Below are 57,671 nucleotides of genomic sequence, written 5' to 3'. Positions count from 1 at the left end.
TGGCTTTCCGATGTCGCTGGCAGCATCACGCTGGGTCTCGCTTGGGTGTCCCTGCTGGGGTTGGCCTATCATCGTCATGCTGCACAGGCCGCCAACTGGCGAAGTTTGAGCTTGGCAAGCATTATCATTCTCTCTATCGCCTTCAGCGTGGAGAGCAGTCTTCATCACCAAGACAAGATGGCGGAATACGAACCGATCCACACGGTGATGCCACTGGCGGCTTCTGCCTGGTGGCAGGGCGATACCAAAGAAGTCCCCACCTACCGCGGTGATCTGCGCGACCGAGAAGATCACCCGCTGAACCTGCAATTCGCGGGGTCTATACACTGGCTAGAGGCACAGCTGATGAATAGCGGATGGCAGCGAAAGGCCGCATTTTTCTGGACAGACGGATTGCGTCTTCTCTCACCCAGCCAGTCACTCCAGGAGTTGCCGATACTGCCGCAAGTGCATGAGGGCCGCTACGAGGCGCTGTTACTGGTCAAACATCTGGCCGATGATCGGCGCCTGGTATTGCGTTTATGGGAGAGCGGCTTTCAACTGGATAGTAAGCGCCCACTCTGGATCGGCAACGTAAGTGAACAGCAACAGCAGAGATTGCTCGGAACACTGACCTTTGCTGAAACCGGACCCGCGTTTGGACAGGCGCTCGGACTATTGGGGGAAGACCTGAAACAACTCGATAGTAATCAGTGGCAGAAGAGTGGCTCGCTGATTCAGATTAGAGAGCAACCTTAAGGCTACACCACCAAGGGCAATTCAGTTCGGTAGGGTGGGCACGTCGTTTGTGCCCACACGTATGTGTGGAGCTGAAACACCGCGTGGGCATACAAGGCATGCCCCCCTACTGTATCTAACCACCCCAGGGACGATTCAGTGGATTGTCGATATTCAAATGACTCAACACCCGCGCTACCATGAAGTCGACAATCTCATCGATGCTTTGGGGACGATTATAAAAGCCAGGACTGGCCGGCATGATCACCACACCCAAACGGGAGAGCTTGAGCATATTCTCAAGATGAATGGGTGAGAACGGCGTTTCCCGCACCATCAATATCAATTTGCGCTGCTCTTTCAGGACGACATCCGCAGCACGCTCTATCAGGTTATTGCTGGCACCGGTTGCAATGGCGGACAACGTGCCGGTGCTACAGGGGCAGACCACCATTGCTTCAGGTGGATTGGAGCCACTGGCCACCGGAGCGGTCCACTGCTCACGGCCGAATACCCGGATCTGTCCCGGTTTGGCACTGAACCGCTCTGTGAGCAGCTTTTCCGCCTCTTCAGGACGGGAAGGGATCGTCAGCCCAGTCTCCATCGGCATCACCACTTGGGCGGCCTTGGAGATCATCACATAAACCGTTCGATCCGCTTGCACCAAACACTCCAACAATCGCAAGGCATAGGGCGCACCGGAGGCACCGGTAATGGCTAAAGCGATAGGCTTGGATGGCTGAGTCATAGGTTAGATTCTAGCCTGTAAGGCATCCAACAGTCGCTGATGAATATTCTCAAAACCACCATTACTCATGATCAGCACCTGATCACCTGGACGGGCCTCTTCTACCAGGGACTGAATCATCGCATTGGTTTCTGCATAGACCTGCGCCCGTTCACCCAGCGGTGCGAACACCTCAGCGGCATTCCACTTCAGCGATTCAGGGGAAAATACCAACACCTTGTTCGCTGCCGAGAGCGATTCAGGTAACTGGCTGGCATGCACACCCATACGCATGGTGTTGGAACGGGGCTCCAGCACGGCAAAGATACGCGCGTCACCGACCTGTGCCCGCAGGCCATTCAGGGTGGTGGTGATTGCCGTGGGGTGATGGGCGAAGTCATCATAGACCCTGACGCCATTCACCTCACCCCGCAGTTCCATACGCCGCTTCACATTACGAAACTCACTCAAGGCAGTGATCGACACATCGACCGGTACACCGACATGCCGAGCCGCCGCAATCGCCGCCAGGGCATTGCTCATACTGTGATTGCCGGTCAGCGACCAATTCACTTCACCTACCGGTCTGTTTTCATGATGCAAGGTAAAACGACTGCCATCAGGCGTCATGGGTGTAGCTGACCAGACGGCATCACCAACCGCACTAAAATGCTCTACCGGCGTCCAGCAACCCATTGCCAGCACTTCATCCATGGCTGTTTCACCCTGTGGCGCGATGATCAGTCCGTTGGACGGCACGGTACGAACCAGGTGGTGGAACTGGCGCTGGATCATGGCGAGATCATCAAAGATATCGGCATGATCAAACTCCAGGTTATTCAACACCAAAGTTCGGGGCCGGTAGTGTACAAACTTGGAACGCTTGTCAAAAAAGGCCGTGTCATATTCATCGGCCTCGACCACAAAAAACGGGGTATCGCCCATACGCGCCGAGCAACCAAAGTTTTGTGGTACGCCACCGATCAAAAAACCGGGGGCCATCTTGGCGTACTCCAGTATCCAGGCCAGCAGACTGGCAGTACTGGTCTTGCCGTGGGTTCCCGCCACCGCCAGCACCCACTGATCATGCAGCACGTTTTCTGCTAACCACTGTGGACCCGAGGTGTAGTTCAGGCCAGCATCCAGCATGTACTCCACCGCCGGATTGCCGCGAGACATGGCATTCCCCACCACCACGCAGTCCGGCGCCGGCTTGAGATGCGCAACCTCATACCCTTCCATTAAGACGATGCCAGCCGCTTCCAGTTGGGTGCTCATGGGTGGATAGACATTCGCATCTGAACCACTCACTTCGTGTCCCAGCGACCGCGCCAGCAGTGCAATACCTCCCATGAAGGTGCCGCAGATACCAAGAATATGGATATGCATATCAACCCGCCTTTTTGAAAAACAGATCGACCAGCCAGTTGATCAGCATGAAATAACCAATGGATAGCAACATACCGTTGCCAAAACGGGTAGCGAAGGTGTGGCGTAGCACATGGGCCACGATAACCAGACCCCAGATCATCAAACCGATATAGAGCAGGACACCCAACCCACCAACCGGTGAAACCTTAGGATCATCACCCATCATCAATTGAATCGGCATCGCCACCAGATTCACCAGTACGCCACAACCAAACAGCGCCGTAATGGCTTGGGTGAAACGCCCCTGATGTTTTTTGTAGGAGAGTATCAACCAGACAAGCAGGGCCAGCAGCCCCAGATCCATTAACTGAGCCAGAACCGCCGGGATCAGGCTGCCAAAGTGTCCGACGATGACGATGGTGCCGGTCAGCAGATTCAACAACAGGGTTACGGTGATCAGGACAGAGGCCGCAGGAAGATCTTGCGGTGCAGCCCGTAATAGACTGATATCGACAAACAGATTGATTAATCTTTTCACTGCGGCTCTTTTCTCCGTTAATACAACCCAGCATGCTCATCTGGCTCATTGAGTGAGCGAAACTGGCTCCATCATACCTTTTGCCCGAAAACAGACAAACAGATGGCGATGTTTTGTTATGCTGGTCGCTACATTTTGCCAACAGAAGTTAACTATGCAGGAAAACCACATCCAAACTGAAGCGCAACTGCTTGAGTTCTGTAATCTGATCCGAAACAGTGAATGGCTGGCCTTGGACACCGAGTTTGTCCGGGAGAAGACCTACTACCCGCAGTTCTGCCTGTTGCAGATCAGTAATGGAGCGCTGGCCGCAACGATCGATCCCATCCAGATCGAAGATCTCTCTTCTCTACTGGAGATTCTCTACGATACAAATATCGTCAAAGTGTTTCACTCTGGCCGGCAAGATCTGGAGATCTTTTATAACCTCTGGGGAAAAGTCCCGACACCTCTGTTCGATACCCAGCTTGCGGCTTCACTGCTGGGATTGGGTGATCAGGTAGGCTATGGCAATCTGGTGGAGCTTGTACTCAGCCACACCCTGGAAAAGGGACACTCTCGTACTGACTGGTCACGTCGACCGCTCGATGACGCTCAACTGCGCTACGCCTTGGATGACGTCATCTATCTTGGTGATCTGTATGTCGAATTAAAACGACGGCTGCAGGAACAGCGTCGTGAACATTGGCTTCAGGACGATTTTGATCAACTCGCTAATCCTCTCACCTATGATCCTGACCCGAAAGACGCCTGGAAACGGATCAAAGGTCGCCAGCGACTAAAAGGTGTACAGCTTGCCGTACTCCAGTCACTGACAGCCTGGCGCGAGCAGGTTGCCCAGCAATCCAACAGGCCAAAGCGCTGGATTCTTAAAGACGAAGTGTTGGCCGATCTGGCCAAGCATCAACCGAACACTACAGAGCAGATGGAAAAAATTCGTGGTCTGGAACCCGGTACTATCCGCAAGCAAGGTGATGCCCTGCTAAAGCTGATCGCTGAAGCCAAGGGCCTGCCAAAAGGGCTGTGGCCAGTGGATAAAAAACGTGCAGCCAAGCTCACAACACAGCAGGAGGCCATGACTGACCTGCTGTTCTGTGCCCTACGTCTGCTGGCCGAGCAAAACCAGATCACCCCCGCCGCCATCACCAGCCGCAAGGAGCTGGAAGCACTGGTGAGCGGAGAGCGAGATTTGGAACTCATGCATGGCTGGCGGCGTGTCATCGCCGGTAATGCACTGGTTCAGATACTTGACGGTACACTATGGCCCGTTTATGAGCAGGGGCAGATACGCCTGGACCCGCACGGAAGTTAATCATGAATAGATCGCGGCTCGGCAAACAGACTACCCTTCTGATTGCGGGCCTTCTTTCGGCTTGTGCAGAACCGGCTCCACCAGCTGTTGATCCGATAGAAAAGCAACTGGACATCCAGACCGAGGTGATGCATCAGACCCGTGAAGTCATTCGCTACATGGATGAGGAGGAGCGTATCAAGCAGGAGTTGCTGAATCCCTCAGCGGCGCAACCGCCAGAGCGTGAAAATCAGTAGCAGCATCGAAAAAAGAATAACCGCCCAGTTCCCCACCCTGACATAGGGCGTCGCACCCTGCATGGGGACCACTTCACCGCTCAGTACATGGGCCTGAAAGGCCGGAGAGAAGCCCTGAAGCTTACCTTTTGGATCAATCAGTGCAGAGATACCCGTATTGGTCGAGCGCAGCATATAGCGGCCGGTTTCCAACGCGCGCATGCGGGCAATCTCCAGATGCTGAGGCGGGGCCAGTGAATCACCAAACCAGGCATCATTACTCACATTGACCAGAAATGCCGCCTCCGGCAGCGCCTGTGCGACCTCTTCGCCAAAGGCATCTTCATAACAGATCGAAACCCCCGCAGGATAACCCGCAACCGTCAGTAAAGGCCGCTCTGCACTACCTGGAGTAAAATCCGACATGGGGATCTGTAGCCACTGAATAAGCGGCCGCAGCCACCTCTTCAGCGGCATGAACTCACCAAATGGCACCAGATGACGTTTGGCATAGTGTGTCCGCTGCCCTCCCAGGGTCATCAGGCTGTTGTAGTAGGCACCCGTGTCCCCATCCCACACCGGGATGCCCACCAGCAATTCACTCTCATTAGCCACTGCCTCAGCAGAGAGTGGCTGCAAAACGGAATCCTCTACCTGATGAGCAAATGCAGGCACAGCCGTTTCGGGCCAGATAATCAGCCGACTCTGCCACTCACCCCGGGTTAACTGGGTATAGCGTTCCAGCGTCGGTCGCAGCATATCCCGCCTCCATTTTGCCTCCTGGGCAATATTGGCCTGGATCATACTGACCCGGAAGGGATTACCGGCAGGCTCAGTCCAACTGACCAGATTCAGTAGCAGGCCCCCTCCCCAGATCAGCCCCAGTCCTCCAGCCACCCACAATCGTTTGCGAGTTCCAGGAAGTAGAAGTCGATACAACAGCACCACACTGAGCATCAGCATCCAACTGACCCCATAAACCCCTAACAAGGGGGCAAAGCCATTCAAGGGGGAATCGATCTGGGAATAGCCCAATACCAGCCAGGGAAAACCTGACAAAAACCAACCACGCAGCCATTCTCCCAACACCCAGATTGAAGGGAAGATCCACAGCAGTTCTTTAGGGGGAAGATCGAGCTGAAGGCATTTTGCCACGGCCCAACCCATCAGGCCGTAAAGGAGTGCCAGAGCAAATACAAACAGCAGGGTGATGGCCATCGCAGCCAGTGTCCCGAGATTGCCAAACTGATCAATACTGATATGCAACCAGAAAACGCCAAATCCGAGCAGTCCCATCCCATAGGCCCAGCCGAGGCGAAACCCCTGCTTCGGGGTTGACGATGGCAGTAGCCAGAGCAGTAGCAGCGGACCCATCAGGGCAAGGGGATAGAGGGCAAAGGGCGCAAAGGCGAGTACCGACAAGGCACCCGCTGCAAAGGCGCCAAGATAGCGCCACAGAGGATTACCTAGAAAACGGGAGGCTGGTCTAATCCGTCCCATCCTCAGACTGTTCCAACAGGCGGATATCCAATAGATGGATGCGCCGACTGTCAGCCCTCAGCACTTCGAACCTGAAGCGGTCAATCTCGGCCACTTCACCGCGCTTGGGCAGATGCCCCATGGACTGGGTCACCAGACCAGCAATGGTTTCGAACTCTTCATCAGGAAAGTTACAACCAAAGTAGTCATTGAACTCATCGATGGGCGTACCCGCCTTAGCGGTGTATTCGGTCTCGCTACGTTTGAGGATCGTGGTACCTTCATCAAAATCGTGCTCATCTTCAATCTCGCCCACGATCTGTTCAAGCACATCTTCAATCGTTACCAGGCCATCCGCCGCACCGTACTCATCCACCACAATGGCCATGTGACTGCGGCTGGAGCGAAACTCATTGAGTAGCACATTGAGTCGTTTGCTGGCCGGGACAAAAACCGCCGCGCGCAATACATCACGCATATCAAAACGACGTTTCTGCTCGCCAAAATAGGCCAACAGATCCTTGGCCAGGAGAATGCCTTCCACTTCACCCTTGTCATCACCAATGACCGGGAAACGCGAATGGGCGGAATCAATGACCACCGGAAGAATATCTTCCAGCGGGGCATCCCGCTCAACCACCACCATATGGGCCCGGGGAATCATGATATCCCGAACCCGCAGTTCAGAGACCTGCAATACCCCCTCCATCATGGAGAGTGCATCGGTATCCAGTAAGGCGCGCTGCTTGGCATCCCTCAGCAGCTCAATCAATTGTTCTCTATTTTCCGGTTCGTTCCCAAAGGCCTGTAACATCTTTTTGAGCCAGGATTTTGAAATCGAACCGCTGGTAGTGCCGTCGGTACTCATAGTTCCCTTTCAGATTGATATGGATCAGAAAATCCCAGACGATCCAGGACCTCTACCTCAAGACTTTCCATCTCTTCCGCCTGTTCATCATTAATATGATCAAAACCGAGAAGATGCAAGACCCCATGTACCACCAGATGGGCCCAATGGGCCTCCAATGGCTTACCTTGTTGCTGTGCTTCCTCTGCCACCACCGGGGCGCAGATGACCAGGTCGCCTATGTGATTACTCTCCACCACCTCGGGCGCATCAAACGGAAACGAGAGCACATTTGTCGGCTTATCCATGCCCCGATAATCACGGTTCAGTTGCTGGCTCTCATCACGATCGACTACCCGAATCACCAGTTCAACATGATCCAAGCGGTTATCCAGGGCCGCCTCGGCCCACTTCTGAAACTGCAACGGATCGGGTGCTCCGTCGGCCTCAACCCTATGCTGAAGCTCAATAAGTAGATTCACATTTTTTCCTTGTTCTTATCATATTGCTCATAGGCACCCACCACCTTCTGCACCAGCGGGTGTCGCACCACATCCCGGGCATTGAAAAAGGTAAAACTGATCCCTTCCACCTCGCCCAGGATCTCAATGGCCTGGCGCAAACCAGAGGTGTGTCCCCGCGGCAGATCCACCTGGGTAACATCCCCGGTGATCATTGCAGTTGAATTAAAGCCAATTCGGGTCAGAAACATCTTCATCTGTTCAGGCGTTGTGTTCTGCGCCTCATCCAGAATAATGAAAGAGTCGTTGAGTGTCCGACCACGCATATAGGCCAGGGGTGCCACCTCAATCACATTTCGCTCGATCAACTTGGCGACCCGCTCAAACCCGAGCATCTCGTAAAGGGCGTCATAGAGTGGCCGCAGGTACGGGTCAATCTTCTGCGACAGATCACCGGGCAGAAAACCGAGTCGCTCGCCCGCCTCCACGGCCGGCCTCACCAACAGAATGCGCCGCACTTGGTCACGCTCCAGGGCATCAACGGCGCAGGCCACTGCAAGATAGGTCTTGCCCGTACCAGCCGGACCAACACCGAAATTCAGATCATGGGTGACCGCTTTGTGCAGGTACTCCTGCTGATTGGCACCGCGTGGACGAATCAGACCTCGACGGGTCTTGATCACCACTTCAGGGACCGTACTTTCGGCCTGTGCCTCCAGCAAGGCATCAATACCCGACTCCTGCAGATAGAGATGCACCGATTCTGGCGTCAATATCTCGCTCTTGGCCAAGGCATAGAGGGCTTGCAGTACCTCACTACCGGCCGCAATAGCGGCGGCTTCACCGAGCAGTTTGAAGTGATTACCCCGGTAATTTATCTCGATACCCAGACGCCGTTCGATCTGGCGAATATGCTCATCCAGCTGCCCACAGACATTGGCCAGCAGCTGGTTATCTTCAGGTGTCAGAGAGAGTTCAAGTGACTTGGGGTGATCGGACACGGTTTTAGTCCTGGATGCGACAGTGGTCATGCGGATTCGGCAAGTGCCTCGTCAATCAACTCACCTCGAAGTGAGTTGGGCTGTACCTCAGTGATTCGAATATCAACAAAACCACCGATTAATTCTTCAGGTCCACTGAAATTGACTACACGATTATTTTCCGTGCGACCAGCCAATTGCCGTTCATCTTTTCTCGAATGGCGCTCTACGAGCACCCGCTCGACCCCACCCACCATGCGGCGACTGATCTGCTGGGTCATCTCAACAATCCGTTTCTGCAAGCGCTCCAGGCGGGCCTGTTTGACTGCGAACGCCACATCATCGGGCATTTCAGCGGCAGGGGTGCCGGGTCTCGCGCTGTAAATGAAACTAAACGAGTTATCAAATCCGATCTCTTCAATCAGGTTCATGGTGTGTTCAAAATCCTGATCCGTCTCGCCCGGGAAGCCTATAATAAAATCTGAAGAGAGGCTCAGATTAGGTCGCAGCGCGCGAAGACGACGAATCTTCGCTTTGTAATCAAAGGCCGTATGCCCCCGCTTCATCATCGCCAAAACTCGATCAGAACCACTCTGTACCGGCAGATGCAGATGACTGACCAACTCAGGCACTTCGCCATAGACGGCAATCAGACTATCGGAAAACTCCATCGGATGGGAAGTGGTAAAGCGGATACGATCAATCCCCTCGATGGCCGCCACATATTGGATCAGTAGCGCCAGATCAGCGATAGAGCCATCGTCCATCAAGCCACGATAGGCATTGACATTTTGCCCCAGCAGATTGACTTCCCTGACGCCCTGCACGGCCAACGAGGCCACCTCCGCGATCACATCGTCAAAGGGCCGGCTGATCTCTTCACCCCGGGTATAGGGCACCACACAGAAGGTACAGTATTTGGAGCACCCTTCCATGATAGAGACGAACGCGCTGGGGCCATCGGACTTGGGTTCGGGCAGGCGATCAAATTTCTCGATCTCCGGGAAAGAGACATCCACCACCGGCTTATGCTCCCGACGCACGCTATCCAACATCTCGGGTAACCGATGCAGTGTCTGAGGGCCAAAAATGAGGTCAACATAGGGTGCGCGTTCCCGAATAGCATCCCCCTCCTGGCTCGCCACACAGCCGCCCACTCCAATCACAAGCTCGGGACGTTTTGCCTTCCATTTGCGCCAACGACCTAGCTGGGAAAAGACCTTCTCCTGTGCCTTTTCCCGAATCGAGCAGGTGTTAAGCAGCAGCAGGTCGGCCTCTTCAGGCCGGTCCGTCCGTGTATAACCGTGCGATTCCCTGAGCAGATCCGACATTTTATCGGAGTCGTACTCATTCATCTGACAGCCAAAAGTCTTGATATAGAGTTTGCCGGACATGCGTTAGTCAAAAATTATGCCGAAGGCGCGGTAGCTTACCTACTATATTAGCGTTTTTCCAGGTGATTTGGTCGGATCACTTCAGGTTTATCACCCTCGGCCGTTACTTAATATGAGATTAACACCTAAACTTTGTGGTTGTACCCTTCGCAAATGGGTCGATGGGACAAGGATTTTCAGGATCAGCAGAGCGCTGATAGGCAAGGATTATGCGTTACGGCCGCCCTATACCTGATCGTGTACTGGCTCAGCAAGTCAAGCTGCTGTATGCCAATGCTTTGCCCGCGAATCTTACGGTTGCGGTCATCACCCTACTCCTTACCATCAGCTTCTGGGAAAAACTGGACAGGCTGCAGCTCGTCAGTTGGGCATTGATTATTCTCGCCACAACGGCGAGACGCATTTATCTGCTCGTACGCTATGAGGTCACGCCAAAACTTCACCATCCGGCAATTTGGGGGGAAAAATATACCTTCAGCACGCTTCTGGTAGGCATCGCCTGGGGTTGCTTGGCACTGCTGATGCTCACTACCTCAGAGCTATTTGTTCACTATGTCATCTTCCTGGTCATTTTCGGCACCATTGCGGTTGCGGTACCAGTGCTAGCACCACGATTACCGGCCTTTTTTGCCTACGTACTACCGCAATCACTCTTGCTTATCATCGTCCTGATGATACAGGGCACCCGATGGGGTCTGTTGCTGAGTGCCGCCGCCCTGATCTACACCGGACTGATTACGGCAACCAGTCGCAATATGAGCTGGCAGATACGTCGATCTATTGAGCTGGAGACCCACAATCAGTCGCTGGTGGATAACCTGAGGAAGGAGGCACAACAGCGCAAGGCGATCCAGGAAGAGCTGGAGACACACAAGCTGCACCTGGAACACCAAGTGGCGCTTCGTACTGAAGAGCTCACACACACCAATGAGAACCTCCAGAAGGAGATCGGCATCCGCATACAGGCCGAGGATAACCTCAAACATCTGGCCCACCATGACACCTTGACCAACCTACCCAATCGTCTTTTGTTCGACGCACGCCTCGAGCATGCCATCAGCAGAGCCCATCGAAACCATTCCAGTCTGGCAGTGCTTTTTCTCGACCTGGATAACTTCAAGAATATCAATGACAGCATGGGCCATCTCGCTGGCGACCAGCTACTTCAACAAGTCACACTGCGACTGAAAGAAACTACTCGCGAGGACGACACCATTGCCCGCCTTGGCGGTGATGAATTTGTCGTGCTCATGGAAGAGAGCAAGGATACAACCGATATTATCGTCCTGGCACAAAAAATCCTGGATCGCATCAACATTCCCTTTGAAATCAATGGTGAGACAATCTTTGTCGGTTGCAGTATCGGCATCAGCCTCTATCCCCAGGACGGAGAAAATCCCGCCACCCTGCTACGCAACGCCGATGCCGCTATGTACCGCACGAAAGATGAGGGACGCAACAGCTACAACTTCTATACGCAGGAGATGACCGCATCGGCCTATGACCGCATCATCCTCGAAGGGAGTCTGCGCCACGCCATAGAGCACAACGAACTGAAGGTCTATTACCAACCACAAAAGAACCTTGCCAAAGGACACTATGCCGGAGTCGAGGCCTTGGTGCGCTGGGACCACCCGGAGCTAGGCGTACTAGCCCCGGGTCGCTTCCTACCTGTTGCTGAGGCAACGGGTCTCATTGTACCGCTGGGAGCCTGGGTTCTGCGCCACGCCTGCCTACAGATGGTCGAATGGAAGAAGAGCGGACTGCCCATAGACGTCATTGCTGTCAATCTTGCAGGCAAACAGATTCGACGCAGTGACCTTGTACAGACGATCAAGCAAACACTTAAAGAGACGGGATGTAAGCCAGAGTGGTTGGAGCTTGAAGTCACAGAAGGGTTCATCATGACAGAAGCTCATGATGCCATTGACACACTGCATCAACTCCGAGCACTTGGAATCCAGTTGGCCATTGATGATTTTGGAACCGGCTACTCCTCTCTGAGTTATCTGAAAAAGCTGCCAATCCATCGCCTCAAGATTGATCGCTCATTTGTCCAGGACTTGGCAGAAGATAATGACGACGCCGCTATCGTTAAGGCGATCATCAGCCTGGGGGCCAGCTTGCAATTGACGATCACCGCCGAAGGCGTTGAGACACCCTTTCAGGAGGAGTTCCTCACGAAACTGGGCTGTGAGCTAGGGCAAGGTTACCTCTACAGTCAACCCGTGCCCAAAGAACAGATTGAATGCCTGATATCTGATCACAACAGACGCCGATCAGCCTGAGAAAGAAATACCCACCAATACCGGTCATTATGACCGACAAGGCCAAACACGCCTCCTTGAAAGGATGACAAACAAACACCGCGACCCACATAGTCTATGGTTAATAAAAAATACAGCAACAAAAGGATCTTTCATGAACAGGGAGACGCTACTGGCTGATTTCAGCAGGGTGAGACAGCTGAGTGAAAAACTGTGCAGCCCACTTGCGGTAGATGACTATCAGATTCAATCGATAGTACAAACCAGCCCGCCCAAATGGCACTTGGCACACGTCTCCTGGTTCTTTGAAACCTTTATTCTGAGTCACTTTAAGCCTGACTACATCCCCTTCCATCCCCACTTTGATTACCTGTTCAATAGCTACTACTACACCCACGGCAAGATGCAACCGCGCCCTGAACGCGGGCTTCTATCGCGACCAACCGTTGAGCAAATCATTGAATACAGGGCGCATATCAACGAACAGATCACAAAACTGATCAACCACGTTGATGAAAAAGAGTGGCCATCACTAGCGGACCGAATGGTACTCGGCCTCAATCATGAACAGCAGCACCAAGAGTTACTGCTCATGGATATCAAGCACAACTTCTTCATCAATCCGCTACGACCCGCCTATCGGGATACGCTAGCAACACCAACCGCTACAACATCACCCGTGCGCTGGTTCGAGTGTGAGGGCGGTTTGCATTCGATCGGACATCATGGTGATGGATTTTCCTTCGACAACGAAACCCCAAGACACTCCGTACTGCTCTACGACCACAGGCTCGCTGACCGTTTAGTCACCAACGGCGAGTATCTCGAATTTATAAATGACGGGGGTTACAACGATCCAGCACTCTGGCTAGCCGACGGATGGACTCTGTTGCAGACCCAACAAGGGCAACATCCACTCTATTGGGAATCGCAGGAAGGCCACTGGATTCAGTTCACCCTGGGTGGCCAACGACCGCTCAATAGGGATGAGCCGGTCTGCCACCTCAGTTATTACGAGGCCGATGCCTATGCACGCTGGGCTGGCAAACGCCTACCCCGGGAAGAAGAGCTGGAAGTGACGCTGGCAGAGCAGGAGATCACAGGAAATTTCATGGAAGACGATCTACTGCATCCAGTCCCTGCCGGCAGACGGGGTCAGTGGTATGGCAATCTATGGAACTGGACGGCATCGCCCTATTCCCCCTACCCCGGCTTTAAACCCCTCAGTGGATCAATGGGTGAATACAATGGGAAATTCATGTCCAGCCAAATGGTATTAAAAGGCGGCAGCTGCGTAACACCCACAGGGCATACCCGCTCCAGCTACCGTAATTTCTTCTATCCAGACGAACGTTGGATGTTCTCCGGACTGCGCCTGGCCGAGGATGCATGATGGATAAGACTATCACTTTTCACGATCACAACCCCCGGATCGAAAGCCTACAGGAAGCGGTAATTAAGGGTCTTTCAAAGGAATTCAAATCTATCGCGCCAAAGTATTTTTATGATGAGCGTGGCTCTCAACTCTTTGCTGAGATATGTGAGCAACCAGAATATTATCCTCCCTATATAGAGCGCACGATACTCAGTGGATCCGTCGATGAGATCCTCTATTTAACCGGCACGGAACGTATTACTTTTGAACCGGGGGCTGGGGAAGCCACCAAGATCAGGCTGTTGCTTGATGCGCTCAAGCCCTCGGCCTACCTGCCGATGGACATCTCCTGTGAGTACCTCAAACAAGCCGCGGCTGAGATTGTGGACGAGTTCCCCTGGCTGCCAGTACATGCTGTCTGCGTGGATTTCACCCACTCAATCCCTATCCCTAATACTGCACCAGAGGGAAATCGTCTGGCTTTTTTCCCAGGCTCCAGCATCGGTAACTTCACACCCAATGAAGCACTCAACTTTCTTAGCATGGTAAGAAGCACCATTGGCCAAGGCGGCATGCTACTTATTGGTGTGGACACGAAGAAAGAGCCCGCGATACTCCATGCGGCCTATAACGATGCGGCGGGTGTTACCGCCAAGTTCAACCTGAACTTAATACACCGCATTCGCAACGAAACCGGTGTTGACTGTGATCCAGAAAACTTCGAACACCAAGCATTTTACAATGCGGATCTCGGTCGAGTGGAGATGCATCTGATCAGTCGTTGCGAACAGACGCTACACCTGAACGGTCACCGCTTCCAGTTACATGAGGGGGAAACACTCCATACCGAAAACTCATACAAATACTCCCCTGATGAATTCATCCGTCTGGCTGAACGGGCCGGTCTTCAGCCCATTCGGCACTGGCTTGACGATGAGAAATTGTTTGCGGTGTACCTGCTACAAGCCTGAGAAGCGATCCAGACAAAGTGATATCATGACCCGCAGGCATAGTCATGCTTGATATCACCCAGGCCTATAAACTTCATCAAGCAGCTACAACATATATCACTCGCGATCCGCTAGCCTGTTTACACAGCAAGGACTATTCATTGACTCACCAAGCAAAAAAACGGTTCGGCCAGAATTTTCTTCATGATTCGGCCGTAATTGGCCGAATTATTCGCAGCATTCATCCTAGACCCGGGGAACACTTAATTGAGATAGGACCTGGCCAGGGGGCAATCACAACTGAACTGCTTAAAGAGACAGGACAACTGGATGCTGTTGAGCTCGATCGTGATCTGATCCACCCTCTGGCAGAGACCTGCGCCAATCTGGGCGAGTTGACACTCTACAACAGTGATGCAATGAAGTTCGACTTTGCACAATTAGCTGAAGATGGCCGTCCCTTGCGGTTGGTGGGCAATCTACCTTACAACATCTCAACCCCAATCCTGTTTCACCTGCTCAAATTTGCGCCATTGATTCAGGACATGCACTTCATGCTGCAAAAAGAAGTCGTGGATCGCATGGCCGCCGCCCCCGGCAGCAAGACCTATGGCCGACTATCCGTCATGATGCAGGCATGGTGTGATATTGAGCCATTATTTGTGATTGGTCCTGGGGCATTCAATCCACCACCCAAGGTGGATTCGGCTATTGTCAGACTGACACCCCATAAAGTACCCCCCTGCCAAATTATCGACCCAGATCACTTTTCCCGCCTGGTAACGGCTGCATTTGGTCAGCGACGCAAGACCTTACGTAACAGCCTGAGCAAACTGATAGACGCGGAACAGATCATTGCCGCAGGTATTGACCCAACACTCAGAGCCGAACGGCTTACACTTGTAGAATTTGCACAGCTCTCCAACCATACTTGTAATATGCCCCCTACAGCCTGATATAGAGTTCATTACATTTAATGCGGTTCATGCAAAACTGTATTTCAAACACCTCTTTATCTTAACGGGCAAATTGATGCCAAGAGAAAAATAACAATGATTGACGACACCTTTGATGCCGACGATATGGAGATCATTTCCAGCAACGTACTGGCCCGTCCAGGTGATGTGCTACCCGGTGTTATCCATTTACTGCCCGTCACCACACGTCCGTTCTTTCCCGGCCAGGCAGTCCCTCTGCTGATGAATGACAAGCACTGGGAAAAGACCATCAATGCCGCCTATAAATCCAGTCAAAAAATCATCGGCATTGTCATGTCCGATGCCGCCACCTCAGAAGATTCAATACTGAGTGACTTTCGCAATATTGGAACGGCCTGCAAAATTCATCGGGTACAGAAGGTAGAAGGACGTCTACAGGTACTCGTGGAGTGTCTGCAACGCTTTCGAATAGAGCAATTTATAACCAAACGGCGGCCATTCAGGGCACAAGTTCATTATTTCAACGAGGAGTCTGTCAGTCCCAGCGATGAGATCAAGGCCTACGCGATGGCCATTATCAACACCATCAAGGAGCTGGTTCCGCTCAACCCCCTGTACGGGGAAGAGCTAAGAATATTCCTTGATCGACTAGGACCTGACGATCCTTCTCATCTAGCCGATTTCGCCGCCAGCCTGACTACTGCAGACCGCTTCCAACTACAGGAGATACTGCAAGAGGTGGAAATCCTGCCCCGCATGGAGAAGGTGCTGGTGCTGCTGCATAAAGAGCTGGAGCTTGCCAAGGCACAGAATGAGATACGCAAAACCGTTGAGGACAAGATCAGCACTCACCAGCATGAGTTTTTCTTGCGTGAACAACTCAAGGTCATTCAGCAAGAACTGGGGTTGGAAAAAGATGATCGCACGGCAGAGTTGGACAAATTCAAAGAGCGACTGGAAGGCCTGATACTGCCTGCCGCCGCCTCCAAACGCCTTGACGAGGAGATGCACAAACTCTCCATACTGGAGACTGGCTCCCCTGAATACGCCCTGACTCGAAACTATATCGACTGGATCACCCTATTACCCTGGGGAAAACACAGCCAGGACAAGCTCGATTTGGGACAGGCCCGAAAAGCACTGGATAAGGATCACTATGGATTGGATGACGTTAAAAAGCGCATCCTGGAATTTCTCGCGGTCGGCATGATGAAGGGTGAAGTGAACGGCTCCATCATCCTGCTGGTAGGTCCCCCAGGCGTGGGCAAGACCTCCATCGGAAAATCCATCGCCAATGCACTGGGCCGATCCTTCTACCGCTTCTCAGTAGGCGGCATGCGGGACGAAGCCGAGATCAAAGGGCATCGACGAACCTATATTGGTGCTATGCCCGGTAAATTCATCCAAGCCATGAAAGAGGTTGAAACAGCCAATCCTGTGATCATGCTCGATGAGATCGACAAGATCGGCGCCTCCTACCACGGTGATCCCGCCTCCGCGCTACTGGAGGCCCTGGACCCGGAACAGAACAGTGATTTCCTGGACCATTACCTTGATCTTCGATTCGACCTTTCCAAGGTACTGTTTGTCTGCACGGCCAATCAACTGGATACCATTCCAGCACCGCTTCGTGATCGTATGGAGATCATCCCACTGTCGGGCTATATCGCCCAGGAGAAGCTGCAGATTGCCCGTAAATACCTACTCCCTCGACAGCTAAAGCGGGCCGGTATGAAACGCAGTCAACTGAAACTCAACACACCGGCATTAAAGGCCATTATTGAAGGCTATGCACGGGATGCAGGGGTCAGGCGACTGGAAAAACAGATTGGCAAGATTGTTCGTAAATCCGTCGTCAGAATTCTGGATAATGAGGCGACGCCGATCATCGTTGACGAGCCCGATCTGAAAACTTTTCTCGGCAGTCCCATCTTCCGAGATGAACGAAATTTAAGCGGCCCTGGCGTGGTCACAGGTCTGGCCTGGACGGCCATGGGTGGGGCGACACTCAGCATCGAGGCCGCCAGAACCCATAGCTTTACCAGGGGATTCAAATTAACGGGCCAACTCGGCGAGGTAATGCGCGAATCTGCCGAGATAGCCTACGGTTATATTATTTCCAATGCCGAAAAACTGGGGGCTGATCCACTCTTTTTTGAGAAAGGCTTTATCCACCTCCATGTTCCCGCCGGAGCAACCCCCAAAGATGGCCCGAGTGCTGGTATCACCATGGCATCGGCCTTGCTCTCCCTGGCCCTAAACAAGCCTGTAAGGAAGATTGCCATGACTGGAGAGCTGACGCTCACTGGGCATGTATTCCCCATTGGCGGCGTGAGAGAAAAAATGATTGCGGCCCGCCGAGCCAATATCAGGGAGCTCATCCTGCCAGAAGAGAATCGCGGTGAATACGAGGAGGTCCCGGAACACATTCGGAAAGGCATTAAAGTGCATTTTGCCTGCAATTTTGATGATGTCGCGCCACTGCTATTCGCCAAGTAGCCTTGTCGGGGAAGTTAATCCAGATCAATAACACTCACTATCGACCTTGACTTATTTAGAAAGCACTAATATTTTCTTCATAGAGACCGCTGAGCTGGTAGGGTCTCCCATACCCAACTGAAGACTTAGGGAGAAGAGAATTATGAAAACTATTATAAAAGCAGCTGCTGTAGCAGCCTTGCTGGTCGCATCTGCCTCTGCATCCGCATGGTGGGGCGGCGGTCCTTGGGGCGGTGGCCCTTGGGGTGGCGGTCCTTGGAACGGTCTTGGCGATGGCTGGGGTGATGGCTCCGGTGACTTTAATATGAATTTTAGTGGTCGCGGCAGCGGTTATGGTAATGGCTACGGACGTGGCTATGGCTATCCTTATGGTGGCTATGGTTATCCCTATGGCGGTGGCTACGGTGGTTATCCCTATGGCGGTGGTTATGGAGCACCCTACGGTGGCTATGCACCCTATGGTTATCCAGCACCCCCTGTAGCGCCAGCGGTCCCCGCGAACTAAACTGATCCGTCAGTGATAAAAAAACCCTGCATCGTTGATGCAGGGTTTTTTATTGGATGCCTGTACAGTTATCAGACTGAGAACGACGAACCACATCCGCAGGTTGTTGATGCATTGGGATTGCGGATTACAAACTGCGATCCCTGGAGACTCTCCGTGTAATCCACTTCAGCCCCCATCAGATACTGGAGACTCATAGGATCGACCAGCATGGCAACACCATCCGTATCGACCCGGGTATCACCCTCTTTCATCTCCTCATCAAAACTGAAGCCATATTGAAAGCCAGAACAACCGCCACCCTGAATGAATACCCGAAGCATCAGGTTCGGATTGCCCTCGTCTTTGATAAGGGTTGCCACCTTAGTGGCTGCCGCATTGGTAAACACCAGCGGGCTTTCGGTTTCAGCTTGCATACCACTCATTTCCAACTCCAGATACTCACAAATACACGCTAAATCAGCATATTACTCACATTATGCTTTTCTGATCAATTTAGTCAAGTATTAAACCCTACTCAGCGCCCCCGGGGAATCCGCTCAGACGCTTCATCCTGCGACTCATCCGCAACTGAAGCATCAGGCTTCAGCGCCTCCACATTAGATCGGTCACCATCATATCCCAGCATTTGAGTCTCTACGTCCTTGGTGTGAATCAATTGGCCATTCACTTCCGCACCCATCGCCATCTCAAGCAGGTTGTAATAAACAGTACCTGTAACCTTGGCCTTTGGCGCCAATTCCACCCGCTCCGAGGCGTAGACATCACCCACTACCGTACCGTTGAGGATGACATTTGGAACCCGAATATCACCTTCAACACGCCCCTGTTCACTCAGCGTCAGGGCCGAATCACCCCCTTCGTCAACCATGACATTGCCACAAATAAGGCCATCGACATGAAGGCCTCCGGTAAAATTGACGTCACCATTGATAGTAGTCCCACTACCAATAACGGTAGCAATTTTGGGAGCCTTGAACTTTCTAAAACGCGCCATCAGAATTCCTCTTATTCAGCTACCAGCCAATCAAATGTCTTCTTGATCTGTGGCAGCTTGTTATTAGTTGGATTGATCTCAACAATAACCCGTTCCGGGTTAAAGCCCTCTGGCACCTGAATCAATCCGTCAACATCCTGAAAATGCCTGAAGCGCATCTTCAGTTTCTCTTCTTTCTCTTTTGTGATCTCTTTTAAGGCGAGCACACTCGCCTCACCATCCTGCTGACCTTCGAGCGCAAGTTGCATCCAACCTACTGCAGCTCCGGCGCTCTTGAGCGCCTGACTCACGGTAAAGTTAAAACGATAAACTTGTGGTTCAGCACCCTTACTGAGCCTGAATCCCTGAATATACAGACCTTCAGATTTAACACTGGTTTCAACAATGCCTCTTAGCAGGGCCAGTTCATTCGCCATCTCCTGATGAGATGTCTGACTCTGACGTAACTCTTCACGAACCTGGCGCATGGCCTCATGGTCAATCTGTGCCGCACGCTCAAGCGCCGCTATCTGCTCTCGCAACTGACCCCGCTCTGCCTCAAGCACGGCTATCTGTTTGTCCTTATCCTTCAGGCGCCGGTTAAGGGGTGTCACTTCATCCACGACCGGCTCCACAGGCGGCAAGTATCTCTCCCAACCTACCAGTAGTGCTGCACCAAGAACAATCGGCACCAGCACCCAAAGATAGACCCACCTACTCCGGGACTGGACTATTCTGGGTGTCGTTATTTTCATCCCTGCGTCCCCTGTAACACGCTAAACCACTACCTCAATCTACCCACAGGCACTTCGAGTTGCCATTGTTGGTTCTAAGGAAGCAGCGCTACTGCCTGTAAACCCAAGGTCTCGTCTAATCCAAGCATGATATTCATGTTCTGAACCGCCTGACCCGCCGCACCCTTGACCAGATTATCAATCACCGAAAGGATGACCACTGTGTCACCACCCTGTGGCCGATGTATGGCCATACGACAGTGATTGATACCGCGCACACTGCGGGTTTCGGGATGAGATCCTGCAGGCAATACATCCACAAAGGGTTCGTTGGCGTAGCGTTGCTCATACATCGCCTGCAGATCCACATCACTGGTTATTGTGGCATAAAGAGTGGAATGAATACCCCGAATCATGGGTACAAGGTGTGCCACAAATGTGAGCGCCACATCCTGCCCCGCAGCAACAGATAGATTCTGTTTGATCTCTGGCATATGCCGATGCCCCGGCACCCCATAGGCCTTAAAGCTCTCGCCGACCTCACCCATCAGCATACCGACACTGGCACCACGACCTGCCCCGCTCACACCGGATTTGCAATCTGCAATCAGACCCGTGAGATTAACCAACCCCGCTTCTACCAGAGGCAGAAAGCCCAATGTGGTGGCCGTGGGATAACAACCCGGATTGGCCACTAATCGGGCCTGCCGGATGGCCTGACGATTCACCTCTGGCAGGCCATAGACCGCTTCGGCCACCCGCTCTGGGCAGGCATGTGGCATACCATACCACTGCTCCCAAACAGCGAGATCCTTGATCCTGAAGTCCGCCGCCAGATCAATGACCTTACAGTTGCCATCCAACAGCTCAGGCACCATCTTCATGGCTGTTCCATTAGGCGTTGCAAAAAACACCAGATCACAGGACTTCAGCTGATCCAGTTCTGGCTCGGTAAAGGGGATATCGAAATGGCCTCGCAGGTTTGGATAGATATCTGAAACGGGGCGGCCGGCCTCAGCACGCGAAGTAATAACCGCCACATCAACTTCAGGGTGCCCTGCCAAAAGCCTCAGTAGTTCGACGCCGGTGTAGCCTGTTCCACCTACAATACCTACTTTTACCATCGCTTCAATTCCACTCCGGATATGTCACTCCCCGTGCTTATTGCTGACAACGCACTCGCACGCCACATCGATCAGCACAGGGTCAAAAAAGGAAGTCAATCATACGGTGCTAAGCGAAAAATCTAAAGATGTAAACCATTAAAGTGAAAACAGTCCAACAATAAAAAAGCGACCCGCAGGCCGCTTAAGCTAAATGTGACAATTTCTTTTAATTCCTTTTACCTGCCGAGTTCATCAACAAGCGTCACAAATCCTTGAATGCAGCCGACTATATATCCATATTTTAAGTAGGTCAAATAATTACTTTACTTTTCATATCGATAGCCAAGCCAATCAACAAATTCAAAACACTCTATGCAAATGAGGATATTGGGATAATGAAACGTAAAGTGGCATACTGACTTGTCGATAGGCACCCAATTGAACGCAGTTAATCTCGATTGGGTCAGGGGCATAAACGCTCTGGATCTGTCGTAAATCAAGTAGGAACTGAATCCATATTCAGTCATCCAATAAGCTGACGACACTTGCTGCAAAGAAAGGATTATGTGAATGGAAACTGTTGAACTCATCTCGCTGACACTCGGCGTAGCCTGGGCCTCGGGTATCAATCTCTATGCAGCCGTGCTGGTTCTCGGCTACCTTGGAATGACAGGGGACGTGACACTGCCGCCGGGCCTGGAATTGCTCAGCAACCCGATGGTGCTTGCCGCTGCAGGCTTCATGTACATGGTTGAGTTTGTTGCAGATAAGACACCCGGAGTAGACACAGGATGGGATGTACTGCATACCTTTATCCGCATCCCGGCAGGTGCCGTACTGGCCGCAGGCATGGCTGAAGGCCTCGACGTCAGTCAGGCGGCTGAGTTTGCCGCCCTACTGATCGGAGGCAGTCTGGCCGCAACCACCCATCTCACAAAGACGGGCACCCGGGTTCTGATTAACACCTCACCTGAACCCTTTTCCAACTGGACAGCCTCAATTACAGAGGATCTGGTGGTGATTGGCGGACTTTGGGCTTCACTGCATTACCCCTGGTTGTTCGTCGCAGGACTGGCACTCTCATTACTCCTGATTATTTGGCTGCTCCCCAAGCTGTGGCGAGCACTTAAACGTGTATTCCGGGCAATTGGGGAGTTCTTTGGCAGTCAAAAGAGTGTGCATGCACCGAACCATGGATCACCCACTGGAACGACGCGACGGGATATACTCCGCACGCTCTATCATGATGCGAACAGCAGCCCCAAATAGGGCTTACTGCACTTGATTCATAAAAACATAATCACGAGGTAGCGATGTGATGTGGCTAAAGGCTTGGCATTTGATATTTATGGTGACGTGGTTTGCCGGAATCTTCTATCTCCCCCGACTGTTCGTCTATCACGCCATGACCGATGACGAACCCGGCAAAGAGCGTTTTAAAGTGATGGAGCGGAAGCTCTACTACTTCACAACACCCTGGATGATACTCACGCTCTTTTTTGGCTTCTGGATGCTCTATGAATATGCCTGGGCTGCATTTGGCAGCATGTTATGGCTACACATCAAGCTCCTCTTGCTGGCAGTACTGGTAGCCTATCACTTCTATTGTGGAAAGCTGGTGAAGGATTTTGCCGAGGGTAAGAACACGCATAGCCATGTCTGGTATCGGTGGTTTAATGAAATCCCTGTCGTCATCTTGTTTACCGTCGTACTGCTCGCTGTATTAAAACCGTTCTAGCATCGCGTCGACCATTCAGTCCCAGCCTACTTCTGTCACTAAGCGGGACAGGCTGATTTCGGAACTAAAAAAAACCGCGGTAGAGATCCGCGGTTTTTTTTGCAGCAAGAGTGTAATCAGGAACAACCGCCACCCTGTGCAGCACTGGAGCTGCAACCACCACAACCACTGCTGCTCTCAGCAGGCTTGAGGTTGTTAAAAACAAAACTCGCGTTACCATTACCTTGATCAACAAAGTCAATTTGCACACCCTCGAGGTGGCGCATCGTGTCACCATCGACAATGACATCAAAGCCCGTCGAATTCAGGACATAATCGTTGTCATTAAGCTGATCAGTAAAGGTCATACCAAAACTGATGCCGCTGCAACCGCCTGGAGAGGCGTACACACGGATACCCTTGACCTCTTCTTCTACCTGTCCAACCAGCTCAGCCATTTTGCCTTGAGCGGCCTCAGTCAGACTGAGTTCTTCCTCTCTCAGCAAGTTTGTGGTTGCTTCACTCATCGAAAATTCTCCAAACTAAAACAGTAATTAATTGCAATACTATATCAATTACACTATTCATTAACCATTGATTTTTTAGTGAAATCGTGCACTTTTCATTCTGTGCCTAAAGCTGATTTCTATTCACCAACTCGTAGAGATGGCGCTCCGCATCCAGGAGATGCTGCCCCCAATGCTCCTGATAGCCGCAGCACCAGTCATCAAATGCCCGCTCGGGTGCACGCTCATCCTCGATGAGATGCAACCCATGCTTCAATTCACAATAGATGTCTGTCAGGTCGTCGGCCAGACTACCCGACATGCCCTGCTCATCCGGGGCAACGTCAAACTCCATCCAATAAGCGTCACGATGCCCAAGTAAACGGCGAAGCGTGGCAAAAAGCTCAAACCGCGCATCCAGATCCGGATTGAAATAGTTAGCATTCCGGGGTGGCGCACCCAGCGCAGTAACCGCTGCATGCAACTGTGGCAGTAATGACGAGAGCCGGCGCAGCCAGCTAATGTCATTATCCTCCGCAGATTCGATTAATTCACAATAGTCTCTTGCTAATCGGGACAATTCGTTCATTCTAGTATCCATATCTTCACCTATCCGACAGCCCGGCATTGGATTCTCCCCACTACCGGCATTCCATTCCCAAGGGCCGTATCAGCGCCGCCGGACCTAGGCTAGAGGTATTCAGTGAATGCTGGTTTAATTGTAGACGATGAAATTCGTTTTTTTTTGAATTCAACCAAAGAATGGTTACTAACGAAACAGATGCAACCCACTGACAAACCCATCGTGCTGAGCATTTCTGGCCACGACCCTTCAGGTGGCGCAGGTATCCAGGCTGATATAGAAACCATATCCGCCCTAGGTTGTCATGCCGCCACGGCGATTAGCTGCCTGACCATTCAGGACAGTAGGAACGTACACGAACTGACCCCCCTTGAACCTGAACAAATCATCCGGCAAGTCGAGACACTGTGGTTGGATTACACCATTCGGGCGATCAAGATAGGCTTGATAGGCAGTGCCGATGGCGCACGCGCCATTGGTGAATTCCTGGCTAAGCATCCGGAGGTTCCGGTGATACTTGACCCGATACTCGCGGCAGGTGGCGGTACTGTCCTCGCAAGCCAACGCCTGATTGATACCATCATTGAACGTATCATTCCCTACACCACCCTGGTCACGCCCAATTCACAGGAGGCCCGCAAGTTGACTGGATTGGAGCATCTGGAACAATGCGCTGAACACCTCATACAGCAGGGTACACAATCGGTACTCATCACAGGTACGCACGAAGCGTCAGAAGAAGTGATAAACACGCTCTATCGTCCAAACCTGAAACCACTCTTAAATAGCTGGCCGAGACTCAACCACTCCTACCACGGCTCCGGCTGTACCATAGCCTCCGCAATCGCGACCGAGCTGGCAAAAGGATCAAGCCTGGAACAGGCCGTCATCCATGCACAGCGATATACCTGGGAGAGCCTTGCTTCAGGATGGCAACCAGGCAAAGGGCAACATATTCCCAACCGTCAATTCAATCATCACACCGAGTAAACCAGCTTGTCGCAGCAACGTCTAACCGGGCTTTACGCCATCACTCAATCCCAGCCATCTGGCTTTGACATCACACTCAATCAGGTGGCCGCTGCGCTAAGTGGCGGGGCCAAGATTATCCAATATCGAGACAAACAACCTGGCGAGGAACGCCGGCAAGCCGAGGCAGCGGCGCTGTGTGATCTATGCCATGGACAAGACGCACTGCTCATCATCAATGATGACGTCGCACTGGCAAAACGGGTAAGTGCGGATGGTGTACATGTCGGCAGAGAGGACAGCGGGATTGTTCACGCCCGTCAGTTGCTGGGAGAACAGGCCATCATTGGCATCTCCTGTTATAACCAGCTACCTTTGGCGATTGCCGCCGAAAAGGCGGGTGCTGATTATGTGGCCTTTGGCCGTTTCTACCCCTCAGCGACCAAACCCGATGCGGTACAGGCAGATATCGCGCTGCTGGCTGAAGCAAAGCAGCGGTTACAGATCCCAATAGTTGCCATTGGTGGCATAACCCCGGAAAATGGCGCAACCCTCGTACAGGCAGGCGCTGACATGCTGGCCGTGATTAATGCCCTCTTTGGCAGTGATGACATTGCCGCTAACTGCCAACGTTTCAATCAGTTATTCGACAGATCGGAGTACCCACCCACATGACCGCTTCACATGATCGTTTTATTCAGGCCCAGCAACATATCCCTGGTGGGGTAAATTCTCCCGTGAGGGCATTTAAAGGCGTTGGCGGCGATCCCGTCTTCGTTGATCACGCCAGTGGACCCTATATCTATGACCCGGATGGCAAACGGTACATCGACTATGTTGGATCCTGGGGTCCGATGATCCTGGGGCATGCACACCCACAGGTGCTGGACGCCGTCTCTGATGTGATTAAAAAGGGGCTCTCATTCGGCGCACCCACCACCATTGAGACCAGCATGGCCAACCGTGTCTGCGAGCTGGTCCCTTCGATTGAGCTGGTTCGCATGGTCAGTTCAGGCACCGAAGCCACCATGAGTGCGATACGACTCGCCCGGGGTTATACAGGTCGGGACAAGATTGTTAAATTCGAGGGCTGTTACCACGGTCATTCTGATTCTCTGCTCGTCAAGGCAGGCTCCGGCATGCTGACACTGGGTGAGCCCAGCTCTCCCGGGGTACCCGCTGCACTGGCTGAATTCACCATCACACTCAACTATAACGATATCGACCAGGTGAAGCATACTTTTGCCGAGATCGGCGAACAGATCGCCTGCATTATCGTCGAGCCGGTTGCAGGTAACATGAACTGTATTCCGCCAGCCCCTGGATTTCTGGAATGCCTGCGTGAAGTCTGCGACCAAACCGGTACTGTACTGATCTTTGATGAAGTGATGACTGGATTCAGGGTGGCCCTGGGCGGTGTACAGGGCCTCTATAACATCACTCCCGACCTCACCACCCTGGGCAAGGTAATAGGCGGCGGAATGCCCGTTGGCGCCTTTGGCGGCAAGCGGGAGATCATGGAGAAGATATCACCACTCGGCCCGGTCTATCAGGCCGGTACACTCTCCGGCAATCCGGTCGCCATGACCGCTGGACTAAAGACACTGGAACTGATTTCAGTTCCCGGCTTCTTTGAGGATCTGACCCAGCGCACGACCCAACTCATTGATGGTATTCAGGCAGAAGCCGACGCAGCAGGCGTTGCCATGACGACCAATCAGGTCGGAGCCATGTTCGGCCTCTTCTTTACCGATGCCGGTAAAGTAACCAATTTCGCTCAATCCATGGCCTGCCAGCAGGAGCAGTTCAAGACATTCTTCCACGCCATGCTGGAACAAGGCATCTATTTGGCACCTTCTGCATTTGAAGCCGGGTTCGTTTCAGCCGCCCATACTCAGGATGACATTCAGGCAACCATCCAGGCCGCTGGCAAGGTATTCAAACAGATGGCGTAATTCAGACCCGGCTAAGAAATAAAAACGCCGGCTGATTTAGATCAGCCGGCGTTTCCAAAACAATACTGGGATCAATGCATCTTGTGTTGCATGCCGGCATCTTGCATCTTCATCTGTAACTTCACGACCGGCACCTTCAGCGCCAGCTTGGTTCCATCCGCAAACACCAATGCCATATCGATCTGCTCACCCGGCACCAACTTCTGTTGCAGCCCAATCATCATCACATGTAAACCACCCGGTTGTAACTGCACCGTCTCACCTGCAGGAAGATCAATCTTCTCAACCTGACGCATCCGCATCATGCCATCTTTCATGGTATGGGTGTGCAACTCAACGACCTTGGCGACAGCACTCTCTGCCCCAACCAGCACTAAGGCTTCAGATGAGTGATTTTTCAGCACCATGAAACTGGCGCTGTTCGGCTGCCCAGGTGGCACTGCCCGGACATAGGCATCAGAGACCATCACTTGGTCTGCGGCCCCTGCATGCAGCCAACCCGTAAATCCAAGCAACATCATTAACAAGACTATCTTGCGCATTTTCTCACTCCTAATTGGATCAATTATTATTTATCAAGCCACGCAGTACCGTAACGATCTGTTGTGGCAGCGTGCCATGCCGGAGGGTCGTCGCCAACTGGCCCTGCTGGTTCACCACATAGAGATCGGCTGAATGATCAACCACATAATCCGTTGATGAATCATTTTTTACCAGTCGATAGGCTGCGCCGTACAGATCAGCCACCCGCTTTAGCTGTTCATCACTACCGGTGACACCCAAAATCTTCCGGTGGAAATATTCACCATAGCTTTTAAGGTGTTCGAGTGAATCTCGCTCGGGATCAACACTGATAAAAATGCCCTGTACCTGCCGCAGCTCATCATCGGTCAATTCATCCAGTGCTGCACTGAGAAAGCCCAAACTTGTCGGACAGATATCGGGACACCATGTATAACCAAAATAGATGACCACCACCTGCCCACGCAACGACTTCAAATCAACCGCGCCGCCCTGGGCATTGAGCACGAAATCGCCCCCCTTGGGTGCCTCGGCAATACCCAGAGAAGCGATCGAGCTAGACGGAGAAGTATTAATTGAAGGCTGCCAGAGAAAAAGCACCCCCATCAGCAGACTACCCAGCACTACCACCAAGCCAAAGAGCATGACCTTTTTCATTCCTTACTCCCGGGCAAGACCGCACCTTCCTTGGCTGTAATAAATCGGAAGGGTGCTGCGACCAAACCTTTGGGTGTAGTAATGAGCACGCGTGCCTCCCACTCCATTGCAGCACGGATACAAACCGGCAACATCCCGGTCCCAACATACTGACCCACATCGGTGGCTTTCAGTTGGGGCCGATTAAAACCCATCTCCATGCCTAATCCAATAAAATCAACTTCCACTTTACTGGCTTCAATCCCATCCAGCTTGACTTCCAAATCAAGCGGCTTAACCAGAGGAATACCTTCCGTCTTAATGGCAAAACTCACCCGACTGCCATCGGATAGTATTGAGGTACAGGGCCCGGCGCGCAGATCACAGCTTGCGTCCAGAGGCGCAACATCACCAATGTTCGGATTAAGGAGCGGAAGTGCCTTGTAAGCGGCCACACTGGCAAGAGCAATAAATAGCAGGCCAGCGAGACTCCAGAGTAGGGTTGTTGTTCTTGCCACAAAGCACCTCAAATATGAACAGAGGACTATCCTAGAAGGGGAGATACACTCCAGCAATTGACGCCTATCAACCGAGACGCGGTGATCGACATACACTCCTTGATTGAGCAAATGGGCACGTTATATCGCGTAGCATTGCGTGATATAACCCATTTTTTTGTTCGAATAGATCAAGGAAGATCACTGCGTTTAAAGATAAAAAAGCCCGTTGCAGCACAGGCAGTACCCACAAAGATGGGATAAAACAGGGCATACAGGATATAGCCAGACTGGCCAAACGTATCCAGAATCACATAGGCCGATGGTCCCAGCAGTACCAGCTGCGGGTCAAACAACATCATAGTGGCGGTACGAAACACCTGCATGGGGTTGATAAGGGAGATGGCCACGGCTGTCTCTGCAGGCAGATGTTCCTGAATCAGGATACCCAACAAAATCAGATCCAAGAACAACAGCAAGGTCAGCCAGACAACAAATGCGGCGCCTTGTGCAACATCCGAGCTACGCGCCATGGTCGAGATGAGCATCCCAATGCCCAAAAAACACCAGGCCAGTGCCATCAGCAGGCCGGTATAATAGACGAACAGATCCCAGGGGACATCAACACCCTTCACCGTCCCCCAAATGACTGCGCCCACCATAGCCAGTAAAACGGGCGCAAACACCACTAAAAAGCGCCCGAAGATCTTACCCCAAAACCAAGCCGCCAAACTGATCGGCAAGGAGAGAAGATACTCAAAAACCCCGGCCTCACGATCCCCCGCCACTGAACGCACGGTAGTTATAAGCACAAAGACAGGGAGAATTGCCATGGAGAGCTGGATATAGGTCAGCAGAAGGCGGGAGAGGCCGGTGAAACCCATGATACGGGACTCAGCTAATCCATAGGCAAACAACACCACCACCAGACCGCCAAATACCAATGTATAGATCATAAACCAGCGGGCACGAAGTGACTCAATAATGTCCGCGTATGCTGTTAACCAGAGATGTTTCATTATTGGGTCTCACCCGCAGGATGTGTGTGGGAGTGTTCAGATTCCGTGTTTTGTTGCCGTTCTTCCAGACGCTTGAGCAAATCAACACCGTGTAAGTTAAAGCGCTTTTCTACCTCAAAGATATGTGCCTTTGCCTGGGCAAAATCAAGACTACCCTCAGCCGGTGCCTCCTGGGCTCCTAGACCATACTCCATTGGCGTTACATCACCCTTGATGTAGTTAGCCTTGCGCGCATCGAGCCAGCCACGTCCCTGTCGATCAGTTACCCAGATCTCAGTTTTAGGATCACTCTTCCAAGGTTGCTCTTCCAACCAGATAACCGCGCAACCGATATCATCAAATTTAATCAACTTTGAGCGCTTCTTTTCTGCTGGAAATATTCGAATCTGGGCCGAGTGGTTGCGATCGCTAAGCACCATGCGACAACGCTCACAGGCATCCCGATCCCACTTCACCTCATCGGGTCCGGTATCCGGCTTGCCACTACACCCTGCCAACAGTAAAAGTAGGAGCATCAAATACAGGGGCAGGGGCAACCACTTAATCATTTAAAGCGGCCTCAGGACTTCGTAACTCTTCCGCCTCACTCATATCAATGCTCGACAGCAATGCCGCATAGCGTGAAAGTACACCCAAGAATCTCAGGCGATCTGGGCCAGCCACATAACCACGCCACTCTTTTCCATCATCTGACCCCTTAAACCCCCACTCGCCAATGGCCTTGGCAAAGGGCGCCTCCGAGCGAATCAATCTCACACAACAACCCAGTCGACTGGAGAGCTCCACCAAATCAGCGACCCGATCATCAAGTACCACCTGTCCTTGATCCATCTCGATAACTCGATTCACCAGCGATGCCACCTCATCCAGACGATGACTGGATATGATCATTGCGGCTTCATTTTTTTTCTCAGCCAGAAGACCAAAAAAGATGTGGCGCGCCTCAGGATCAAGATTGGCGGCAGGCTCATCCATCACCAGAAGTTCACTGTCGCGACCGAGTGCAATAGCAATCAACAGCTTTTGCTTCTGCCCCCCTGACAGCTTCACGAAGGGCTGGTTTTTAAAGCGCTCGGTATCCAAGCCCAATCGTGTAGCCACATCGGCCATGCGCTGCGGATTGGAATCGCACACACTGGCAGCAAATTTGATCAGCTGCCCGACGGGCATTTTAAGAGGAGGCGGAAGTTGCGGTACAAATCCTACTTTTGACAACACTTCACGGCGATGCTCGCGCGGAACCAGATTATCCACGGCCACTACACCTTCACAGGTATATTCCCCGAGAAGACAGCGAATCAAGGTGGTTTTACCTGCGCCATTGGATCCTACCAAAGCAACACGATGGCCCCGGTCAATGGTGAGGTTAACGCCCTTTAAAACTTCATGGCGACGAAATCGTTTAATGACGTTCTGAAACTGAATCATTCAGGAACCTAAAGGCTGTTACCAGGGCCACAATGGGCATTACCAAAACGACGGACGGACGTTGGCTCTCACCTTCGTCCGCCTTACCATTCGTCGTAGTTTATTATGTTAAGGCCAGGTCGCCATGATGCAGGTCAAACCGGCCCTGGGCGCTGCCTAGCTTATCGCATTTCAAAGATGTTTTCCGAGTCCTTTGATTTCGAACCGCAGCGAATTTGTTGGACAGATATCAATGCACATGCCGCAACGGGTACAATCAGCACTCACATCCACCTCGGTATGGGCTGCCCTACCTTTTATCGTCACATCCAAAACATGGGGTACAAGGCACACCTTGCGGCACTCACCTTCATGATGGCAATCCTTGACGAGAAATTTGACCCTCAGCGGAGAAATTGTGCCTACCACTCCATAAGTGATGCCGATAGGACATACGTAACGACACCAAGCGCGGCGCGAATAAAATACCTCGAACAACAGCACCAGTCCAACCCAGATCATGGCTACACCAGGGCCATAAATCAGCGCACGACTGACAATACCGGTTACAGAGATTGTTTCGAATACGGTGTAACCAGTCCCGAGTGCCAGCAGTGCAAACAAGAGGTAAAAAACAGAACGCACTTTACGATTAAAAGTTCGATCTTTAACAATACCCTTCTTGGCCAAGAACAGGTGAAGCGACTCCGCCCATTCAGACAACAAATGATAGGGACAGACCCAAGAGCAGAAGGTACGCCCCCCGAGCAGCAGCCAGATTACTATCACTGTGACGGTTCCAATTACCAGGTTCAGCACCATATGCTTAAACGCCAGCGTAACCTGCAGGGCCGAGTTGAGATCCGCCATATGGAAACCCATAAAGCGTGAAGCGGTCAGCGCGCCTTCCAGCAGCTGGATATCGAAATAATATGAGACCAGAAACAGGACATTAATAAAGATCAGCGTTGCCCAGCGACGATTGCGCCATTTCTTCGAGCCCTGGGCGTGCAACGCCTCCACCTCGGCAATCTCTTCCTTGGTGTAGGGTTTCTGCTTCTTATCGAAATGGACCTTTTGCGCCTCCGGAGAAATATCGGTTTTCGCAGGACGTCGGGGATCACTGCCGTACAACTGGCGGAATGATTCAATAATATAGCTCATGAGACACCTCCGATGGTGTCGGCATCCTGCATGATATCAATCACAATCGCTGGAGGATCCGGTGGGCAGATCATCTCGCAGACGCCGCAGCCCACACAGCCCTCCAGGATCACCGGCTTCATTCTTTTTATTCCATCGTCACTGACAATCGGCTCCAGCGCAATGGCGTGTTTAGGGGGACATTCATTACCCTGCCTTTGGGCAACACGATCCTTGTTTTTATCTCCTGCAGCATCTGCTGCGGCACACTGGGTAATGCGAATCTCGATGGGACATTGGCGCACACAGAGATCACACAACGCCAAATCATAGGGATAATCGGCCACTGGAATCGGGTTCCAACGATCGACATCATCATAGCGAAGCAGTCCCGGGTAATCGGGCCCTCGTGCCTGTCCTTTAAATCCCTTACCCTGAATTGCCAGACATTTCCGTGGTTCGGCCACCTTGGCAAAACCCATACGGGTATCTGCCGGATAGTCCAGATCATGCGTGAGCGCACCCGTAGGACAGGCCAAAACACACTGCAGTCCATCGCAGGAGAAATCACACGCCTGGTCGCGTGCATCAATAAAGGGCACACCGACCCCTGCCCCTGTATCAAGCTCGGCCAGTTTAATGGCATTTACCGGGCAAACCTGCACACACTGCCCACACTTAATACAGGAAGAGAGGAAATCTTGCTCATCTGAAGGGGTCTTTATCGCACCGGGTGGCCGAAGCGCCAGGCTCTTCCCCTGCACAACAGGCAGCAGACCCACCAGAGAGATGCCCATGACCCCAACAGCCAACACAGAGCTACGAAGAAATTCACGGCGATTCTGCTCAATCTGCTTGGGACTAAGGTGCCGTTTAACCGGTTTTTTGGATTTGGCCTGATCACTCATTACTGTACTGCCTCCGCAGACATCAGCGGTTTTTCATCACGTAAAAGCATGTCGGGTTCTGAGAATGGTGCAAGGCGTTCCAGAAAGTCCAGTACCTCTAGCACCGGTGACCCTTTAAAATACTGGGCATAGGGGACATCCATCCAGAGCCGGTCAGCGTAACCGTAAAGCTCGTAGGGACGGTCGCCCACGCCATCCTGATCCCGATCAAAGCCTTCGTAATCATCCCAGTAATTCCCTTTCCAATGATTACGCTTTGCGGTCTTGCCACCACCGACGGTAACCTGAGTGATGTTACCCTTGAATCGATTGTTCTCCAGGATGTTGCCTTTCCAATCATTCAGAAACTGGATACCGATACCACTAAAGGCGATCAGGTTCCCAGTGAGTCGATTGGTCGCCTCTGGGTCATAGGGCGATACATCCAGGTAGATACCGGTAGCACAATAGAGGATCTGATTATCATGCACATCCACATCTGAGGTCTCTTTAAAACCGATCCCCATTCCCGTAGGGCCCAATGAATTGGCGATATAGTTTCCCTTGATTTCCACACTGTCGCTGTACATCAGGAAGATGCCCACCTGGTTTCCTTCGTAGTGATTGTCAATCACTTCGTTATGCTGGGCGTACATAAAATGCAGTGAATAGCGGCCACCACGGGCATCGTTACGCGCAATCAGATTATCTTTTGAATACCAGACCACGGTATCGCGAGAATCGCGGATAATGTTATCGGTAATTTTATTATTAAAGCTGTACCAGAGCCTGATGGCGTCACCCCGAACCCCGATATCCACGGGTTTGGAGGAGATATGATTTCGTCGGATGATGTTATTTTCGGCCTGCCCCAGGTCAATACCGAACAGGGTGTTATCGATGACATTATCTTTAATGACATTGAAATTACCCCGCACTTGGACACCCGAATCAATATCGTTGTGCGAATCACCAGAATTTGTCAGGCGTAATCCTTTGAGGGTGACGCCATCAGAGTCCAGATAGATCACTGAGCCTTTACCCCCACCATCAATGACTACCGCACCCTGGCCATCAATCGCTATTGATTTCTCGATCGCGACGGGGCCCGAGTATATGCCGGGGGGAGGAATGAGTGTTTCATTCTCTTTGGTTGCGTCCACCAATGCCTGGAAAGGGGGGTAGTCTCCCGCCATAACCAGCGCAAGCGGCTGTAGCAGTAGGGAGAGAGCAACCATGTAAAGCAGCGTACGCATAGATTCCCAATTTATGAGCCAGAGAGCACCCACACCCCCGCTCAACTCTGTATTCCGCGCTCGTCCTACTCGTTAAAGGCAGCCTCAATGAGACCCATGATAGAGGATCTCATGAGACTACGGGTCATCTATTGAGCATCCTTGAACTGCTTCTTGCGGATCAGTGCTGCCACGGCCAAGATTGGCGACAACACCAGCATGATGAAGAAACCGATATAAGGGTAAGAGTGGGTTGCAAACTGCGCCACCTTACCGTCACCAAATACCGTAGGCATAAAGGGTTTCACAGCGAACGCACCCATCGCATTCAAGGTATGGCCGTACCACCAGAGCCACGCCGCATAATCGATAATAAAGAAGACCGGCAGTGCCATCGGCACCAACACCAACAGCCAGTAAAGAATACCGCCATTCTTGCGTGCACCAAAGACCAGTAACAGCATCGCACCTGCCAAGCCTGCAAATACCACATGCAAAGCAATCTTCAGATTGGCCACCATCGGCACAATCTCTTCCTGATTATTGAAGTAACGCCCCAGACTCTTACCATAGTGCCAGCTCATTACTTGGAAACTGCTGCCATTCCAGGGCTCTTCCACGCGACCGCGCTCGAAATCTCGCTCATAGGTCAATCGCAGCTGCTCAATCATATGAGCCTTGTCTGAAAGCGCCTCTTTAGTGTTCAGTTTCTCCTTATCTGATGGCAGATCAACCACAACACCAGAATCTTCCAGTGATTTCTTGAGTACACCTACAATGCCACCGATAACGATCTCAGGCTCACTCTCCTGTGCAGCACCGGCTTCTTGATCCATCGAGGTCACCATCGCCTCAACATAGCCAGCGCTCTGAAGATTGAAACCATCCTTGCCATAGACTGTGAGATACATCCAGATCAGTAGACCTGCAAAACCCACACTCATGATGGTCATGCGCAATTTCGGCCGTACGCAGATGAAACCCACCAGCATAATACCCATGAAGACCATCAAAAACTGGCCAAAACCTCGCTCTACCGGACCACCCGCAGCGATAGGATACATACCCACATAGTGATTAATGGTATCCATCTCATGAACACAATCGAGCGCGACATCCTCACTAATCTCCGCTTTATTGACCTTTTCACAGCCATTGAACACACCGTTCATATGGAAGTGAATGCGCACACCATCTGGAAATGCCTCTTCAGGGTAGTTGGGTGCTGTTAGCGAGACCCACCAGACTGGAGAGTAGAAGATAACCGCCATCAGCCCCAGGGCAATAACACCCAATGCGGCTACGATCAGTGTCTGCTTTTTGTTAGTTACTGCATTCATGATAAGAGACATTTCAGAGGTTGAAGATAGTGAGGAGCCATCACGCTATTCCATGGCGGAACATGCAGTGTCCGCCATGGAACAGGGATGTTTTACAGGATCAATCGAAGTCTGGGTTCTTCCAATCAGCGGAAGGGGCCAGATCTTCTTTCTTCACTGGAACACGAGAGATGTAATTGATCACCATCTTCATGTCTTTGTCAGTAAAGTTCTTGATCTGCTCGACCATGTCGGGATTAGCGTTACGACGCTTGCCGTCACGAATCCACTCGAACTGACGCAGCATGTAGGCATAGTGCTGACCTTCAATACGGGGATAGAACTTCTCAACATTACCCTCACCATGATCGCCATGACAGCGTACACAGTTATCGGCATACAGCTTCTTGCCCTGCTCAAATTCAGGCGTACCCTCTGCCCATTCACCCTTGCCATTTTCTGGGTTCATTTTCAACTTGGCGATATAAGCGGTTACATCTGCCAACGCCTGCGCATCACCGATGGACTCGGGCAATGCGAAGGGGTACATGGTGGGATTATCACGATTCAGGGCACGGATATCGGCCAGCTGCTTGATCAGCACAGGACGATGCTGTCCGGCCAACTGCGGGAAGGTACCGTCAGTGAATCCCCAGCCTTCTGGCATATGACAGGCAGAGCACACTTCATAGACATCACGACCGTTCTCGTAATCCGGCTCCAGGTGCATTGCCTCATCCGTCTCACCGCTCACGGTTTTTTCTTTCCAGCTTGATGTGTCAGCAGCGGTAACGCTGAAGCTCAGGCCGATCGCTACGGCAGCGGCCAGACCAATAATTACGGGTTTAACACTCATTCTTCATCTCCTGATTGCCCACTTAATTTGGGACAACACCAGTTTAAATTAAGTTGCACACCTGTCAGCAGACAGACTCCTGCTTGGAAAGCGAGAGACGGGCAATCGCTTGGGTTCGCGATAGTGTCACAATGAACATTCGTTTTCATTGATGCACATCAATCACCAAACGCCCTGAGTCACCTACGATCCGGCTAAACGACCGCTACCCGATAACTAGGGAAAGTCTCTCACTTCAGTCTGTTACAGGCATTGAGAACTATCAATCCAGGAAAAATATCCTGAAAATGGATTAGTTCAGCGTAGCCAGCCAATCGGCTAACGTACGCATCTCGGCCTCATTAACCAGACCCATAACGCCCTTCATAGCCGCTGTCTGACCATTTGAGCGGGCACCCGACTTAATATCGACCATCTGATTGTACATGTAATCCGCATTCTGGCCGGCCAAAGAAGGATAGAAAGGCATCAGTGGAGTCTTGGCGTCCTTACCATGACAAGACCAACAGGTCTTGGCCTTGAAAAGAGCTGCACCATCAGCCGCAGATACCGCTGAACCCACCATCATTGAAGCCATTGCAGTGACTGCGACAGCGAAGGTTACTATTTTGCGCATATTAAATACCTCACAACATTGAAGGTTTGAGAGCATACAAAAGGGAAGGGGCTCTAGCAAGAGCCCCTCCCCCTTTTAGGTCAAACACCTTTCGGTAAAAAACGCTTACTTGGCTTGGACCTTAACGGCTCCATTCTGCTCAAGATAGGTCTTAGCTCGCAGACCCATATCAGCAGTCTTCACCTGATACTGCCACCATTGACCGGCCCAGAGTGTTGCATTCTGGTAGTCACCCTTGGCAGCAAAGTCCTCAGCCTTCTTCTTGGCTTCGCCAGCAAAACCAAGCTGCTCAGTTGCATCTTCAACCAAGGCAACAACAGGTGCGAAATCCTTGAAGTTGTGACTGGTGATGAAGCCTACCACTGAATCGATAACCGCTTGAGTCTCGACGTTGGTCTTAACCTGTTTCTCATAGTCAGCCTTAGTGTACTGCTGACCTTCTACCATCTCATCACCCTTTGACTGGTAACCTTTTGGTTTAACCAACAGGTAACCTTGCATCTCTAGATGGAGTGCAGAACAGAACTCGGTGCAGTAGTAAGGATATACACCGGCCTTGTCGGCTGTGAAGGTATAAGAAACCGTTTTTCCGGGTTCGATTGAGAGGTTAACGCTCTGACCATAGATAGCGAAACCGTGTACCTCGTCCTCAGCACGCTCAAGGTTGGTGAAGTGCAGTGAAACAGTTTCACCTTCTTCAACCTCAATGATCTCAGGCGTGATGTGTGAACGAATGACGGTACCATAAACATGGGTCACACCATCAACCTTCTCAGTTTTCTCACGACCCGCACGGGTGCGGTAGATAGAACGCTCGTCGGTACGGCTATTCCAACCGGATTTATAACGTACGGCTGGTTTCAGCTTGTCTGCCTTGATAGCAACTGCATAATGGGGTTCGCCCAGTGGCAGCGGCATATCATAGAGCAGCTGCATCTTGTCACCACTGATATCGATTAACTGGTGGTTCTGCGGATGCAGAGGACCAACAGGGTTGAATCGATCAATAGCCAGCTTGTTCAAAGAAACCAGATACTTACCATCAGGTGAAACTGAATCGCCTTCCATTGCCATCAAGTGACCAATGTTGTAATGGATGTGCAATTGATCCAGCACCTTACCTTCACAGTAGTCCCACTTGGTGACCATGGAGTCTACGTAAATAGAGGTATAAACGGTACATTTCTTGGAATCATACTGGGTATGCAGCGGGCCGAGACCTACAGCAACCTGGGTATGCAGTGCATCCTTCAGGGCAATAATTGGGATTCCATAGGGGTCTTTGGCTTCAAACTTCTTGGCCGCCATTGCCTTCTGGATTTTTTCCCAGCTATAAACCCAAGCATGGCTGTCCAGCTTACCAGAGACAATCATGTGGGTTCCGTCAGGACTGACATCCACACCGTGAGGACTCTTGGGCTCAGGCACCAGATAGAGCAATTCCTCTTTGACCGCCTGGGCAATCGGAATCATGTAAGAACCGTTGACCTTCTCAACCTTACCAGCAGCAACCAATTCAGCCGCTTTTTTCCAGTTGGTAATGTGCAGGAAGTCGGTGTCTTTCTGGGAACAACCCGCCTCGAACGGAGGACGACCTTTTTCGATACCACCGACATAGCGCTCTGAACAGAACGAGTTGGTGAAACCCCAACCGTAAGAGGGGCCTTTACCGGCATCAGACAGATCCTGGCTGTAGGGAGGCAACTCAAAGGTGAATGACTGATCAGGCTGCAGACGCCCTTTCTTATCGTCAAACTTCCAATAGGTCACACCACCACGATACTTATCATTAAACTCTGACAGCGGTACAAAGTCAGCACTGAAAGGGGCCGCGTACTGTGCAGCCTCCATTACGTACTCGCTGTTTGGCGTAACGAACGCGCCACCATGAGAAGATTTAAAGAAGGGATTGACCACGATCTGCTTGGTCTCGAAATCGTGCAGGTCGATCACAGCGATACGCGGGTTAGCCTTGTCATTGATGAACAGGTATTTACCGTTGTAGTCACCCTCGGTTTCGGTGAATGCCGGGTGATGGGTATCACCCCAGGTGATATCCTTGCCCTGAATACGACCCTGCTTGAGAACCTCTTTGGACTCATCGTCAAAGCCATAACCCTGCCAAGGCTCCGGGGTGAATACGCCGATGTATTTCAGGATACGCATGGACGGAATACCGTATACGATCACCTGACCACTCTGTCCACCGGAAGCGAAAACGAGATACTCGTCACGACCGCCGGTAGGTGTATAGGTCTTTGCAGCAGCCAACAGATCTTTCTGCGTCAGACCGCGAGCTTTCATGACATCTTCTAGCGACGCCTGAGAATATGCACTGGTCGATGCACCCAGGCCCATTGCCAGGCCTAGCATCAGCGACAATGTGCGCTTGTTATTCACTTTCATGAGACACGTCTCCGTTTAAGGACTTTATTCTTGCGCTAATCGCGCTATTGTTAGAATTGCATTGGCATGGTGCGCTGTGAGGCGTTTGAATTCATTGACTTCGATCAATCAATTCCGGCAAATGCCAAAAAAATGTGGGAAATCCCACACTCATAATTGGCAATCTGACATAAATCAGACCACTTGGTTTGCCCACCACTCCCTCTGGGCATCTTCACGCCACACACGCTTCAAACAACAAAAAACGCCGAGGCAAAGCTCGGCGTTTTTTGTACTAGCTGAAGCCTGTTAATAGCTTACTGTGCTGCAAGCCACTCAGCAATAGCCTGTAACTCTTCATCAGAGATGCCCATGACAATTCCCTTCATGGCAGCGGTCTGGCCATTGTTACGGGCACCGCTCTTGATATCCTTCATCTGGTTCAATGCATACTGCGCATTCTGACCAGCCAGTTTGGGATAAGCGGGCATGATCGGCGTCTTGGCATCAGCACCGTGACAAGCTGAACAGCCCTTAGCGGTGTAAAGTGCCGCACCATCAGCTGCTGCAGCATTTCCAATAAGACCCAGTGAGAGCAGGGCAGCGCCTGCGAGCATAGCAGTGGTTTTCATCTATACATACCTTCTTCAACGTTAAAATACCCGACCCTATCCGCTGAGTGCCTCAAAAGAGTCGCATGACAATTATCTGTCTATACTATCATTTTTTCATGCTTGTCAATCCATGACTTTTTCAGGGTTTATTAGGATTAATCCCTCCTGCTACGGCAACCTTATTACACACAAGTTCCGAGGCCACGCTATAAAGCCTTCTATCGCAATCGTTCGTCAATAGAAATGAACGCATATTCGGCGTATCCTTCCGCCCTCCATATTGCCAGACAGCCAATGCCATGCCAGACCTCCAATTCGCCCCCGGACAATGCTGGATCAGTGACACAGAGCTTGAACTGGGTTTGGGCATTGTCACCGGCATGAGCGGTCGCACATTGACACTGCAATTCTCCGCATCCGATACCATCAGAACTTACGCCACCGATAATGCCCCACTAACCCGAGTACTGTTCCAGGCTGGCGACAAAATTGAAAGCCGTCAAGGCTGGAAAATGACCATTCAGTCAGTAACCGAGTCGGACGCACTGGTGACCTACCACGGCTTGCGTGACAATACTTCACCAGCCTCTCTTCAAGAGGCCGCTCTGAACCCATTCATGCCATTCAATCGCCCACAGGCCCGACTGTTTGCCGGCCTACTGGATAAGAATGAGTGGTATGAGTTACGCCGTGAAACACTGGCACACAGGCAACGACTGGAAAAGTCGGATCTGATTGGATTGGGCGGTGCAAGAACGGAACTACTGCCTCACCAACTCTATATTGCACATGAAGCCGGCAGGCGTCTGGCACCCCGTGTTTTATTGGCCGATGAGGTGGGTTTAGGAAAGACCATTGAGGCATGCCTTATCCTGCATACCCAATTGTTAACCGGCCGGGCGCAGCGCGCATTGATCGTGGTGCCCAATCCGCTTCTGCATCAGTGGCTGGTAGAGCTGTTACGCCGTTTTAACCTGAGCTTTAGCCTGTTCGATGAAGAGCGCTGCCAGGCAATCGAGTCCTCAGGACAGAGCGAAAATCCTTTCCAGGCCGAACAACTTGTGCTCTGCGGACTGAATCTGCTGATTGACGATGAGAAGCGTCTAGCCCAGGCGGAAGCGGGCGAGTGGGATATCCTGATCGTCGATGAAGCACACCACCTCGAGTGGCACGAAGAGAATCCAAGCCCCGCCTATCTTGCCGTAGAACGACTGGCCAAACAGACGCCAGGGGTTTTGCTGCTCACCGCCACCCCCGAGCAACTGGGTAGAGAGGGCCATTTCGCTCGACTACGACTGCTTGACCCGGATCGGTTCCATAGCTTGAACCAGTTCCAACAAGAACAGGCCCAATACCAACCGATAGCCAATGCTGCCGCACTGCTGATTAATGACCAACCCCTCTCTTCAACAGACCAGGATCTGCTCCTAAAAACATTGGGTCAGGAGCTGGCAGCCCCCTTGCTTGCTCAGTTAACAAACGCAAACAATGCAACAGATCGGCAGCATGCAGCGAGGACACAATTAACGAACTTATTGCTGGATCGTCACGGGACGGGACGCGGTATGTTCCGTAACACGCGTGATCGCGTTAAGGGGTTTACCCCACGGGTGCTACACCGCTACCCACTCCCCCTGCCAGACATTTACCGCGATCTAACCGGGCATGCGACGGAGCAACTTCAACCAGAACTATTGCTGCCAGAAGCTAAGGGAAGCGAATGGTGGCGCATTGATCCGCGAGTCGATTGGCTTATCAATCTACTCAAGCAATACCGCCAGGAAAAAATCCTGCTTATATGCGCCCATGCGACCACCGCCAAGGATCTGGAGCAGGCTTTACGCATGCGGGAAGGCATCTCCGCAGCGCTATTTCATGAAGGGATGCGTATCATTGAGCGTGACCGAGCAGCGGCTTGGTTCGCGGACCGCGACCAGGGATGTCCGATTCTGATCTGCTCTGAAATCGGCAGTGAGGGACGCAATTTTCAATTTGCCCACCACCTGGTTTTATTTGATCTTCCGGAAAATCCAGACCTGCTTGAGCAACGTATCGGCAGACTCGACCGCATTGGCCAGAAGGCTCAGGTGGAGTTGCATACCCCCTATTTTGAAGGGACTGCCCAGGAGGTCCTACTGCGCTGGTATCATGAAGGGTTAAATGCCTTTGTCCACACCTGCCAATCTGGACAACAGATACTTGAGCAACTTAAACCCGCACTGCATCAGGCCTTCGAAGATTGTTATAGCGACCCCGCATCACTCAACCTATTGCTGACAACAACACGCCAACTGCACGAACAAGTAACACGCGCGCTGAAACAGGGGCGCGATCATCTGCTTGAATTGAACTCCTGCAGGAAACAAGAGGCGGGCGAACTGGTCCAGCAGCTGACAGGCAATGACACCGCAAGCAGTTTGGCCGACTACATGGAGCAACTGTTCAATACCTTTGGCGTTGAATCCGAACCCCACTCCAAAGACAGTCTGGTTATCAGACCAGGTCAGCATATGCTGACCGAGCACTTTCCACACTTACCCGATGAAGGCATCACCGCCACCTTTGACAGGCTTACCGCACTCACCCACGAAGAGTGGCAATTTCTCTCCTGGGAGCATCCCATGGTGCTGGACGCCATCGATATGGTACTGGAGAGCGGTCATGGCAACGCGACTGCGGCAGGCATTCGTCATGGCGCCATCCCCCCTGGCAGCATGGCGCTGGAGTTGCTTTTTATACTGGAGTGTCCTGCCCCCAAGCTGCTACAAGCAGGCCGCTTCCTCCCCCCTACACTACTGCGTATTCTAATAGATCAGCACCTGAACGACCGCAGTGATGATATTGATTTCAGCACGCAACGAGCTGCATTGAATTCGCTACCCAAGACAGTGGTGCAGAAAATTGTCACCCCGCTACGCCAGCGCATCCAGACGATGATCACCCTGGGTGAGCAACTTGCCGACGAACAGGCCAGAGCGACCCTGCAGGAAGCGATCAAGCATATGCATACTCGCTACGCTGAAGAGCAGTCACGACTTGAGGCGCTGAGAAAGATCAATCCCTATGTACGGCAGTCCGATGTCGATCAGCTTCAGAACATTGAAGCGTCGCTCCGCAGACACCTCGATTCATCACGTGTCCGGTTGGATAGCGTCCGGCTGGCCATAGGCATTTAGCAAACCCAACAACAGCTTGCCCCGGCCATCGCAAAGCGGCTCTGGCCGGGCAATCCCATAACCCTGGGCATAATCGACCCCGACCTCACTTAATTTTTTCAGCACCGACTCACTCTCAACAAATTCTGCAATTGTCTTTAACCCCATGACCTGACCAATCTGGTTAATTGCCTGCACCATGGCAAGGTCAATTGGGTCATCGGCCAGATCCCTGATAAAAGCACCGTCAATCTTCAGATAATCTACCGGGAGGTTTTTAAGATAGGCGAAAGAGGAGAGCCCACTACCAAAATCGTCCAGCGAAAAACGGCAGCCCGCTTTTTTCAGTGTTCGGATAAAGTGCGTTGCAGAAGAGAGATTGGCAATAGCCGCTGTTTCAGTAATCTCAAAGCTGATCATGCCGTCCGGAATGCGGAATTCAGACATCTTTTGGCTGATATATACCAAGGTATCTTCATCATTTACTGAGCCACCAGAAAGGTTAATGGCAAAGCGATACCCCCCCAGCACCAGCGCTTCATAGTCGTGCTTGATCAGGTCAAACACCTGCTTTACCACCCAGCGATCGATTCTTGGCATTAAACCAAATCGCTCGGCAGCCGGAATGAACGCTCCCGGAGGAACCAGATCCCCCGATTCATCCAACATTCGAATCAGTACTTCATAATGCCCAGACTCTTGCGATAGTCTATCGACCGGCACGATAGCCTGAGCATAAAGCAGAAATCGATCCTCTTCCAAGGCACTGTGTATCCGAGATACCCAGCGCATCTCACCCTGACGCTGTGCCGCCTCACCCGCATTGGCCTGATAAAGATGAACTTGGTTTCTTCCCCCGTCCTTGGCCGCGTAGCAAGCCGTATCGGCAGCACTCAGCACGCGCTCCACACTCTCACTCTCGGCAGAGATGGTCACCACACCAATACTGACACCGATTACGAATGACTTCTCTTCCCAGCCAAAACGAAAGTCCATGATCGTCTGGCGCATCTGGTTGGCTATCCTTTGTGCTACAGATTCCGCACAATCCGCCAACAGAACACCAAACTCATCGCCACCCAATCGGGCAAGAGTATCTCCTGCCCGAACATGCGTTGAGAGCTTTGAGGCAATCTGTCTTAACAGCTCATCCCCTGCCACATGACCACAGGTGTCATTAACAATCTTGAACTGATCCAGGTCCAGATAGAGCATGCTGTGAACAGCACCGAACTCCCTGGCATTCTGTAACAGTTCATCCAACTTGCTATCAAAGCTGCCCCGATTGAACAGCCCCGTGAGCGTATCATGTGAGGCCTGCCAACTAACCTGAGCGGCCAAACGCCGTGCTTGACTGACATCACGAAATACCACAACCACACCATGCACTTGCTGTTTTTCATCACGGATTGGGGCCACGGATTCCTCCACCGCCACGCCAATACCATCACGATGTGTCAGCACCAACTCCAGACGCTGGGCTTTTGGTAACTGCCCTGTACGAAGGCATTCAGCAATAGCCTCCATTAGCGACAAACCATCCTCTCCCATCACATGAAAAACCTGCCCCAATGGCAACCGCATCGCTTCTTTCAGACGCCAACCGGTCAGCTTCTCAGCCACCACATTCATATAATTGATATCACCCCTGAGATCAGTGGTGATTACAGCATCAGCAATAGAGGAGAGGATTGAACGGGTCTGCAGGTCACCCTCTTGGTGAGTTTTTGCGTATTGGTGATCAGTTGAATTTTGTTGAGCAAAATCCAATTGGTCAAAGACTTGTACAAGGACATGACGCGGCCGATCAGGCATTGGCTTGATAACCACCATGGGTGCAGATGCCCCCACCACACTTTCTGAGTCAGAAATGATTCCTGTCACATTAGGCAGCAGCGTCATCTCCCCAGTAAATGCCGCGGCCTTCACCGCACTTATCAGCCCAGAGTCTGATAAACCAGGTAAAGCATTCTCAAGCATGTTGCCAATAGCCGATTCAGCCGCCACACCGGTTGCCATTGACATCCAGTGGTTCCAATGAACAATGACCCCGTCCTGCGCCAGGACAAATAACCCAACACTGCACTGATCCAGAATAACCGGCGCCAAATTCAAGCCACTGTCAGATGTCTTTACTACCATTTACTGCTCTACAGAGAATTTAATAACCCGTCTTCAGCACAAGAAAAACCGAAACGGGCACAATCGACGCCCATCTCATCGAATGAAATTGGTTATTGCCTAGACACGGGAAAATATGTCATCTGATTTAGCGACTGCAGCGGGAATTTCTTTAAAACGGAGTAGGCACGTAGCGCCTCTGCCTACGCTATATTGTAGCGTTACCCATTATAGCCATGGCTAATTTCATGGCCTAGATGCATAGGGCGGGCCGTGCCCGCCGACGGCGCCCATGGAGCGCCCTATGGCCAGTTACCAATGAAGAGTCCATCACATAGTGTAGAAGGAGGAGCAAACTACCCACGCCGCTCTTTAACAAACCCGATGTTACAGAAACAATTTCCTAGGCATTGGGCAGTGAAATACCTGTGAGTTTTTTGTAGAGCGAAACGGCATAGGAATCAGTCATACCCGCAACGAAATCCGTCAATCGTAGCAAGCGTGTATAGATGTTCGGTGATGGCGCCCGGTTACTGCCGATAAACTGCTCAGGTATCAGGCGGGATATCATTCGACTCTTGGCGGAGGCTTGCTCGCCCTGCTCGGCAATATCATCAAGCACCTGGATAAAACGCTCCAGAAGATCACCAATCACTTGGAAACCGGCCGCCTGAATCTCCACCACCTCGGTTGCCTGATAGATTCTATCCATGGCCACCTCGATCAACCGATCCATCTCCGCACGCTTGGGAAACTGATTCAGCAAAGGTTCATCAAAGAGACCAGCCAATATCAGCTCCTCATTATCCAGGAAACAATCCATGGCCTGAGTAATCGCCTCGTTGATCACCTTGGCCCTGAGAAATTCTACTTTGCCTTTACTGTCGCTGATACTTTGCATGCGCAAGCGCTGTTTATCGGGCTCCCTAATGATATTGAGATAGAGATCCATTACCTCATTAAAGGTAAAATAACCAAGCCGAAAACCATCTTCGATATCGATCACTCGATAACTGATATCATCGGCCGCCTCAACCAAAAAGGCCAATGGGTGTCTGCACCAGACCGCCCTTGTACCGTCACGTTTTATTAAACCCACCTGCTGCGCAACGGCCTCAAAGACCGACCTGTCCTCAGCAAAGAAACCATGCTTCTTGGCGCTTACACCGGGATATCGTCCACCCCCCAGGCAAGATTCGCGGGGGTATTTGGTAAATGCCGCCAAAGTTGCACAAGTAAGCTGAAGCCCGCCAAGATTATCGGGGTTTTGCAGACGCGTAAGTATTCTGAATCCCTGGGCATTACCTTCGAAGCGGGTAAAATCCTCCCTCTCACTGTCTTGCAATACCTCTACACGCCTACGCCCATAGGCGGCCTCCTCGGCCCAACTCCTAAAGGCATCTTCGCCCGAATGACCAAACGGCGGATTACCAATGTCATGTGCCAAACAGGCAGCCGCGCAAATATCCCCAAAGTCTGACGCCTCATAACCCTCTAAACCGCGCCGGGCAATCACCTGTTCACCCACCTGGGTACCCAGAGACCGACCAATACTGGAGGCCTCCAGGCTATGAGTCAGGCGCGTACGAATATAATCAACTCGGGATAGAGGAAATACCTGCGTCTTGTCCTGCATGCGGCGAAAAGCAGATGAGAAGACGATCCGATCAAAATCACGCTGAAAATCCGTCCGAGCCGTTGTCCCCGCGTTTAATTGATCACTTCCCAGACGCCCCCTGGAGAGGAGCTGATTCCAATGCATGGTCATAGGTTACCCCGTTTCAGATCGGACAAATCAACGTAAAGAACAGATGTCATATCATCCTAACAGATCCACTGAAAGCACCCCTACATCGCGATTCAGCCATCAGCAAAATGAGCGCGTTATGATAACGGCGTAAAAACCGCCAAAGAATAACAGAAAGTACTTAAATAGCAGCATGTTAGCATCTCAGACTTGCCTGATTAACCTAAACTGAGTAGGCTTGTCGCCCTCAATACCCTTTCAAACGGAAAATCAGGTAAGCCAGATGATCGCCCTAAGCTATGAAAACGCACGTTTTAACATGGTTGAGCAGCAAGTACGCCCGTGGAGAGTCCTTGATGCCAAAATATTAAACCTGGTTGGCAGCCTACCACGGGAAATGTTTGTACCGGACAATTACAAAGGCTTGGCCTACGCCGATATAGAAATTCCGCTGGGTGATGGGCAAATGATGATGTTCCCAAGAGTCGAGGGGCGACTGCTCCAGGCTCTCAACATCCAACCCGAAGACACTATTCTTGAAATTGGTACTGGGAGTGGTTATCTGACTGCCTGCCTCGCAAAGCTGGGGAGCACGGTGATCAGCCAGGAGATCAATCCGGCCTATACCGAACAAGCAAGAACACGTTTGGCTGCACTGGACATCAACAATGTCCAGCTTCGCACCACTGACAGCTTGAGTGATGATATCGAGAGCGGGCTCTTCGATGCTATCGCCGTAACAGGATCCTTGCCGGAGATACCTGAGAAATTCAAACAGCGACTCAACATCGGAGGAAGACTGTTTATCGTGGTGGGTGAAAGCCCCGTTATGACAGCCTATTTGGTGACCCGGACGGGTGAGAATGTATGGGAGACTGACGCACTTTTTGAGACGGATATTGCGCCATTAACAAACGCTCCTGTCAGCAAAAAGTTTGTGTTTTAAGAGAGCGTACAAACTAAAAAAAAGGGCGCCAAAATAGGCGCCCTTTTTTATTTACTTGCGTTTAGCCGGTTCGCTCAGCAGGATGTTATCCCGATTCGCTTCAACCGTTTTCTGTCCAATGCCTTTGACCATAGCCAATTCATCGGCCGTCTTGAATGCACCGTTTTTTGTTCGATAAGCCACAATTGCGGCGGCCTTGGAATCACCCACCCCCCTGAGCTCAGCCGCTATCTCTTCCGCTGAAGCGGCGTTGACATTGACCTGAGCCGCAAAGCAGCCGACTGAGGCCAACAACAATGTGGCCAAACAAATCCCTTTGGTTAACTTCATCTTTACTCTCCTTGTAAAATTATCACTCCATAAAATGAGTCGTTATCCTAGTTATTTGACGACAAAATCGGTAGGGAAGAATGCGCACTCTAAAGTAGGATTTTTCCGATTAGTAGCATCCGATAAATCGGCTCCAACTTTTGACTCAAAGATATTCCTGGAGAATATCAAACAGCCTGTCCATCGCACCTCTATTTGCTTCCACCACCCGCAGGGCATTTTCACCATAGGCAGCTCTCAGGTTTGCATCAGATAACCAGTCAATCACCCATCGGGACAAGTCGTTATAACTTGATACTTCCACGGCCGCATTTTCAGCCAACAGCATCCGACTGATCATGGCAAAATTGAACATGTGTGGACCAAAAACCACCGGCAATCCCAGCGCCGCAGGTTCAAGTACATTATGCCCACCCGTCGGTACAAGACTACCCCCGACAAAAGCGACATCGGCCGCCGACAGGAACAGCATCAACTCCCCCATCGTATCACCCAGAAATACAGCTGTTTCTGTTCGGCAAAGGTCATTCAATGAACGACGCGCAAAGGTAAAACCATCACGCTGGCAAAGCAATGCAATTTTGTCAAAGCGCTCAGGATGACGAGGCACAATGACCAGCAATGCCTGCGGCAGCTGCTGCATCACTTTGCGATGAGCCGCGAGTATCAACTCCTCTTCGCCCTCCCGAGTACTTGCTGCCACCCAGACTGGCCGACCACCCCAGGTTCGGCGCAGGGCCTCGGCCTGCTCCTTTACGATGGCCGGTACGCGGATATCAAACTTAATACTACCGGCGACCCTGACACGGTCAGACTGCACCCCCAAACCGAGAAAGCGTTCAGCATCAGCCGGAGATTGTGCCGCCACCATACCGATTCGCCCAAAGGTCTGACGCGAAAATACTCCGAGACGCGCATAACCTTTTGCTGATCGCTCTGAGAGTCGCGCATTGGCCAAGATAGTAGGTATCGCACGCAATTCACACTCAGCCAATAGATTTGGCCAGATTTCCGTTTCCATCATGACCAGTAACTTTGGGCGAGTAGCATTTAGAAAACCCCTGACAGCAAATGGCAGATCGTAGGGGAAATAGAGATGAATAACAGAATCGCCAAACAGCTTTTTCACCCGGTCAGCGCCCGTCGGCGTTGTTGTGGTAATGACAATTTGAAGATCCGGGTACGTCTCTTGCAGTTTTCTCACTAAGGGTTCTGCGGCCTGCGTTTCACCGACAGATACCGTATGCAACCAAAGGCAGTTATTAATTGCTGGAATGGACACCCGGCCAAATCGCTCCCCTATTCGAGATCGATATTTCGGGTTTTTCAGGCTGCGCCAGTAGAGACGCAATAGAATCACCGGCAGACTTAGATAGAGGATAATTGTGTAGAGGAATTCCATGGTGATGCAATTGTTCTTCGTATTCAGAAGCATCTGTGTGTGAGAAAACAGGTGACAGTCAGGCCAATATCTACCACTGAAAAAACCTGCTACGCAGCATCAAGATCAAGAAAATTTAAAGTTTCTTTTCCAACTCGGCCTGCTGTTCCAGGTAGACCCAGTCGACAATCTTTTTATCTGGCTGATAACCAGAAACCACTTGTTCCAGCATCGCTTTGATCACATCCACATCATTCACATTCAATGCGATGGATAATGTATTCAGACTCTCTTCAAGCGAGGACCAAGGAAGAAAATCATCATGCGCCTTCATAATTCTGGGGTGTGAAGTAGCCACGGGATTATCCCCGATTAAAAGCTCTTCATAGAGCTTCTCACCGGGCCGTAGACCGGTGATCTTAATTTCAATATCCCCTTCAGGATTTTGCTCATCCTGCACTGTCAAACCAGAGAGTTCAATCATACGCCTAGCCAGATCCATGATCTTCACCGGCTGACCCATTTCTAACACGAAGACATCTCCGCCTTTAGCCATTGCACCGGCCTGAATTACTAATTGCGCCGCCTCGGGAATAGTCATGAAGTAACGGGTAATATCAGCATGCGTCAGGGTAATAGGACCACCATCCCGAATTTGCTGGCGAAACCTTGGCACCACCGAGCCGGAAGAACCCAGCACATTACCAAATCGAACCATGGAAAATTTGGTGCGCGGAGCATCTTCAGCCAGCGCCTGCAAAACAATTTCTGCAAAACGTTTACTCGCTCCCATGATGTTAGTGGGCCGTACCGCCTTGTCAGTGCTGATTAGAACAAAATCGGCCACTCCTTGTTCCGCGGCCACACTGGCGGCCGTCATCGTTCCAAAAACATTATTTCGAACACCCTCTGCAGGGTTATGCTCAACTAGGGGGACATGCTTGTAGGCAGCCGCATGATATATTGTATGAGGTTGCCATGTAGACATGATCTCACGCATTCGAGCTTCATCCCGCACAGATGCCAAAAGGGGTACTAATGAGATCCTATTTTCTGAGAGTAAATCTAATCTACCCTTCAACTCCTGATGCAATTCATAAAGTGCATACTCACTCTGCTCTACCAGCAGCAGGGTTAAAGGCTCCAGCTTAATAATCTGCCGGCAAAGCTCACTGCCAATTGAACCACCAGCACCGGTAACCAGCACCACCTTATCGGTTACACACTTACCTAAAAGGATGTGGTTGGGTATAACAGGCTCTCTTCCAAGCAGGTCATCAATATCCAGCTCTTTTACATCAGATATTGTAACCTTACCTTGGGCTAAATCGCCGAGCGTAGGCAGAGTACGCACCGCTATATGGTACGCAAGCATTCGTTCGAGAATTTGATTTCGGCGTTTACGATGAACAGTGGGGAGTGCCAGCAATACATCCGTAACACCTTGTGATTCGATAAGACCCGGCAGGTCATCCTGACCATAGACTGGCAGGCCATTAAGGACATGTCCGTGCAGCCGGTCATCATCATCAAGAAATCCGACCACCCGCATTTCCATACTATTGCTCATGGCAGAGGCCAACTGCCGCCCCGCATTTCCCGCCCCATAGATTAAGGCCTTAGGTAGTGCTGCCAGTTTCAGCTGACTCTGGTACATGCCACCCAACCAGTATCGAGCCAAAGCACGTGATCCACCCACCGCAAACAACAGTAACAGTGGCTGTATCAAGCCTACTGTTCGAGGCACTCCGGGAACACCAATTGCAGTAAAAACAGAGGAAAACAACAAACCATAGATAGCGATAGCACGCATAACCGCGAGCAAAGCAGGCCATCCAGAATACCGAAAAATAGCTCGGTACAACCCCGATACAATAAAAATTGGTAACGCCATGCCTAGTGATGCCACCACTGCCCACATTGGTGGGCCAGCCAATGATACGAATTCACCTAGGCGTAAATAGAATGTCAACCAGACTGTGAATATACAAAGCGAGGCATCCACTGCCAAAGCGACTATGCGCTTGGCATAACGTGGCAATGCCAACACCGGCATAGCCGTACGATTGTGAAAACTTTCCAACATTATCAATTCACTCGGTTAGCATCATATACGACCCAGGCGGAATATATCTTTAGTTCTCACTTTTCACACAAATTGCGCTGTGATAACCGCAAGACCTACTCGATACTTCTCGTCATTTTTGACTGAAATTCGATGAATATCCCTTACCTAATCAATTCCATACTTATCGAATATCATCCTATCGACTGCAACATCACTTCCCGAAGAACCTCACATGTCTTGTCAATTTCAGCATTCGTCAAAGTGGGATGAACCAAAAACATCAGACTGGTTTCACCCAACTCCTTGGCAACTGGCAAACGTCTGATCGGTCGAATACCAGTATTATCAAACGCCTTTTCCAGATATACCTCAGAACAAGAACCAGAATAGCAGGGCACGCCACGGGCATTTATTTCATGGGTAATTCGATCACGATCCCAACCCGCTTGCAGTTGCTTAGGCTCAACAAAGACATAGCATTTGTATGCAGCATGTTCAATTTCATCGGGTACTTTTGGCACACGCAAACCAGTCAGATCAAGAGCAGAATTCCATATACGAGTTGCATTGTTTATTCGTTTTGCATGCCATTCTGACATACGCTTTAACTGAATCCTCCCAATTACCGCTTGGATTTCCATCATACGGCCATTACCACCAAAACTCTCATGTAACCAGCGAAACCCTTGTGGTTGCTTGTTCTCATATACGGCGTTCCAGCCCTTACCATGATCTTTGCATGACCACATGCTTAACCATAATTCTGTAGTATTGGTGGTAACCATTCCACCCTCACCACCTGTAGTCATTATTTTGTCCTGACAAAATGACCAAGCACTTATATGCCCGATAGAACCTACAGACTTCCCTTTATAGACAGCCCCATGCGCCTGAGCACAATCTTCAATAACAAACAGCTCATGCTCTCTAGCCAATTCCATTATTGGATCCATATCGCACGGCCAGCCTGCTAAATGCACACAGATTATCGCTTTTACTCTTGGGGTGAGGACCGCATAAATCGTGCTTGCAGTAATATTTTGTGTATCGGGGTCAACATCTGCAAACACTGGCACTGCACCTGCATTCACAATACAGGATACAGATGCAAAGAATGTTCGGGGTGTGACGACAACTTCATCACCCGGCCCAATATCAAGTGCTTTTAGCGCAACATCCAGTGCTACCGTACCATTGGCTATAGCCACCGCATGCTGTGCCCCAACCCAAGACGCAAACTCTTTTTCAAACTGCCGGCACTCCTGACCCGTCCAATAATTAACTTTATTGGATAGAAGAACATCGCTTACAGCATCAGCCTCTTCTGCTGTGTAAGCAGGCCAGGGAGAAAAGGGCGTGTTCAACACAATTTATTCCTTGCTTAATAAGCTAGCCGGGTTGCCGACCACTATTGTTCTAGGTCGGACATCTTTTGTCACAACAGCACCCATACCAATAACCGCCCCACGACCAATGACCAATGGATCTCCAGGTCGCCCTTGCTTAATTATCGCACCCGCACCGATATATGCATGATCTTCTATTACAACATTTCCATTACATTTCACACCAGGTGCAAAAGTGACATAGTCACCTATGACGCAATCATGTTCGACATAACTATAGAGATTAGCATGAAAATACTTACCTATACGGATATTGGAAGTAAGCGTTACAAAGGGACAGATAATACATCCCTCATCCAAGCGAACATCGTCCATGATCACTGCATTGTCGGCAATAATCGTCCATGGATTTAGACCATCTATACAACAACGCTCTGCCAATCGTTGCCGGATCTTACTATCTGCGATGGCAATCGCAATATGACTCCTAGTTCTATCTGCTTTAATAAACTCCTCATAGCTTAGAATTTTATGACCGTTAATGTCATGAAGTTCAGCATTGTCATCTATAAACACTAGGTTATCATTTAGAATGCCCTCATTTCGTAACTGAGTGCGAGCCAGAGGCATCACCCCACGACCACATCCACTGGCTCCGTAAACTGCATATTGCGGCATGCTTATTTTTTCTCCTGACATTGCGAACCAGTAAATTTAGGCATTGTTACATCACCTTCAGCAGTTATTCCCTCTTGCTTCAGCACACGCCTAATTGTCATGTACAAAATCTTTAGGTCCAGCCATAGCGAATGATTATCCACGTACCACACATCCAGCTTAAACTTTTCATCCCAACTCAAAGAGTTCCTTCCATTCACCTGTGCCCAGCCTGTAATTCCTGGGCGTATTTCATGTCGACGAAATTGTTCATCTGTATATAAGGGAAGATACTCCATCAACAATGGTCTAGGGCCAATCAAGCTCATATCACCTTTTAAGACACACCACAGCTCCGGCAATTCATCAAGACTGGAAGCACGTAGCATACTGCCGAATGGTGTTATACGCTCTGCGTCTAAAAGCACTCCTTGGCTTTCATCTGAAACACTTATCATCGAGCGAAATTTGACTAGCTGGAAAGGCTTACCATTCAACCCAGGACGAGTCTGGCGGTACAATACAGGCGACCCCAATTTATAGTAAACTAGGCAAGCCACAACCAATAAAACAGGGAAGAGAATAATCAAACCTGCTATTGAAAGCAGGAGATCGGCAAACCGCTTTACCATTTGAAGCCCATCTCACTAAGCATCAATTGATTAACCTTATTCACGTCGTATTTATCTTCTGCGAGTTCACGTGAGCGCATACCCATACGAGCAACCAGTAAAGGATCATTTATAAATTCACACATTGCGGCCACTAGCCCGTCAATTGATCGAACTGGCGTCAGAAAACCATTCTCCCAATTTATCACTGTTTCCCTACAACCTGGAGCATCCGTTGTAATCACAGGGCGCCCCATAGACATCGCTTCAAGTACAGTACGCGGCGTGCCTTCGCGATAGCTAGGTAGTACATACACACTGCAATTAGCTATTGCTGGACGCACATCTTCCAACTTCCCGTAAAACTTAATTACTGAGTCAGCTATCCACCTTCTCAACTCATCTTGACCGACAGAATTCGGATTATCATCTATCCACCCAACAAGTCCGAATTCAATATCAGGATATTTTTCACAAACAATTCGCGCAGACTCAACATATTCTCGTACACCCTTATCCCCCAGCAGACGGCCTATGAATAGAAAAGATAATTTGTTAGGCAGTGGACTCACTGCAAATTCCGTCAAATTCACTCCAGAACCATTTACCAGAGAGGTCTTTGCTGAATCAGCAATTAATCCTAATTTTCTAAATAAGGCTTCGTCATCTGGATTCTGGAAAAAAGTTTTTTCGGAAAACTTAAGTGCAATTTTGTACAGCGACTTCACCAATGACCGAACAAAGGTTCTCGAATCCCCACCCTGAAAAGCATAACCAAGGCCCGTTATTAGTGCATATCGGTATGGTACACGAGCTAGTACTGCAGCGATAAGCCCATATATCACTGGTTTTACTGTATAGCAGAGTACTCTTTTGGGTTTAGTCCGACGCATCAACACAACAAGATGCGCAAGAAACTTGAGATCCGACACAGGGTTCATACCCACACGTTTAAGTGGTATTTCGTGAACAATCAGACCAACGGCCTCCATCTCGAGTCTCAATGTACTACCCATAGGAATATCCGGTACTGCAACATGGACTTTTTCGTCTCGCGCAACAAGCTCTGCCATCAATGCTCCGCGAAACTTAAGCAATGACTCTGGGAAACTCGCAACTAACAAAAAGCTCATTAGCTTATTGTTCCATCAACCATGCCTGAAACATCAGGACTGGCCACAGCTGATGCTGCCAATTATATTTTCCCGATAAATGATCCTGCCACTTTAAGCGAATGGATTGTGCATTAAAATATCCCTCTGATACTAGACGCGACTCATCCAGTAACATTTCCGCCCAGTCCCGCAGTGGACCTCTCAACCAAACATCAATGGGAACTCCAAACCCCATTTTTGGACGATCAACAAGTGACTGGGGAACATACTTGTAGAGTAATTCTTTTAGAATCCACTTACCGGAGCCATCACGAACTTTATATTTAAGAGGAAGTCTCCATGCAAATTCATACACCCGGTGATCAAGTAACGGGATACGTGTTTCGAGACTGACAGCCATTGCAGCCCGATCCACTTTGGTTAGTATGTCATCAGGTAGATATGTAACCGAATCATACAACATCATTTTTTCGATGAGGGTCGGAATACCCGTCATATTATTGGTTGATAAACTGTTGGGTTCTACAGCATCAAGAACAACATCAAAGGGGTCCCATTGGCTCACTAATCCACGATAAAGGGCTTGCTCATCAACAGCACCAAGCAGGCGACCCGCCTTATGAATTTTTTCACCAGGCAATCGCATCTGGTATTGTTTTGGAATAACCGGCATTAACAATCGATATAAAGCATCCCAGGTTATTATTGGAATTGCACGCAATATACGACCAGCTAAATCTCTAGCCGGCTGGGGCATTCTGGATATTCTATTCCACATGCGGGCTGCTAAAAAGTAGCGATTATAACCGCCAAATAATTCATCGCCCCCATCACCGGATAAAGCAACCGTTACATGCTGCTTTGTCATTTCACAAACCAGATATGTTGGGACTTGTGACGAATCTGCAAAAGGCTCGTCATATAAGTGAGGTAAGCGAGGGATGACGGCCAAAGCTTCTGCTGGACTCACATACAACTCTTTATGCTCTGTACCAAGATGACTTGCTACAGCACGAGCGTGAGGTGCCTCGTCATAGGCACGTTCATTAAAGCCGATTGAGAATGTCTTCACAGGAGGGTTGCCGGTAGTTTTGGCCAAATCCTGCATGAGAGCAACCACTACTGATGAATCTATACCACCAGAGAGGAATGCCCCCAGAGGTACATCAGCAATCATCTGGTCGCGAATAGAGTTCCGCAATACTGACTCTAGGGAATCTACAGCCTCAGCATCTGAATTAAATGTAAAACGATCAGATACTGAGGTTTTAGCTGCCTGTATCGCATTCCAATAGGGTTTATATTTAGGGAGTGTTAGGCTTTCTATATGGCAACTGCCACATACGAGGAGACAGCCAGGAGGCAACTTGGAGACACCCTTGTATATGCTGTATGGAGTAGGCACATAGCCATAGCGCATATAGAGTGCAAGAGACCCCTTATCTATTTCGGATTTGAAACCAGGAATAGCGCGAAGAGCTTTCAATTCAGACGCAAAAGCAAACCCGGACCCGGCCCAGCCAAAATATAATGGCTTTTCACCTAGGCGGTCACGAACCAGTGTTAGGGTCTTTTCAGCGGAGTCCCACAACGCAAAGGCGAACATGCCAGCTAAAGCCGTTAGTGTTCTCTCTAAACCCCATGCTGAAACTGCTTCAATAAGAGACTCTGTATCAGAGTGTCCTCGCCAGGCGGGTGCTAAGCCATCAGATTCCAATTGTGCACGGATAACTAAGTGGTTATACACCTCACCATTAAAGACAATAACATAGCGCCCGCACGATGAATGCATGGGTTGCTGTCCTGCATTGGATAAATCGAGAATGGCCAGCCGATTATGACCAAGCCAGATGCTCCCATCAGATTCACTCCAGAATTGAGCATCATCCGGGCCACGATGAGAGAGGGTCTGGGCTAAATAATCTGATGGAAACTCC

Annotated in this window: 54 protein-coding genes (2 of these 54 cut by a window edge); 16 read left to right on the top strand and 38 right to left on the bottom strand. The window is 50.9% G+C overall.

Annotated elements, in window-relative coordinates; translation table 11 throughout:
- Window positions 1-738 carry the 3' portion of a bifunctional DedA family/phosphatase PAP2 family protein gene (locus tag FHP88_RS12915; RefSeq protein ID WP_144359492.1) on the top strand. Its footprint begins 1,242 nt before the window's first position, so 738 of the gene's 1,980 nt are visible here — the last part of the coding sequence; its start codon lies beyond the left edge, outside the window; its stop codon occupies window positions 736-738.
- Between the two features lie 115 nt (window positions 739-853).
- Here the strand turns inward: FHP88_RS12915 and FHP88_RS12910 are convergent, their stop codons facing one another.
- The 3 genes from FHP88_RS12910 to FHP88_RS12900 are packed head-to-tail and all read right to left on the bottom strand — an operon-like array spanning window position 854 to window position 3,353.
- Window positions 854-1,465, bottom strand: a complete 612-nt coding sequence (locus FHP88_RS12910) for a flavin prenyltransferase UbiX (RefSeq protein ID WP_144359491.1) — start codon at window positions 1,463-1,465, stop codon at window positions 854-856.
- Window positions 1,466-1,468: 3 nt separating this feature from the next.
- Complete coding sequence (gene mpl, locus FHP88_RS12905) at window positions 1,469-2,833, bottom strand: UDP-N-acetylmuramate:L-alanyl-gamma-D-glutamyl-meso-diaminopimelate ligase (RefSeq protein ID WP_144359490.1); 1,365 nt, start codon at window positions 2,831-2,833, stop codon at window positions 1,469-1,471.
- Between the two features lies 1 nt (window position 2,834).
- On the bottom strand, window positions 2,835-3,353 hold the full coding sequence (locus FHP88_RS12900) for a hypothetical protein (protein ID WP_144359489.1): 519 nt from the start codon (window positions 3,351-3,353) through the stop codon (window positions 2,835-2,837).
- A 154-nt stretch (window positions 3,354-3,507) separates the two neighbouring features.
- Here FHP88_RS12900 and rnd point away from each other — a divergent pair, with 154 nt between their 5' ends.
- Together rnd and FHP88_RS12890 are read left to right on the top strand one after the other, a co-directional pair.
- Window positions 3,508-4,665 (top strand): ribonuclease D, encoded by a 1,158-nt coding sequence (gene rnd / locus FHP88_RS12895; protein ID WP_186297713.1) that lies wholly within the window; start codon window positions 3,508-3,510, stop codon window positions 4,663-4,665.
- A 2-nt stretch (window positions 4,666-4,667) separates the two neighbouring features.
- A complete protein-coding gene (locus tag FHP88_RS12890; RefSeq protein WP_144359487.1) occupies window positions 4,668-4,901 on the top strand; it encodes a hypothetical protein in 234 nt (77 codons plus the stop codon).
- On the opposite strand, the gene lnt is transcribed toward FHP88_RS12890, so the two are convergent.
- From lnt to miaB, 5 genes are read right to left on the bottom strand one after another with little or no spacing between them, the layout of a single operon-like run.
- Entirely contained in the window at window positions 4,866-6,380 is a 1,515-nt protein-coding gene (gene lnt / locus FHP88_RS12885; RefSeq protein ID WP_144359486.1) for an apolipoprotein N-acyltransferase, read from the bottom strand. The genes FHP88_RS12890 and lnt overlap by 36 nt on opposite strands.
- Complete coding sequence (locus tag FHP88_RS12880; RefSeq protein ID WP_144359485.1) at window positions 6,367-7,227, bottom strand: HlyC/CorC family transporter; 861 nt, start codon at window positions 7,225-7,227, stop codon at window positions 6,367-6,369. The genes lnt and FHP88_RS12880 overlap by 14 nt, the downstream gene beginning before the upstream one ends.
- Entirely contained in the window at window positions 7,224-7,688 is a 465-nt protein-coding gene (gene ybeY, locus FHP88_RS12875) for an rRNA maturation RNase YbeY (RefSeq protein ID WP_144359484.1), read from the bottom strand. The genes FHP88_RS12880 and ybeY overlap by 4 nt, the downstream gene beginning before the upstream one ends.
- A complete protein-coding gene (locus FHP88_RS12870) occupies window positions 7,685-8,668 on the bottom strand; it encodes a PhoH family protein (RefSeq protein ID WP_144359483.1) in 984 nt (327 codons plus the stop codon). The genes ybeY and FHP88_RS12870 overlap by 4 nt, the downstream gene beginning before the upstream one ends.
- A gap of 26 nt (window positions 8,669-8,694) precedes the next feature.
- Window positions 8,695-10,041 carry a tRNA (N6-isopentenyl adenosine(37)-C2)-methylthiotransferase MiaB gene (gene miaB, locus FHP88_RS12865; RefSeq protein ID WP_144359482.1) on the bottom strand — a complete coding sequence of 449 codons (1,347 nt, stop codon included), beginning with the start codon at window positions 10,039-10,041 and terminating at the stop codon, window positions 8,695-8,697.
- A 209-nt stretch (window positions 10,042-10,250) separates the two neighbouring features.
- On the opposite strand from miaB, the gene FHP88_RS12860 reads away from it, so the two are divergent.
- The 6 genes from FHP88_RS12860 to FHP88_RS12835 all read left to right on the top strand — a co-directional run bounded on the left by FHP88_RS12860 (window position 10,251) and on the right by FHP88_RS12835 (window position 18,575).
- Complete coding sequence (locus FHP88_RS12860) at window positions 10,251-12,329, top strand: putative bifunctional diguanylate cyclase/phosphodiesterase (RefSeq protein ID WP_144359481.1); 2,079 nt, start codon at window positions 10,251-10,253, stop codon at window positions 12,327-12,329.
- A gap of 133 nt (window positions 12,330-12,462) precedes the next feature.
- A complete protein-coding gene (gene egtB / locus FHP88_RS12855; RefSeq protein ID WP_144359480.1) occupies window positions 12,463-13,701 on the top strand; it encodes an ergothioneine biosynthesis protein EgtB in 1,239 nt (412 codons plus the stop codon).
- Window positions 13,701-14,654: an L-histidine N(alpha)-methyltransferase gene (egtD, locus tag FHP88_RS12850; protein WP_260843295.1), complete on the top strand. Its 954-nt coding sequence runs from the start codon at window positions 13,701-13,703 to the stop codon at window positions 14,652-14,654. Before egtB ends, egtD begins: the two co-directional genes overlap by 1 nt.
- Window positions 14,655-14,794: 140 nt before the next feature.
- Complete coding sequence (rsmA, locus tag FHP88_RS12845; protein ID WP_260843294.1) at window positions 14,795-15,589, top strand: 16S rRNA (adenine(1518)-N(6)/adenine(1519)-N(6))-dimethyltransferase RsmA; 795 nt, start codon at window positions 14,795-14,797, stop codon at window positions 15,587-15,589.
- Between the two features lie 96 nt (window positions 15,590-15,685).
- On the top strand, window positions 15,686-18,070 hold the full coding sequence (gene lon / locus FHP88_RS12840; RefSeq protein ID WP_144359477.1) for an endopeptidase La: 2,385 nt from the start codon (window positions 15,686-15,688) through the stop codon (window positions 18,068-18,070).
- Between the two features lie 142 nt (window positions 18,071-18,212).
- Window positions 18,213-18,575, top strand: a complete 363-nt coding sequence (locus tag FHP88_RS12835) for a sulfur globule family protein (protein ID WP_144359476.1) — start codon at window positions 18,213-18,215, stop codon at window positions 18,573-18,575.
- 71 nt (window positions 18,576-18,646) lie between these two features.
- Here the strand turns inward: FHP88_RS12835 and erpA are convergent, their stop codons facing one another.
- The 4 genes from erpA to argC form a co-directional block, all read right to left on the bottom strand.
- Entirely contained in the window at window positions 18,647-19,000 is a 354-nt protein-coding gene (erpA, locus tag FHP88_RS12830; RefSeq protein WP_144359475.1) for an iron-sulfur cluster insertion protein ErpA, read from the bottom strand.
- 92 nt (window positions 19,001-19,092) lie between these two features.
- On the bottom strand, window positions 19,093-19,572 hold the full coding sequence (locus tag FHP88_RS12825) for a bactofilin family protein (RefSeq protein WP_144359474.1): 480 nt from the start codon (window positions 19,570-19,572) through the stop codon (window positions 19,093-19,095).
- Window positions 19,573-19,583: 11 nt separating this feature from the next.
- Complete coding sequence (locus tag FHP88_RS12820) at window positions 19,584-20,306, bottom strand: DUF6776 family protein (RefSeq protein ID WP_144359473.1); 723 nt, start codon at window positions 20,304-20,306, stop codon at window positions 19,584-19,586.
- Window positions 20,307-20,380: 74 nt separating this feature from the next.
- Entirely contained in the window at window positions 20,381-21,409 is a 1,029-nt protein-coding gene (gene argC / locus FHP88_RS12815; protein WP_144359472.1) for an N-acetyl-gamma-glutamyl-phosphate reductase, read from the bottom strand.
- A gap of 552 nt (window positions 21,410-21,961) precedes the next feature.
- Between argC and FHP88_RS12810 the strand changes: the two genes are divergently transcribed.
- Window positions 21,962-22,660 carry a DUF4126 domain-containing protein gene (locus tag FHP88_RS12810; RefSeq protein ID WP_144359471.1) on the top strand — a complete coding sequence of 233 codons (699 nt, stop codon included), beginning with the start codon at window positions 21,962-21,964 and terminating at the stop codon, window positions 22,658-22,660.
- 49 nt (window positions 22,661-22,709) lie between these two features.
- Complete coding sequence (gene hemJ, locus FHP88_RS12805) at window positions 22,710-23,129, top strand: protoporphyrinogen oxidase HemJ (protein WP_335341557.1); 420 nt, start codon at window positions 22,710-22,712, stop codon at window positions 23,127-23,129.
- A gap of 116 nt (window positions 23,130-23,245) precedes the next feature.
- On the opposite strand, the gene FHP88_RS12800 is transcribed toward hemJ, so the two are convergent.
- Together FHP88_RS12800 and FHP88_RS12795 are read right to left on the bottom strand one after the other, a co-directional pair.
- A complete protein-coding gene (locus FHP88_RS12800) occupies window positions 23,246-23,635 on the bottom strand; it encodes a HesB/IscA family protein (RefSeq protein ID WP_144359469.1) in 390 nt (129 codons plus the stop codon).
- A 106-nt stretch (window positions 23,636-23,741) separates the two neighbouring features.
- On the bottom strand, window positions 23,742-24,203 hold the full coding sequence (locus tag FHP88_RS12795) for a DUF5063 domain-containing protein (protein ID WP_260843293.1): 462 nt from the start codon (window positions 24,201-24,203) through the stop codon (window positions 23,742-23,744).
- A 114-nt stretch (window positions 24,204-24,317) separates the two neighbouring features.
- On the opposite strand from FHP88_RS12795, the gene thiD reads away from it, so the two are divergent.
- From thiD to hemL, 3 genes are read left to right on the top strand one after another with little or no spacing between them, the layout of a single operon-like run.
- Window positions 24,318-25,187 carry a bifunctional hydroxymethylpyrimidine kinase/phosphomethylpyrimidine kinase gene (gene thiD / locus FHP88_RS12790; RefSeq protein WP_260843292.1) on the top strand — a complete coding sequence of 290 codons (870 nt, stop codon included), beginning with the start codon at window positions 24,318-24,320 and terminating at the stop codon, window positions 25,185-25,187.
- A 6-nt stretch (window positions 25,188-25,193) separates the two neighbouring features.
- Window positions 25,194-25,841, top strand: coding sequence for a thiamine phosphate synthase (thiE, locus tag FHP88_RS12785; protein ID WP_144359467.1), 648 nt, complete (start codon window positions 25,194-25,196; stop codon window positions 25,839-25,841).
- Window positions 25,838-27,121, top strand: coding sequence for a glutamate-1-semialdehyde 2,1-aminomutase (gene hemL / locus FHP88_RS12780; RefSeq protein ID WP_144359466.1), 1,284 nt, complete (start codon window positions 25,838-25,840; stop codon window positions 27,119-27,121). The genes thiE and hemL overlap by 4 nt, the downstream gene beginning before the upstream one ends.
- Window positions 27,122-27,192: 71 nt before the next feature.
- Here the strand turns inward: hemL and FHP88_RS12775 are convergent, their stop codons facing one another.
- The 14 genes from FHP88_RS12775 to FHP88_RS12710 all read right to left on the bottom strand — a co-directional run bounded on the left by FHP88_RS12775 (window position 27,193) and on the right by FHP88_RS12710 (window position 40,275).
- Window positions 27,193-27,663: a copper chaperone PCu(A)C gene (locus FHP88_RS12775; RefSeq protein WP_144359465.1), complete on the bottom strand. Its 471-nt coding sequence runs from the start codon at window positions 27,661-27,663 to the stop codon at window positions 27,193-27,195.
- 19 nt (window positions 27,664-27,682) lie between these two features.
- The gene (locus tag FHP88_RS12770) at window positions 27,683-28,300 is read right to left on the bottom strand and encodes an SCO family protein (protein WP_144359464.1); all 618 of its coding nucleotides are present in this window, start codon (window positions 28,298-28,300) and stop codon (window positions 27,683-27,685) included.
- Window positions 28,297-28,797, bottom strand: coding sequence for a hypothetical protein (locus FHP88_RS12765; RefSeq protein ID WP_186297712.1), 501 nt, complete (start codon window positions 28,795-28,797; stop codon window positions 28,297-28,299). Before FHP88_RS12765 ends, FHP88_RS12770 begins: the two co-directional genes overlap by 4 nt.
- 170 nt (window positions 28,798-28,967) lie before the next feature.
- Window positions 28,968-29,795 (bottom strand): ABC transporter permease, encoded by an 828-nt coding sequence (locus FHP88_RS12760; protein WP_144359463.1) that lies wholly within the window; start codon window positions 29,793-29,795, stop codon window positions 28,968-28,970.
- Window positions 29,795-30,343, bottom strand: coding sequence for a hypothetical protein (locus tag FHP88_RS12755; RefSeq protein ID WP_144359462.1), 549 nt, complete (start codon window positions 30,341-30,343; stop codon window positions 29,795-29,797). The genes FHP88_RS12760 and FHP88_RS12755 overlap by 1 nt, the downstream gene beginning before the upstream one ends.
- Window positions 30,336-31,223 carry an ABC transporter ATP-binding protein gene (locus FHP88_RS12750; protein ID WP_144359461.1) on the bottom strand — a complete coding sequence of 296 codons (888 nt, stop codon included), beginning with the start codon at window positions 31,221-31,223 and terminating at the stop codon, window positions 30,336-30,338. Before FHP88_RS12750 ends, FHP88_RS12755 begins: the two co-directional genes overlap by 8 nt.
- Window positions 31,224-31,394: 171 nt before the next feature.
- Window positions 31,395-32,366, bottom strand: coding sequence for a NapH/MauN family ferredoxin-type protein (locus FHP88_RS12745; RefSeq protein WP_144359460.1), 972 nt, complete (start codon window positions 32,364-32,366; stop codon window positions 31,395-31,397).
- Entirely contained in the window at window positions 32,363-33,253 is an 891-nt protein-coding gene (locus FHP88_RS12740; RefSeq protein WP_144359459.1) for a 4Fe-4S binding protein, read from the bottom strand. Before FHP88_RS12740 ends, FHP88_RS12745 begins: the two co-directional genes overlap by 4 nt.
- Window positions 33,253-34,488, bottom strand: coding sequence for a nitrous oxide reductase family maturation protein NosD (gene nosD, locus FHP88_RS12735; RefSeq protein ID WP_144359458.1), 1,236 nt, complete (start codon window positions 34,486-34,488; stop codon window positions 33,253-33,255). Before nosD ends, FHP88_RS12740 begins: the two co-directional genes overlap by 1 nt.
- 128 nt (window positions 34,489-34,616) lie before the next feature.
- Window positions 34,617-35,807 (bottom strand): hypothetical protein, encoded by a 1,191-nt coding sequence (locus tag FHP88_RS12730; RefSeq protein ID WP_144359457.1) that lies wholly within the window; start codon window positions 35,805-35,807, stop codon window positions 34,617-34,619.
- 100 nt (window positions 35,808-35,907) lie between these two features.
- A complete protein-coding gene (locus FHP88_RS12725) occupies window positions 35,908-36,642 on the bottom strand; it encodes a c-type cytochrome (RefSeq protein ID WP_144359456.1) in 735 nt (244 codons plus the stop codon).
- Between the two features lie 292 nt (window positions 36,643-36,934).
- Window positions 36,935-37,258, bottom strand: a complete 324-nt coding sequence (locus FHP88_RS12720; RefSeq protein ID WP_144359455.1) for a c-type cytochrome — start codon at window positions 37,256-37,258, stop codon at window positions 36,935-36,937.
- A 105-nt stretch (window positions 37,259-37,363) separates the two neighbouring features.
- On the bottom strand, window positions 37,364-39,664 hold the full coding sequence (gene nosZ, locus FHP88_RS12715) for a Sec-dependent nitrous-oxide reductase (RefSeq protein ID WP_144359454.1): 2,301 nt from the start codon (window positions 39,662-39,664) through the stop codon (window positions 37,364-37,366).
- A gap of 296 nt (window positions 39,665-39,960) precedes the next feature.
- Complete coding sequence (locus FHP88_RS12710; RefSeq protein WP_144359453.1) at window positions 39,961-40,275, bottom strand: c-type cytochrome; 315 nt, start codon at window positions 40,273-40,275, stop codon at window positions 39,961-39,963.
- 281 nt (window positions 40,276-40,556) lie between these two features.
- Here FHP88_RS12710 and rapA point away from each other — a divergent pair, with 281 nt between their 5' ends.
- Complete coding sequence (gene rapA / locus FHP88_RS12705; protein ID WP_144359452.1) at window positions 40,557-43,433, top strand: RNA polymerase-associated protein RapA; 2,877 nt, start codon at window positions 40,557-40,559, stop codon at window positions 43,431-43,433.
- On the opposite strand, the gene FHP88_RS12700 is transcribed toward rapA, so the two are convergent.
- Both FHP88_RS12700 and FHP88_RS12695 read right to left on the bottom strand, forming a co-directional pair.
- Entirely contained in the window at window positions 43,389-45,554 is a 2,166-nt protein-coding gene (locus FHP88_RS12700) for a bifunctional diguanylate cyclase/phosphodiesterase (RefSeq protein WP_144359451.1), read from the bottom strand. The two genes, rapA and FHP88_RS12700, sit on opposite strands and share 45 nt — an antisense overlap.
- A 382-nt stretch (window positions 45,555-45,936) precedes the next feature.
- Window positions 45,937-47,301, bottom strand: coding sequence for a deoxyguanosinetriphosphate triphosphohydrolase (locus FHP88_RS12695; RefSeq protein WP_335341556.1), 1,365 nt, complete (start codon window positions 47,299-47,301; stop codon window positions 45,937-45,939).
- Window positions 47,302-47,563: 262 nt separating this feature from the next.
- Between FHP88_RS12695 and FHP88_RS12690 the strand changes: the two genes are divergently transcribed.
- Window positions 47,564-48,226, top strand: a complete 663-nt coding sequence (locus FHP88_RS12690) for a protein-L-isoaspartate O-methyltransferase family protein (protein ID WP_144359450.1) — start codon at window positions 47,564-47,566, stop codon at window positions 48,224-48,226.
- 51 nt (window positions 48,227-48,277) lie between these two features.
- Here the strand turns inward: FHP88_RS12690 and FHP88_RS12685 are convergent, their stop codons facing one another.
- From FHP88_RS12685 to asnB, 8 genes are all read right to left on the bottom strand, one after another.
- The gene (locus tag FHP88_RS12685; protein ID WP_144359449.1) at window positions 48,278-48,556 is read right to left on the bottom strand and encodes a ComEA family DNA-binding protein; all 279 of its coding nucleotides are present in this window, start codon (window positions 48,554-48,556) and stop codon (window positions 48,278-48,280) included.
- A 145-nt stretch (window positions 48,557-48,701) separates the two neighbouring features.
- Window positions 48,702-49,958, bottom strand: coding sequence for a lipid IV(A) 3-deoxy-D-manno-octulosonic acid transferase (gene waaA, locus FHP88_RS12680; protein WP_144359448.1), 1,257 nt, complete (start codon window positions 49,956-49,958; stop codon window positions 48,702-48,704).
- Between the two features lie 115 nt (window positions 49,959-50,073).
- On the bottom strand, window positions 50,074-52,023 hold the full coding sequence (locus tag FHP88_RS12675) for a polysaccharide biosynthesis protein (protein ID WP_144359447.1): 1,950 nt from the start codon (window positions 52,021-52,023) through the stop codon (window positions 50,074-50,076).
- A 173-nt stretch (window positions 52,024-52,196) separates the two neighbouring features.
- Window positions 52,197-53,372 carry a DegT/DnrJ/EryC1/StrS family aminotransferase gene (locus tag FHP88_RS12670; RefSeq protein ID WP_144359446.1) on the bottom strand — a complete coding sequence of 392 codons (1,176 nt, stop codon included), beginning with the start codon at window positions 53,370-53,372 and terminating at the stop codon, window positions 52,197-52,199.
- Between the two features lie 3 nt (window positions 53,373-53,375).
- A complete protein-coding gene (locus tag FHP88_RS12665) occupies window positions 53,376-54,029 on the bottom strand; it encodes an acetyltransferase (RefSeq protein WP_335341555.1) in 654 nt (217 codons plus the stop codon).
- 2 nt (window positions 54,030-54,031) lie between these two features.
- Window positions 54,032-54,640: a sugar transferase gene (locus FHP88_RS12660; RefSeq protein WP_144359444.1), complete on the bottom strand. Its 609-nt coding sequence runs from the start codon at window positions 54,638-54,640 to the stop codon at window positions 54,032-54,034.
- Window positions 54,634-55,692 (bottom strand): glycosyltransferase family 4 protein, encoded by a 1,059-nt coding sequence (locus FHP88_RS12655; protein ID WP_335341554.1) that lies wholly within the window; start codon window positions 55,690-55,692, stop codon window positions 54,634-54,636. Before FHP88_RS12655 ends, FHP88_RS12660 begins: the two co-directional genes overlap by 7 nt.
- A 64-nt stretch (window positions 55,693-55,756) precedes the next feature.
- A protein-coding gene (gene asnB / locus FHP88_RS12650; RefSeq protein WP_144359442.1) for an asparagine synthase (glutamine-hydrolyzing) crosses the window boundary here: on the bottom strand, window positions 55,757-57,671 show its 3' portion. 41 nt of this gene lie beyond the right edge of the window; the window shows 1,915 of its 1,956 coding nt (coding positions 42-1,956); its start codon lies off the right edge, out of view — the gene reads right to left on this strand; the stop codon is at window positions 55,757-55,759.

Origin of the sequence: Sedimenticola selenatireducens (assembly GCF_007625115.1) — a bacterium.
Lineage (GTDB): Bacteria > Pseudomonadota > Gammaproteobacteria > Chromatiales > Chromatiaceae > Sedimenticola > Sedimenticola selenatireducens_A.
Note: the sequence above shows the minus strand (reverse complement) of the source record. Positions and strands in the feature narration are given on the sequence as shown.

What these genes read in the sequence shown, in the direction of transcription:
- FHP88_RS12685 (WP_144359449.1), bottom strand. Translation starts at nt 48,556, where the DNA reads ATGAAGTTAACCAAAGGGATTTGTTTGGCCACATTGTTGTTGGCCTCA.
- FHP88_RS12835 (WP_144359476.1), top strand. Translation starts at nt 18,213, where the DNA reads ATGAAAACTATTATAAAAGCAGCTGCTGTAGCAGCCTTGCTGGTCGCA.
- egtD (WP_260843295.1), top strand. Translation starts at nt 13,701, where the DNA reads ATGGATAAGACTATCACTTTTCACGATCACAACCCCCGGATCGAAAGC.
- FHP88_RS12775 (WP_144359465.1), bottom strand. Translation starts at nt 27,663, where the DNA reads ATGCGCAAGATAGTCTTGTTAATGATGTTGCTTGGATTTACGGGTTGG.
- hemL (WP_144359466.1), top strand. Translation starts at nt 25,838, where the DNA reads ATGACCGCTTCACATGATCGTTTTATTCAGGCCCAGCAACATATCCCT.
- FHP88_RS12745 (WP_144359460.1), bottom strand. Translation starts at nt 32,366, where the DNA reads ATGAGCTATATTATTGAATCATTCCGCCAGTTGTACGGCAGTGATCCC.
- FHP88_RS12800 (WP_144359469.1), bottom strand. Translation starts at nt 23,635, where the DNA reads ATGAGTGAAGCAACCACAAACTTGCTGAGAGAGGAAGAACTCAGTCTG.
- FHP88_RS12690 (WP_144359450.1), top strand. Translation starts at nt 47,564, where the DNA reads ATGATCGCCCTAAGCTATGAAAACGCACGTTTTAACATGGTTGAGCAG.
- FHP88_RS12665 (WP_335341555.1), bottom strand. Translation starts at nt 54,029, where the DNA reads ATGCCGCAATATGCAGTTTACGGAGCCAGTGGATGTGGTCGTGGGGTG.
- FHP88_RS12655 (WP_335341554.1), bottom strand. Translation starts at nt 55,692, where the DNA reads ATGGCAGAGCTTGTTGCGCGAGACGAAAAAGTCCATGTTGCAGTACCG.
- nosD (WP_144359458.1), bottom strand. Translation starts at nt 34,488, where the DNA reads ATGCGTACGCTGCTTTACATGGTTGCTCTCTCCCTACTGCTACAGCCG.
- FHP88_RS12750 (WP_144359461.1), bottom strand. Translation starts at nt 31,223, where the DNA reads ATGATTCAGTTTCAGAACGTCATTAAACGATTTCGTCGCCATGAAGTT.
- FHP88_RS12660 (WP_144359444.1), bottom strand. Translation starts at nt 54,640, where the DNA reads ATGGTAAAGCGGTTTGCCGATCTCCTGCTTTCAATAGCAGGTTTGATT.
- FHP88_RS12770 (WP_144359464.1), bottom strand. Translation starts at nt 28,300, where the DNA reads ATGAAAAAGGTCATGCTCTTTGGCTTGGTGGTAGTGCTGGGTAGTCTG.
- rnd (WP_186297713.1), top strand. Translation starts at nt 3,508, where the DNA reads ATGCAGGAAAACCACATCCAAACTGAAGCGCAACTGCTTGAGTTCTGT.
- FHP88_RS12755 (WP_144359462.1), bottom strand. Translation starts at nt 30,343, where the DNA reads ATGATTAAGTGGTTGCCCCTGCCCCTGTATTTGATGCTCCTACTTTTA.
- FHP88_RS12795 (WP_260843293.1), bottom strand. Translation starts at nt 24,203, where the DNA reads ATGAACGAATTGTCCCGATTAGCAAGAGACTATTGTGAATTAATCGAA.
- nosZ (WP_144359454.1), bottom strand. Translation starts at nt 39,664, where the DNA reads ATGAAAGTGAATAACAAGCGCACATTGTCGCTGATGCTAGGCCTGGCA.
- FHP88_RS12910 (WP_144359491.1), bottom strand. Translation starts at nt 1,465, where the DNA reads ATGACTCAGCCATCCAAGCCTATCGCTTTAGCCATTACCGGTGCCTCC.
- lnt (WP_144359486.1), bottom strand. Translation starts at nt 6,380, where the DNA reads ATGGGACGGATTAGACCAGCCTCCCGTTTTCTAGGTAATCCTCTGTGG.
- argC (WP_144359472.1), bottom strand. Translation starts at nt 21,409, where the DNA reads ATGGTAAAAGTAGGTATTGTAGGTGGAACAGGCTACACCGGCGTCGAA.
- rapA (WP_144359452.1), top strand. Translation starts at nt 40,557, where the DNA reads ATGCCAGACCTCCAATTCGCCCCCGGACAATGCTGGATCAGTGACACA.
- FHP88_RS12700 (WP_144359451.1), bottom strand. Translation starts at nt 45,554, where the DNA reads ATGGTAGTAAAGACATCTGACAGTGGCTTGAATTTGGCGCCGGTTATT.
- FHP88_RS12860 (WP_144359481.1), top strand. Translation starts at nt 10,251, where the DNA reads ATGCGTTACGGCCGCCCTATACCTGATCGTGTACTGGCTCAGCAAGTC.
- FHP88_RS12820 (WP_144359473.1), bottom strand. Translation starts at nt 20,306, where the DNA reads ATGAAAATAACGACACCCAGAATAGTCCAGTCCCGGAGTAGGTGGGTC.
- erpA (WP_144359475.1), bottom strand. Translation starts at nt 19,000, where the DNA reads ATGAGTGGTATGCAAGCTGAAACCGAAAGCCCGCTGGTGTTTACCAAT.
- lon (WP_144359477.1), top strand. Translation starts at nt 15,686, where the DNA reads ATGATTGACGACACCTTTGATGCCGACGATATGGAGATCATTTCCAGC.
- FHP88_RS12890 (WP_144359487.1), top strand. Translation starts at nt 4,668, where the DNA reads ATGAATAGATCGCGGCTCGGCAAACAGACTACCCTTCTGATTGCGGGC.
- FHP88_RS12710 (WP_144359453.1), bottom strand. Translation starts at nt 40,275, where the DNA reads ATGAAAACCACTGCTATGCTCGCAGGCGCTGCCCTGCTCTCACTGGGT.
- FHP88_RS12825 (WP_144359474.1), bottom strand. Translation starts at nt 19,572, where the DNA reads ATGGCGCGTTTTAGAAAGTTCAAGGCTCCCAAAATTGCTACCGTTATT.
- FHP88_RS12695 (WP_335341556.1), bottom strand. Translation starts at nt 47,301, where the DNA reads ATGACCATGCATTGGAATCAGCTCCTCTCCAGGGGGCGTCTGGGAAGT.
- FHP88_RS12730 (WP_144359457.1), bottom strand. Translation starts at nt 35,807, where the DNA reads ATGAATGCAGTAACTAACAAAAAGCAGACACTGATCGTAGCCGCATTG.
- hemJ (WP_335341557.1), top strand. Translation starts at nt 22,710, where the DNA reads ATGTGGCTAAAGGCTTGGCATTTGATATTTATGGTGACGTGGTTTGCC.
- FHP88_RS12880 (WP_144359485.1), bottom strand. Translation starts at nt 7,227, where the DNA reads ATGAGTACCGACGGCACTACCAGCGGTTCGATTTCAAAATCCTGGCTC.
- FHP88_RS12740 (WP_144359459.1), bottom strand. Translation starts at nt 33,253, where the DNA reads ATGAGTGATCAGGCCAAATCCAAAAAACCGGTTAAACGGCACCTTAGT.
- miaB (WP_144359482.1), bottom strand. Translation starts at nt 10,041, where the DNA reads ATGTCCGGCAAACTCTATATCAAGACTTTTGGCTGTCAGATGAATGAG.
- egtB (WP_144359480.1), top strand. Translation starts at nt 12,463, where the DNA reads ATGAACAGGGAGACGCTACTGGCTGATTTCAGCAGGGTGAGACAGCTG.
- FHP88_RS12760 (WP_144359463.1), bottom strand. Translation starts at nt 29,795, where the DNA reads ATGAAACATCTCTGGTTAACAGCATACGCGGACATTATTGAGTCACTT.
- waaA (WP_144359448.1), bottom strand. Translation starts at nt 49,958, where the DNA reads ATGGAATTCCTCTACACAATTATCCTCTATCTAAGTCTGCCGGTGATT.
- FHP88_RS12810 (WP_144359471.1), top strand. Translation starts at nt 21,962, where the DNA reads ATGGAAACTGTTGAACTCATCTCGCTGACACTCGGCGTAGCCTGGGCC.
- FHP88_RS12725 (WP_144359456.1), bottom strand. Translation starts at nt 36,642, where the DNA reads ATGAGTGTTAAACCCGTAATTATTGGTCTGGCCGCTGCCGTAGCGATC.
- mpl (WP_144359490.1), bottom strand. Translation starts at nt 2,833, where the DNA reads ATGCATATCCATATTCTTGGTATCTGCGGCACCTTCATGGGAGGTATT.
- FHP88_RS12720 (WP_144359455.1), bottom strand. Translation starts at nt 37,258, where the DNA reads ATGCGCAAAATAGTAACCTTCGCTGTCGCAGTCACTGCAATGGCTTCA.
- FHP88_RS12675 (WP_144359447.1), bottom strand. Translation starts at nt 52,023, where the DNA reads ATGTTGGAAAGTTTTCACAATCGTACGGCTATGCCGGTGTTGGCATTG.